The organism is Actinoplanes sp. KI2 (assembly GCF_025630775.1).
In the GTDB taxonomy this organism is placed as follows: Bacteria; Actinomycetota; Actinomycetes; order Mycobacteriales; family Micromonosporaceae; genus Actinoplanes.
Genome location: NZ_JAOSZE010000051.1, coordinates 1 through 57083 on the forward strand (window position 1 = coordinate 1; position 57083 = coordinate 57083).

The following is a 57083-nucleotide window of genomic DNA, read 5'->3' on the forward strand; positions in this document are numbered from 1 at the left end:
GGGCCGGCGGGGGGGGGGGGGGGGTGGGGGGGGGGGGGGGGTGGGCGGTTGGGGGGGTTGGGGGCCGGCGGGCGGGTCTGCGCTGCGGGCCGCCGCCGCCACGACCCGCGCGGCTTTCCTAAACCAGCGCCGGCTCCGGGTGCTCGGCCGCCGCCGTGGCTCGGGCGTCCAGCCGGAAGCTCAGCACCGCCAGCGCCAGGCCCGCGGCCGCCAGCCCCACCCCGATCCAAGCCGACCCCAGATACCCCCACCCCGCCGCGATTGCCGCGCCGCCCAGGGCCGCGCCCACGCTGTTGGCGATGTTGCTGGCCGACTGGTTGACCGCGGCGCCCATCAGTTGGGCGCCGGGCGCCACCGCGATCAGCCGCGCCTGCAGCGCCGGGCCGGTGAACAGGCTGGCCGCGCCGACCAGGAACGCCCCGGCGAACAGGCCGGCGGGGTGCCGGGCGATCAGGCCGAACAGTGCCACCGTGCCGATGATCCCGCCGAGGCCGAGCAGCACGCTGCGCCGGAGGTTGCGGTCCGCGGCGAAACCGCCGACCGCGTTGCCGACGGTCATGCCTACGCCCATCACGGCCAGCACCCACGGGACGGCCGACTCGCTCAGGCCGGCGACGTGCGTGGTGACCGGGGCGATGTAGCTGTTCACCGCGAAGAAGCCGCCGAAGCCGACCGCGGCGACCAGGGCCGCCAGCCAGACCTGGGGGAGCCGGAAGGCGGCCAGCTCGTCCCGCGGTGAGCCGTGCGGCGCGGCCGCCACCTCGGGCACCACCAGCAGCACGGCGAGCAGGGTGAGTGCGAAGACGCCGGCCACCGCGAGGTACGCGGCCCGCCAGCCGGCGGCCTGGCCGAGGCTGGTGATCAGCGGCACGCCGAAGACGTTGGCCGCGGTCAGGCCGCCCAGCACGATCGAGAAGCCGCGCCCGGCGCTGCCCGGGCCGAGCATGGCCGCGGCGAGCAGCCCGGCCGCACCGAAGTACGCGCCGTGGGCCAGTGCGGCGACGAACCGCCCGGCGAGGACCAGCCCGAAGGTTGGTGCGAGGGCGGAGGCGGCGGTGCCGATCACGAACAGCCCGAGCAGTCCGAGCACGAGCCGCCGGCGCGGCATCCGGGCGGTGAGCGCCGCGATCGTGGGCGCGCCGACCACCACGCCGAGCGCGTAGATCGTGATCATCCAGCCGGCCTTGGCGACCGCGTCGGCGCTGGAGTGCGCGTACGCGGCCGGCAGCAGGTCGCGGGCCATGTCGGGCAGCAGGCCCATCGCCACGAACTCGGTCAGACCCAGCCCGAAGCCGCCCAGGGCCAGGGTGAGCAGGGCGGCCCAACGCCGTCCGGCGGTCAGTCTCTCCACGTCAACAACTCTAGAACGTTCTAGGTCACAGCGTCATGGAACGTTCTAGTGATCACAAGTAGACTTCCCGGTCATGCGTGCAGGGGAGCGGCGGCCCACGCTGGCCGACGTGGCCGCCGAGGCGGGCGTGTCGGTCGCCCTGGTGTCGATCGTGATGCGGGACGCGCCGGGAGCGAGCGCGACCACCCGGGAACGCGTCCTGGAGGTGGCGCGCCGGCTCGACTACCAGCCGGACAGCCGGGCCCGGTTGCTGCGCAGCGGGGAGAGCCGGCTGCTCGGCGTGGTCTTCGCCGTTCAGCACCCGTTCCACGACGACATGCTCACCGGCCTGTACGACGCGGCCGACCGGATCGGCTACGAGCTGACGCTGAGCGCGGTGACCCCGCGCCGGGACGAGCGCACCGCGATCGCCGGGCTCCTGCAGGACCGGTGCGCCGGGCTGGTGCTGCTGGGCCCGCAGATCCCGACCGCCGAACTGGCCGCGCTGGCCGTACGGCTGCCGGTGGTGTCGATGATGCGCGGGGTGCGGCACAAGGCCGTCGACGTGGTGCGCACCGACGACCCCCGCGGGCTGCACCTGGCCGTGGACCATCTGGTGGCGCTCGGCCACACCCGGATCGCGCACGTCGACGGCGGTCGGTGGGTGGCGTCGGCCGAGCGCCGGCAGGGCTATCGCGAGGCCATGCGGCGGCACGGGCTCGACGCGTACGCCAAAGTGGTCTCGGGGGGTCCGGGCGAGGAGGACGGCGCCCGGGCGGCTCGGGAACTGCTGGGTGATCCGCCGACCGCGGTGACCGTGTTCAACGACCTGAGTGCCACCGGCCTGCTCGACGGGCTGCGGCGCGGCGGCCTGGACGTGCCCGGGGACGTCAGCGTGGTCGGCTACGACGACAGCAGCTTCAGCCGGCTCGCGCACATCGACCTGACCACGGTCGCCCAGGACATCGACACGATGGCGACGATGGCGGTGTCGCGCGCGGTCGACCGGATAGCGGGCGCGCACATCGTGCATCGGGAGACGGTGATCCCGCCGCGGCTGGTCGTCCGGGGCACCACCGGCCCGCCCGCGGCGGCGATACTCGCTCGATGATCGACTGGCTGACCTCCCCCGCGTTCACCGCCTTCGGCGCGCCGACCACCTGGGCCGAGGTGCTCGGCTTCGCCACCGGCCTGCTGAACGTGGCCCTGCTGATCCGGCAGCACATCCTCAACTGGCCGCTCGGCATCCTCAACGTCCTGCTGCTCATGGTGGTCTTCTGGTCGGCCGGCCTGTACGCCGACGCCGCCCTCCAGATCGTCTACGTCGTCCTCGGCTGCTACGGCTGGTGGGCATGGCTGTACGGCGGCGAGCGGCACAGCCGGCTGGTCGTCCGCTCGACCGCCGCCCGGGAGTGGCTCGCGCTGGGCGTCGCCGGAGTGCTGCTCACCGCGGCACTGTGGCTCTTCCTCGACCGGCTCACCGAGTCGACCGTGCCGTTCTTCGACGCGGTCACCACCGCGCTGTCGCTGCTCGCCACCTACGGCCAGACGCGCAAGCTGGTGGAGAACTGGTGGCTGTGGATCGCCGCCGATCTGATCTACATCCCGCTCTACGGCTACAAGGACCTTTGGCTGACCGCGATCCTGTACGTGGTGTTCCTCGCGCTCTGCATCGCCGGCCTGCGTGCGTGGCGGACCGCCCAGCGACTGGTGGCCGCGGCGTGAGGTACGGGCACGGGCTGATCGTCGGCAAGTTCTACCCACCGCACCTCGGGCACCACGCGCTGATCGAGGCGGCCGAGCGGGCCTGCGAGCGGGTCACCGTGGTCGTCGCGCCGTCCTCGGCCGAGTCGGTGCCGCTCGAGCTGCGCCTCGCCTGGCTGCGCGAGGAGCACGGGCCGCGGGTGCGCTTCGTCGGCGTGCACGACGACCACCCGGTCGATTACGACGACCCGGCCGTGTGGGAACTGCACATGGCCGTCTTTCGCGCGGCCGCGGGTACCGACCGGGTGGATGCGGTCTTCTCTTCCGAGCCGTACGGGGTTGAGCTCGCCGCCCGCTTCCACGCCCGGCCGGTGATCGTCGACCTCGGCCGGGAGAAGGTGCCCGTCTCCGGCACCGCCGTGCGGGCCGACCCGGTCGGGAACTGGGAGATGCTCGGGCCGGGGGTGCGCGGCTGGCTCGCCAAGCGGGTCGTCGTGGTCGGCGCCGAGTCGAGCGGCACCACCACGATGGCCCGCGCGCTGGCTCGGCACTACCGGCTGCGCGGCGGCGTCTGGGCGCAGACCCGATGGGTGCCGGAGTACGGCCGGGAGCTCACCGAGCGCAAGCTGGCCGCGCTCGGGCCCGGCGCCACCGTCTTCGACGTCACCTGGGACCGGGACGATTTCGCGACCGTCGCGGCGACGCAGAACGCGATGGCCGACGCGGCGGCCCGGGCCGGGTCGCCGGTGCTGTTCTGCGACACCGACGCCTTCGCCACGACGATCTGGGAGGAGCGCTACCTGGGCGGCGCCTCGCCGGCGGTGTGGGAGCAGGTGCGCCGGCCCGACCTCTATCTGCTGACCGAGGACGCCGGGGTGCCGTTCGAGGACGACGGGCTGCGCGACGGGGAGCACCTGCGGCGCTGGATGACCGGGCGCTTCCGGGCCGAGTTGGGCGCTCTCGGCGTACGCCACCTGGTGTTGACCGGAAGTTATCGGCAGCGCCTGCGCGCGGCAGTGAGCGCGACCGACGAGCTGCTCGCGCGGGGTTGGGCGTTCGCGCCGCCGCTAAGCGTGGCGGCCCGCAGGCCGATCGGAGGGTAGGAGGGAGGGGTCGGATGCGAGGCCGGGCGTTCGTGCTGGCGCTGGCGGCGCTGCCGTTCGGGCTGACCGCCTGCGGCAGTGGCTCGACAACGACCGCCACCGGCACCGCCACCGTCACGCCGACCCCGACCAACGGGCCGTGGGTGCGGTACCAGTCGGGCAACCCGACAGCGCCGCCGGGCGGCTCCTACTTCACCGGAACGCCGCCGCCGGCGCTGCCCTCGGTGTCGTTCCTGTCGATGGGCTCGGGGTGCGCGGTGGACTGGCCGGACACGGGCCAGGTGTTCATCCCGATGAACATCACCCCGATCACCGGGGGCTTCAAGGTCGAATGGCCGTCCGCGTACGGGTCGTACTACCGGCTCGCGGCGGTGCGGCAGCTGGTGGTCGCGGGGCCGCAGCCGTCGCCGTCATGGCAGACGGTGCCGGCGGGTACGGGTTGCACGACCACGGCCACGATCACCGGGCTGACTTCGGGTGCGCCGTACATCGTCTGGCTGGACGCCCCGGACACGCCGCGCCGGATCGACGGCTCCCGAAGCCTCTACAGCGGCAGATCCGGCGTCCTCATCGTCAAGTAGCCACTGTCAGGAGGCGATGGTGTTGCGGCCGCTGAACTTGGCGGCGTAGAGGCGGTCGTCGGTGGCTCGGAACAGGGCGTCGCCGGTCATGTCGGGGGTCAGGGCGGCCAGGCCGACGCTCACCGTGAGACGGACGCCCGGGATGATGGCGGAGTGGGCCACCGCGGCCCGGATGCGTTCGGCCACCTCGCGGCCCACCCGCAGGTCGCCGCGGAGGAAGACGGTGAACTCGTCGCCGGCGTAGCGGACCGGGACGTCCTCGGTCCGGCAGTGGGCGCGCACGATGCGGGCCACCTCGCGCAGCGCGCGGTCGCCGACCGAGTGGGAGTACGCGTCGTTGACCGCCTTGAAATGGTCGACGTCGACCAGCAGCAGGACCAGCGGCGCGGCCAGCCGGCCCGAGTCGATGCGGTCGAGCAGCAGGTCGAAGCGGCGGCGGTTGCCCAGGCCGGTCAGCGGGTCGCGGAGCACCTCGCGCTCCGCCCGGGCCCGGGCTGCCTCGGCCTCCTCCTGCTGGCGGGCCTGGCGCAGCATCGCCACCCGCTGCAGGCGCACCCGCCACAGCTCGCGGGTCTGGCCGACGACCGCCTCGAACAGGTCGCGGCTGGACTGGCCGTCCTCGATCGCGAGAGCCGTGAGCGCCATCTCGAACCGGATGATCGGCAGCTCGTCGGGCCGGCCGCCGAAGGCGCACAGCTCGCCGGCCGCCACGATCTCTGTGCGGGCCGCCGCGAGGTCGCCGTGGGCGCGCAGGCTGATGCCCAGCGCGAGGTGCGCCATCCGGGCGTACTGAAAGCTCTCGGCCGCACGCAGCGGCATGATCGCCTCGCGGGCGAGTTTCTCCGCCGGGATCACGTCGCCGAGCTTGGCCAGGGCGAGCGCCAGCATCGCCGCGGCGCTCATGTCGTCGGGGCGCTGGTCGGCGTGCCGGCGGGTGATCGCGGCGCTGCGGTGCAGGCGTTCGGCCGCGTCGTCGTGCCGGCCGATGTGGTCGAGGCGCAGACCCCAGTAGAGCAGCGTCATCGCGTGCACCAGGTCGAACGCGCCGGTGGTCTCGCCGAGCTGCTCGTAGGAGGCGGAGGCGTTCTCGTACATCTCGGCGGCGGTGGCCGCCTCGGCGAACGAGCAGAGCGCCGAGGCCCGCCGGCCGCGGTCGGGGTGCGGGGCGTCCATCAGGACGGCGGCGCGGGCCAGGTTGCGCATGGCGTCGACGTAGCGGGACCGGAGGATGTCGAAGTGGGCCAGGTCGCACAGGGTTTTGGCCTCGCCGAGGGCGGAACCGTTCGCGCGGTGCAGGCGCAGCAACTCCTCGGCGAGCTCGGCGCCCTCCGGGTAGCGGCCCATGTGCAGGTTGGCGTACATCTTGCCCTGGATCAGGTAGGGAATGCTCTTGTGCTCGCCGCTCAGTCGGGCCAGCGCCAGGTACGCGTCGGCGGCGGCTATCGCCTCGTGGCCGCGGCCGGTGTTGGCCAGGCGGTGCACGCGCAGGACGAGCAGGTGCAGCGGACCGAACGCGGTGACCGGGACCGGCAGGCCTTCCATCGACCCAGTATCAACAAAACCACTCAGATCAACTACCGGTGACGACCAGGCATTGTCGATGTTGAAGACATCGTCGATCGCTCATTTCGTGACATATTTGTCCAGGCCGTCGACCAGCATGGCGAGGCCGAGCTCGAATCGGGCCTCAGCGCCGCCGCTGGCCATCTCGCGGGCGTACCTGCGGATGTTCGGGTAGAGATCCTCGGGGACCTGCTCGAAGTAGGCGACCAGGTCGTCGCTGAGCTGTGTGGTGAACGCCTCCTCGGTGCCGGCCTCGGTGACCGCGCCGCGCCAGATGGACATCTCGTACGCGTCGGCGGTGATGTAGAGGAAGATCCGGTCCATCGCCCAGGCCGCGATCTGGGGCGGGACGCCGCCGGACACCATCATGCCGATCATGGCGTCCGAGGCGCGCAGCGCGTTCGGCCCGGTGGGGATGGTGGCGAGCGCGGCACGGGCCAGATCATTGTGGTCGAGCAGCACGTTATGGCTGGTCCGGGCTATCTCGAGGACCTGCTCCTTCCACCGCGGGGGATCCAGCGCCGGGATCTCCATCATCCCGCAGACCTCGTCGAACATGAGCTGGAGCAGCTCGTCCTTGTTGGTCACGTGGGCATAGAGGCTGGACGGGCCGGTGTCGAACTCGGCCGCGACGCGCCGCATGCTGACCCCGTCGATGCCCTCCGCCTTCACGATCCGCAGCGCGGCCTGGACGATCTGGTCGCGGCCGAGCGGGTTCTTGGCGGGGCGCTGGGGTTTGATCGCCCGCCGGAGGAACGGCGACTCTTTCATCGTCGGATAACTTACTTGACGCGAACGGCGTTCGCCAGTAGAACAGTGTTCGTAGATTACGAACACCGTTCAGGGGGACTCCCGATGGAAGCCGTACTCGAAAAGACGGCCACCGCACCCGCCGCGTACCGATACCGGTGGGTCGCACTCTTCGTGATCCTGACCGTCGAGGTGATGGACCTGCTCGACGCGCTGGTCACCAACATCGCCGGACCGTCGATCCGCGCCGAGCTGGGCGGGGCGTACAGCCTGATCCAGTGGCTCGGCGCCGCGTACACCCTGGCCATGGCGATCGGCCTGCTCACCGGCGGCCGACTCGGCGACATATACGGCCGCCGCCGGATGTTCCTGATCGGCGCGGCCGGCTTCACGCTCGCCTCGCTCGCCTGCGGTCTCGCCCAGTCACCCGCCCAGCTGATCGTCGGCCGGGCGGTGCAGGGCCTGTTCGGCGCGATCATGCTGCCGCAGGGCCTCGGCATGATCAAGCAGATGTTCAACGACGAGGAGCAGGCCAAGGCGTTCGGCGCGTTCGGACCGGTGATGGGCCTGTCCTCGGTGGGCGGACCGATCCTGGCCGGCTGGCTGGTCGACGCGAACTACTTCGACTCCGGCTGGCGGATGATCTTCTTCATCAACCTGCCGCTCGGCCTGTTCGCGGTGTTCGGCGCGGTGCGGTTCCTGCCCGAGTTCAAGAGTGATCGGGCGCCCCGCCTCGACGTGCTGGGCGTGCTGCTCGCCGCGGTCGGCGCCTTCCTGCTGCTCTACCCGCTGGTGCAGGGCCGCGATCTGGACTGGCCGGTCTGGTGCTTCGTGCTGCTGGCCGCCGGGGTGATCGTGTTCGGCCTGTTCGCGCGCTACGAGACCCGTCGCGAGCGGCGCCGGCTCGACCCGCTGGTGACGCCCAGCCTGTTCCGTAAGCGCGCGTTCTCCGGCGGCCTCGCGGTCGGCCTGGTCTTCTTCGCCGCGCTGATCGGCACCGGCCTGGTCTTCACCTTCTACCTGCAGATCGGGCTGGGCTACTCGCCGCTCAAGGCCGGTCTCACCACGCTGCCGCAGGCGCTCGGCACGGTCGCCGGCTTCATCGCGGCGGGCGCCGGCCTGGCCGAGAAGCTGGGGCGCAAGCTGCTGCTGTTCGGCATGGCGGTGATGATCGTCGGCACCGCGGGCTTCGCGCTGACCGTACGGCTGGTGGGGGCGGACGTCACGCCGTACCACATGATCCCGGCCTTGGTGCTGCTCGGCTGCGGCATGGGTCTGGCGATGGCGCCGTTCTTCAACATCGTGCTGGCCGGCGTCGACCACGAGGAGACCGGCTCGGCCGCCGGGGCGCTGACCTCGGTGCAGCAGCTGGGCGGTGCCTTCGGCATCGCGGTGCTTGGCACGATCTTCTTCGCGATCCTGCCCGGCCAGGTGGTGTCGCACGTGGACAACTCGTCGGCCGAGCTGCGGACGGTGCTCACCACGGCGGGCGTGCCGTCCGACGCGCAGTCCGCGGTCACCACCGGGCTGCGGGACTGCCTACGCGACCGTACCGCCGAGGACGACCCCGACGCGGTGCCGGCCAGCTGCCAGGGTGCCGGCACACCGACCCCCCAGGTGCAGGCGTACGCCGAGGAGCAGGTGCGCGCCGGTTTCCAGGACGCGACGATCTGGACCACCGGCGTCACCCTGATCCTGCTGCTCCTCGCGTTCGGCCTGTCCTTCCTGCTCCCGAAGAAGGCCAGGCCGGACGCGGAGGGCGCTCACTGAGAACGGGTCACCGGCAGGCCGGCGTCTCGCCACGCGGCGAAACCGCCGGCCAGGTCGGTGGCCCGGTGCAGGCCCAGATCCTGCAGCGCGGCCGCGGCCAGGCTGCTGGTGTATCCCTCCTGACAGGTGACGATCACCTCGAGGTCGTACCGGTCGGCGAACGGCAGCCGGGCGTCGCTGCGGGGGTCGAGCCGCCATTCGAGCACGTTGCGTTCGATGATCACGGCGCCCGGGATCTCGCCGAACTCGGCGCGCTGGGCGGCCGGCCGGATGTCGATCAGGATCGCGCCCCGGCCCAGGGCCTCGGCCGTCGCCCGCGGGCCGGCGCGGTGCAGCCGGGCGCGGGCGCCCGCCAGGATCTCGACGATGCCGGCCGAGCCGGGCGGCGGGGCATTCAAGGTGCCGTCCGAGCCGGGCGGCGGGGCATCCAAGGTGCCGTCCGAGCCGGCCGGCCCGGCCTTCGAGGTGCTCGCCGGAGTCACCACTGCACTCCGGCCCGCTCGACGGTGAGCACCTCGAGGCCGCCGGCGCCCAGGCGGTAGCGGGTCATCGTGCTCAGCGCCGGACCGTACACGTGGATGCTCACCGCCGGCCGCGGCGAGCGGTTGGTGATCCGGTGGATGTGCCGGCTGCCGAACCGGCGGCCGGCGCCCTCGCCCAGCTCGCGGGCGGTGACCCGGGCGGCGCCACCGGCCGGGATCGTGACGGTGTCCTCGGTGAGCGTGCCGGCGAAGACGTGGAACGCGCCCGCCGAACCACCGTGGTCGTGCAGGTCGGTGCCCTGGCCGGGCAGCCAGGTGAGCAGCCAGGCCTCGTGGTCGTCGGCCGCGTGCAGGCGGTGGTACCACCGGTTGACCGGGTTGAAGCGTGGCGCCACCGGCCACTGCTCGGGGTCGGCGGCGTAGCGGGCGGCGAGGGCGAGATGGTCGAGGCGAAGGTCGACGGCGGTCACGGGAGCTCCTCGGTTTGCATACATTGCCTATCAGTCCTATAGGTTTATCGCCACAATGCGGCCAAGGCTAGTCCTCGGCACGGCAGGTTGGGCGGAAAGTCAGCCGATCAGTGTCGCGGAGCGCGAAAAACCCTGGTCAGCTGAGACAACGAGCGCTGGCGCAGTGCGCCAGATCGGTCGCCAGGTCGGCGACGAGAGGGATACCCGTCCGCTGCATGACGCTCATCGTGACGCGGTGGGTGATCAGTGGTCAAACCCGTTCCGTGATGTGGGAGGCGGCCCAGCCGTCGGCCGGACTCGGATCCGGCGGGACGCGACCTTGATGGCGAGGGCTCGGATTGATCGGCCCGAGGCACCTCGCGCAATTTCCGAGTCGAATTCGAGATGGCGGAGATGCCCGAACGGCGGCTGATGCGGATAAATCCGGACACATGACGAGCAATTCCGTCGCAAGCAGTCGCGGATCGCCGGAAGGCGCCCCAACACCCCGGTGAACAGCATGATCATCCAGGTCCAGTGGTCGATCCTGAAAGAAGCTCGTGGTACTTTGCCTCTTTCTGATCAAGGCGAAAGTCCGCCCTCCGCAATCGCGCCGACACGCTGTGTCGTCGAAATTGGACTTTGAATCACCGGATCGGTTCGCGGCCTCAGCCGTTAAGGCGGAAAACCCGTCGGCCGGGTCTCCTCGAATCGAGAAAGCTATATCGTGACGGGCGCCGCCGAGAACCGGTGCCGGAGGCTACCTCGCCCACACCTCCGACCCCACGACCAACGAGGACGGACACGTGTTGAAGTCACGCCGCGGCCTGCTGGCCGCCGGCCTTGCGGTCGCCGTGGTCGGCGCCTTGGGCGTCGCCTCGACCCTGAATGCGAGCGCGGATCAGATTGCCGGTAGCGATCCGATTGCGAGCGTCGATCCGACTGCGAGCGTCGATCCGACCGCGAGCACGGATCCGGATTCGAGCGCTCCCGATCAGGCGCTGGCCCCTGCCGCCCCGGCCGACTCCGCCAACGCCGAGGACATCGAGACGCCGCCCCCGCTGCTGCCCTGGGGCGCGCACCCGGAAGAAGTGAGCGTGGGCGCGGACGGCGCGAGCTCCCAGGCGCTGCGGTTGGGCGGTTTCGACGCCGCCGCCAACGACACGAGCGGCGCGACGGAGCCGGTAGGCCGATACGCGCCGAAGGGCCGCTGGGCGAGGGGCAATAGGTACCTGCAGACCGAGACAACCGACATCGTGCCGCCCGCGCCCCCGCCGACGGCGAGCGCCCCGGCGCCCGTGCCCAGCGGCTCGCCCGGCGACCCTACGGTCAACTTCATGTACAACGTCGGATCGCAGGCCGCCGAGTCGGACGGCGTCTACACCAACGTCTATATCGCCAAGCCGAAGCTGGACTCGGCCGACTACCACTCGCTCGGCGAGATGGCGTTGCAGTCGGCCGACACCAAGCAGACCGTCGAGGTCGGCTGGACCGTCGACCGTATCGTCAACGGCGACTCCGACCCGCACCTGTTCGTCTTCCACTGGATCAACAACGAGGCCACCTGCTACAACGGCTGCGGCTTCGTGCAGTACAGCAAGACCATCAAGCCGGGTGACACGCTCGCGCAGGACACCACCAAGAAGTTCGGCATCCAGTACTTCAACGGCGCCTGGTGGATCGCGTTCGACACGGAGTGGGTCGGCTACTTCCCGGAGCAGCTGTGGAACAACGCGGGCACCAAGTTCAACCGATCCGGCATGGTCCAGGTCTACGGTGAGGTGGCTGCCTCGACTCCCACGCCGTGCAAGCGTACCGAGATGGGCAACGGCGTCCCGGCCGAAAAGAAGGACAGCCCGTCGGCGTACATGGCGAGCATCTCGTACCTGAACGGCCCGACCGTGGACATGTACATGCGCACGAGCACCCCGGTCTACCCGCTGTACATCCTGAGTACCCGGTCGTTCCGGTACGGCGGGGACGGCTGTCCCCCGCCGTCGCCCTCACCCAGTCCGTCTTCCTCCTGAGGTTCTCTGTGACGCGATGCCCGGTCCCGGCGAGGGGACCGGGCATCGCCCTGTCTGCGCTCCGAGCGGCTCCGGTCGAACCGGCTTCACCATGACGGTGTACAAGTGGGTGGCAGACGGATGCTGGCGAAGGGCAAGGCGCGGATGAGGCGACGGGTGAGTCCCGACGAGGAGCTGATGACCGCGCTCTACAACGAGCACTATGCGGTCCTGCTCAGCTTCGTCCTGCGCTATGTGCACGACCGGCATCGCGCCGAGGACATGGTGCAGGAGACCCTGCTGCGGGCCTGGAAACACATCGATCACCTCGACACCGACCAGGGGCGCACCCGGTCGTACCTGCTGACCATCGCCCGCAACGTGGTGACCAACGCCTGGCGGGCCGAGCAGCGCCGCCCGCATCTGGTGGCGGACGAGCACGCGGTCGACACCATGCCGGTCGAGGACAACGTCGACCAGCTCGTCGAGGGCTGGCTGGTGTCCGAGGCGCTGGAGCGGCTGTCCGTCGATCACCAGGCCGTGGTCCGGGCCATGTACTACGAGGGGCAGAGCGTGGCGGAGACCGCCCGGCGGTTGTCCGTGCCCGAGGGAACGGTGAAGTCCCGGGCCTACTACGCGGTCCGGGCGTTGCGGACGGCGTTCGAGGAGATGGGGGTGCTGCGGTGAACCCCGATCACGACGACCTGCGCCGCCTGCTCGGCGGCTACCTGCTCGGCGGCCTCGACGACGCGGACACCGATCGGCTCGACGAGCACCTGCGCGACTGCGACGAGTGCCGCGACGAGCTGGAGCGGCTGGCGCCCGTACCGGAGCTGTTGCAACGCCTGCCCGACGCCCAGCGCGCGTTCCCCGGCGGAGCGCTACCACCGATCAGCATGTCCGCCCGGCCGAGCCCGGAGAACGTGGAGGGCCTGCTGCGCCGGATGCGGGTCGAGCGCTCCCGGGAGAACCGGATGGCCCGGGTCCGCTGGCTGGCCGCGGCCGCCGTGGTGGTGGTCGCCGCGGTGATCGGGGTCGGGGTGATCCGCACCAACCGGGAGAGTCAGACCCCGCAGGTGCTGCCCAGCCCGCAGCTGGTGACCGCGCAGTTCGAGCCGGCCGAGGGCAGCGGACTGTCCGGCCAGGCGGTCTTGACCCCGAAGACGTGGGGCGTCTCGGTGGCACTGGACGTGACCAAGCTGCGCGGCGAGGGCCCGTTCCTCTGCCAGGTTCGCAGCATGCGCGGCGAGGTCCAGCAGGCGGCCGCCTGGGGGCCGACCCCGACCGGCAACGCCAAGGTGATCGGGGCCAGCTCGTTCCAGATCAGCGACGTGCAGTCGGTGACCGTGGCCGATCACGATGGTCACCCGCTCGGCACCGCGAACGTGGATTAGCCCAGCTCGGCGAGGTCCTTCTCGGTCAGCTGCAACCGGCCCGCCGCGAGATTCTCCTCGAGGTGCGCCGGCGAGCCGGTGCCCGGGATGATCGCGATGTTCGGCGACCGGGCCAGCAGCCAGGCCAGCGCGACCTGCTGTGCGGTCGTGCCGTGCCGGTCGGCCACCTCGGCGAGCCGCTCGGCCGTCAGCGGCCGGAACCCGCCGCCGACCGGGAAGAACGGGACGTACGCGATCCCGGCTTCGGCGCACGCGTCGATCAGCGGATCGTCGTCGCGGTCGGCGATGTTGTAGAGGTTCTGCACGCAGACGATGTCGGCGAGGCCGCGGGCCCGGTCGAAGTGCGCGCGGCCGACGTTGGAGATGCCGAGATGCCGGATCAGACCCTCGGCGCGCAGCGACATCAGGGTCTCCAGCGCCGTCTCGTACTCGGCGCCGTCGTGTCCCCGATCGTCGATCCGCAGGTTGACCACGTCCAGCCGGTCCACGCCGAGCGACCGGAGGTTCGCCTCGACCCCGCGGCGCAGCCCGTCCGGGGTGAGTCCGCGCCGCTCGGCGGCCGGGAGGTCGATGTCGTCGCCCTCGACGAGCGCACCGACCTTGGTGACAATGACCAGATCCTGCGGGTACGGGTGCAGCGCGGCCCGGATCAACTCGTTGGCCGACACCCCGTCCCGCGCGTAGTAGTACGACGTGTCGAGGTGGTTGACCCCGAGTTCCACGGCCCGCCGCAGGACCGTGAGCGCGGTGTCCCGGCCGGGCCGGTCGCCCCTCGGCCACCCGGTGAGCCGCATGGTCCCGTACCCGATCCGGTTGATCGGCAGATCTCCGCCAAAAGCCCATTGTTCGTTCGTCACGGTCCTAGTTAACCCGGCGAAGCTTGACCAGATACGTCTGGGCGACCACGACCAGGGCAAGGAACGCGCCGCTGATCACCTGCTGCCAGTTGCTGTTGATGTTGCCGACCTGGTTGATCAGGTTCTGGATCACGCCGAGCAGCAGCACGCCCGAGACGGTGCCGGCGATCGTGCCGGCGCCGCCGGTGAGCAGCGTCCCGCCGATCACCACGGCGGCGATCGCGTCCAGCTCCATGCCGGTGCCGAGGACCGTGACGCCGGAGCCGAGCTTGGCCGCGTTGATCGTCCCGGCCAGTCCGGCGAGCAGCCCGGACATCACGTACACCCCGATCCTGATCCGCCGGACCGGCACGCCCATCAGCGCCGCCGCGTCGGCACTGCCACCGACGGCGTAGACCGAGTGGCCGAACCGGGTGCGGGCGAGCAGCACCGTGCCGAGCACCACCAGCACGGCGGCCAGCCAGACCTGGTAGCCGAGGCCGAGGAACGAGCCGTTGCCGAACCGGAGGAAGGCCTCGTTCTTGACCAGGTAGGTGGTGGAGCCCTCGTCGCTGATCGCGCGCATCAACCCGCGAGCGCCGAGCAGCGCCGCGAGGGTGACGATGAAGGGCGCCATTCCCGTGTACGCGATCAGCGCGCCGTTGAGGAGGCCGATCGCCGCGCAGACCAGCAGCGGGACGGCGAACGCCGCGGCGAAGCCGTACTGCGAGGCCCAGGCCGCGAGCACCCCGCCGAGCACGTAGAGCGACCCGACCGAGAGGTCGATCCCGCCGGTGAGGATCACGAAGGTCATGCCGAGCGCGATCAGCATCGGCGGCGCGGCCGCGACCAGGATCGTCGCGGTGTTGTCGAAGCTGCGGAAGTTCGGGAAGGCGAGGAAGGCGATCACCACGACGACGATCAGGACGGCGAGCGCGCCCTGCCGCTGGACGGTGCCGACGATCCGGTCGATGCGCTCGGCCTTGCGAACGTCCTCGACCGCGGCCGCGGGCGTCTCGGGGGCGGCGGCGATTCCCATGGTCACCGGGACTTCCTCTCTCGCGCCACGTAGACGGCGATCAGGATGATGACCGCCTGCGCGATCTCGGTCGTGGACGGTGGCAGGTTGTGTTTGATCATGGTGGCGATCACCAGCTGCATGAGCAGGGCGCCGGCCACCGTGCCGAGAACGCGTACCCGGCCGCCGGTGAGCGGGGTGCCGCCGACCACCACCGCGGTGATCGCGGAGAGTTCGATCAGCAGGCCGACCGCCGAGGCGTCGCTGGACTGGATGCGGGCCACCGACAGCAGGCCGGCGATCGAGGCGAGCACCGAGCAGAGCACGTACACCGTGATCAGCACCCGCTTGACCGGGAGGCCGGCCAGCTCGGTCGCCGGGCGGTTGCCGCCGATCGCGAGCAGCCGGCGGCCGAAGACCGTGCGGCGCACCACGAACGCGACCACGAGCACCAGCGCCGCCGCGATCCAGACCAGGATCGGAATGCCGAACAGGTCGCCCGAGCCGAGCCGAATGAAGTTCGGGTCGTGGATGTCCTTGAGCTGGCCGCCGCTGATCACCACGGCGAGGCCGCGGCCGCCGACGAACAGCGCGAGCGTGGCGACGATCGGCTGCAGGCCGACCTTGGCCACCAGCACGCCGTTGATCAGGCCGACCGCGACACCGGCGAGCAGCGACACGACGATGGCGGCGACCACCCCGTACCCGAGATAGAGCGGGATGAGCGCGGCGGCCAGCGCCATCACCGAGCCCACCGACAGGTCGATGCCCTCGGTGCCGATCACCAGCGCCATGCCGAGCGCGACGATCACGATCGGCGCGACCTGGATCAGCTGGATGCGCAGGTTGCTCCAGGTCAGGAAGTACGGCGTGAAGAAGATGTTGTAGACGACCAGCAGGACGATCGCCAGGTAGACGCCGTACTTCGGCAGCCAGGCCTTGATCTTGCTGAGGTCTTTCCGGTCAAGGGCGACGGCCGCGGCGGTCATTCGGAAACCTCCGGGGGTGCGGCCGCGGCGATCGTGGCCATGAGATCTTCGGTAGTGACGGAAGCGTCGGTGAGCGTGCCGACGACGACCCCGTCGCGCAGCACCACCACCCGGTCGGCGCCCTCGATCAGCTCCTCGGCGTCCGAGGAGACCAGCACGACCCCGAGCCCTTCGGCCGCGAGCTCGTCGATCAGCGACTGGACCTCGGCCTTCGCGCCGACGTCGATGCCCCGGGTGGGCTCGTCCAGCAGCAGCACCTTGGGGCTGGTGGCGAGCAGGCGGGCGAGCAGCACCTTCTGCTGGTTGCCGCCGGACAGGTCGCCGACGAGCTGGTCCGGGCTGGATGCCTTGATCCGCAGGCGGGTCATGTACTTGTCGACGATCGCGTCGATCCGGCTGTCCGAGACCAGGCCGAGGCGGGACATCCGGGGCAGGACGGCGAGGGCGATGTTCTCGCGTACGGAGAGACCCGCCACGATCCCCTCGGCCTTGCGATCCTCCGGTTGCACGGCGATGCCCGCCTTGACCGCTCGCACGGTGCTCGGCTTCCGCAGGGTCACGCCGTCGACCTGCACGTCCCCGCTGTCCAGCGGGTACGCCCCGCCGATCGCCTTGATCGTCTCGCTGCGGCCGGCGCCGAGCAGGCCACCGAGCCCGACCACCTCGCCCGGCCGCACGTCGAAGCTGATGTCGTGCAGCTTCCGGCGGCTGGTCAGCCCCTCCGCGCGCAGGATGGGCGCGGCGCCGGTGTCGGCGGTCTTCGCGGACGAGAACGCCGTCGCGCCGGACCGCCTGATCTCCGACATCTCGCGGCCGAGCATGAGCGCCACGAGACGGATCCGTTCGAGGTCGGCGAGCTTCCCGGTGTGCACCACCCGGCCGTCGCGCAGGATCGTGACGGCGTCGCAGATGCGGTAGAGCTCGTCGAGCCGGTGGCTCACGTAGACGATGCCGATGCCCCGCGTGTGCAGGTCGCGGATGACCCCGAACAGCGTCTCCACCTCGCGCGGCTCCAGCGACGAGGTGGGCTCGTCCATGATCACGACCTTGGCGTCGATCATCACGGCCCGGGCCAGGGCGACCATCTGCTGGGCGCCGAGCGCGAGCGTGCCCAGCGGCAGCCGGACGTCGGCGGTGACGCCGTAGCCGGCCAGGATCTCCCGGGCCTCGCGGTGCATCCGGCCCTCGTCCAGCAGGCCGAACCGGTTGCGCGGCTCCCGGCCGAGGAACAGGTTGTGCGCGACGCTCATCAGCGGGATGAGGTTGACTTCCTGGTAAATCGTGGAGATGCCGGCGTGCTGCGCGGCCATCGGCGTCGCGAACTGCGCCGACTGATCCTGATATCGCAGCTCACCGGAGTCCGGCTGGTAGACGCCGGTCAACACCTTGATCAAGGTCGACTTGCCGGCGCCGTTCTCGCCGACCAGCGCGTGCACCTCGCCCGGCTCCAGCCGGAACGACACCTCGTCGAGCGCCCGTACGCCGGGAAAGGTCTTCGAGACGTCGATGACTTCCAATAGCGCCATGTTCGATTTCCTCGTGGCCTCGTAATGCGCACACAAATGAACATTCGGCGGCGGTGCCGTACGACCTCCGGCACCGCCGCCTTGTGCGGGTGAGTCAGTACGCGCTGCCGAGGTCCGCCTTGGCATTGCTCTCGTCGTACTGCCGGTCCTGGATGATGACGTCCTGACCGACCGGCTCGCCGTTGAAGAAGCTCTGCGCCGTGGCGAAGGAGAGTGGCCCGAAGCGCGGGTTGGACTCGATGACCGCCGAGGCCCAGCCGTCGACAATGGCCTGCACGGCGCCCTTGGTGCCGTCGATCGACACCACCTTGACGTCGCCGCCCTTCTTGCCGGCGCCCTTCAGGGCCGTGATCGCGCCGAGCGCCATCTCGTCGTTCTCGCCGTAGATGCCGTTGATGTCCGGGTTGGACTGGAGCAGCTGCTCGGTGACTTTCTGCCCGTCCTCGCGGGCGAAGTTGCCCGTCTGTTCAAAAACGATCTTGATGTCCGGCGCGACCTTGGCGATCTCGTCCTTGAAGCCGCTGGTCCGGAGCGTGGTCACGTTGTTGCCGGGCGCGCCCAGCAGGATCGCGACCTTGCCCTTGTTGCCCATCGCCTTGGCCATCTCGTCCGCGGCGCGCTTGCCCTGCTGGGCGAAGTCCGACCCGATGAAGGTCAGGTAGTCCTTGCAGGCCGACGCGTTGATCTTGCGGTCGATCGTGACGATCGGGATGTGCTTCGCCGAGGCCTTGGCGAACACCGAGTCCCAGCCGTCCGAGTTGAGCGGCGCGATGATCAGCAGCTGCACGCCCGAGTCGATCATCTGCTCGACGTCGCTGATCTGCTTGTTGAACTGGGAGTTCGCGTTCGAAGTGGTGAGCTGGGTGATGCCGAGCTTGGCCGCCTCGTCCTTGATGGACTGGGTCTCGGCGATCCGGAACGGGTTGGCCTCCTTCTCCGACTGGGAGAAGCCGACCTTGGCCGTCTTGAGATCGATCTTCGTGCCGCCGTACTGGCTGATCGTGCAGGTGGCGGCTCCGGGAGCGGCCGACTGCACCACCTGAGCGGCGCCCGAGGCCGGTGCCGCCGGGGTGTTCGACGAGGTGTCCTCGGACTTGGCGCAGGCACTGAGCATCAGCAGGGCCGCACCGAGGGTAATGGTCGCAGGGCGCACGAGGCCCCGGTATGTGGTCATGAACGAGCTCCTTAGCGGTGATGAGACATCGGGGAGTAACCGCCTGGAAACACATTCACGCACTATCAAACTTTTACTGTCAAGGTCCTCCACCAAAATCAATCAGAAACGCACGTGGAGCAGTGTGACGCAGGGGAATTCGGGCCTCTGCTGCCGTGATTAAACGACAGCTCTCGATGTCCGCGCCATGTCCCAGCGCGCCGACATCGAGGTGTAGATGCGCAACGCCTCGTCCGGGCGCTCGCCGCCGAGCGTCGCCGCGTCCTCGAGCGCGGCCGCCAGCTCGAACCGGCGACCCACCTGCCGGTAGTGCTCGGCGGCCGCCCGGGCCGGCCCCGGATCGCCGCTGCGCAGCGCCTGGCAGCGCAGATGCGCGGCGTGCGCCCGGGCCGGTCGCACCTCGCGGGCGGCCTCGGACGCGCAGATCGCCGCGGCCCGCTCGGCGACGTCCATCCTGGCCAGCCGCCGGGCCAGCCGCATGACGTCCGGCAGCCACTGATGGCGCAACATCATCGGGGCGTACGCGGGCTGCAGCAGCGGCGCCAGCACCTCCAGCGCCTCGGCGTCGCGCCCCAGCTGCTCGGCCGCCAGCGCCCGGGCCACCAGCAGGAAGTCGCAGTTCTCCCGCTCCGCCTCGCTGGCCGGCACCGCGTCGGCCGCGTCCAGGTGCGCGGCGGCCAGGTCGCGCGCGTCCCGGTGCAGCGCGATCAGCGCGCCCACGCCGTGCAGCAGCATGGTCACCGCGCCCGGCTCGCGCATGCCGTGCCGCGTGATGCCGGGGCCGTCCTCGGTCACCGCCGACACTTCGGCCAGCGCCTCGTCCCACCGGCCCAGCCAGTAGTCCTGCACCGCGGTCGTCACCTGCAGGCCGGCCGGCAGCCGGTGCGCGGCCGCGAACTCGGCGGCCCGGCGCAACGTGCTCTGCGCCTCGTCCAGGCGGTCCAGGTTCTGCAGCGAGAACAGGCGGTTGTCCAGCAGGTCGAAGTACGTGCCGGCCAGCTCGGCGCGGCCGGACACCACGTCCAGCGCCTGGTCGACGTGGCGCAGCGCGCGCTCGTGGTCGCGCCGGATCGAGCTGGTCAGCCAGATCGTCTGCAACGCGAACGCCGTCTCGTACGGCTGGCCCGCAGCCACCGCCTCGGCATGCACGTCCCGGGCCCGGCGCTCGGCGCGGTCGAGGTCGTCCAGGTCGCCGCGGCGGAAGTTGGCCAGCAGCACCCGGTGCCGGGTGCGCCAGATCTCCGGCACCCGCGGGTCGTCCACCGCCTCCCGCAGCATCGCGACCGCCTCGGCCTCCTCGCCCTTGCGGTGCCGCATGGTGGCCAGCAGGTGTCGCATCTCGGCGCGGTCGCCCGCGTCGGTGGCGAGGCTCATCGCCTCCTCGGCCTCGGTCATCGGGAACCGCTGCCGGCGGAACTCCAGCCGGACCAGCGCCACCAGCAGGACGCCGCGCTGGGCGGCCGAGGGCAGGTCGGTGCGCAGCGTACGGCGGATCAGGTCGCCGGCGATCTGCGGCGCCCGGCGGACCACCTCGGCGAGGTGCGCGAGCAGCCAGGTCAGCACCCAGGTGTCCACCGCCGGGGTCTCCGCCACCAACTGCTCGGCCACCCGGGTCACCGCGCTGCCGCCGGCCGCCAGCACCTCGGCCGCGTGCCGGTGCAGGCCGGCCCGCAGCGCCGGCGGAACGCTCTCCACCAGCGCCTGCCGAAGGTACGCGTGCCGGAACGCGAGGTCGGTGCCGCTGTCCACCAGCACGCTCGCGGCCAGCGCCTCCTCAAGCGCGCCGACCAGGTCCAGGGCCGAGCGGCCGGTCACCGCCACGACCTCGCTGACCGAGAACTCCGAGCCGAGCAGCGCGGCCAGCCGGAGCACCTCGCGGGTCGGTCCGGAGAGCAGGTCGAGCGTGGCGTGCACGGCGGCCATCAGCGTCCGGGGCGGCTCGACGGTCACCTCCGGGCCGATGTCGGCCCGGCCACCGGCGACCTCGATGACGTCCCGCTGCCGCAGCGCGCCGACCAGCTCGCGGGCGAACAGCGGGTTGCCGCCCGCGCGGGCCACCAGCGCCCGCAGGTTGTCCCCGGGCGGGGCCCCGACCAGCGCCGCGACCAGCCGGTCGAGCTCGGCCTGCCGCAGGGGGCGCAGCCGCAGCACGTCCGGCGGCGCGGCCCGGTCGCCCGGCCGGGACGAGGCGACCAGCAGCAGCGGCAACCGGGCGACCAGGCCGCGCAGCCGCTCCCAGACGCGCAGGGTGACCGAGTCTGCCCACTGCATGTCGTCGACGATGAGGATCAGCGGCGCGGCGGCGCAGGCGGCGCGGACCGCGGCGACGATCTGGTCCTCGGCGATGTCCGGCTCGGCCAGCGGGCCGTGCGGGCGGCGGTACGCGGACTCCAGGCCCAGGGCGCGGGACAGCACCTGCAGCGGCACCCGGGAGCCGAGCTGGTCGGCCGCGCCCCAGGCCACCCGGCAGCCGCAGCGAGCCGCCTCGGCGAACGCGTGGGTGAGCAGCTCGGTCTTGCCGATGCCCGGCTCGCCCTCGATCCAGACCGCGCCGCCGCTGCCCGCCGCGAGCTGCCGCACCAGGCCGCGCAACTGATCCATCTCGGACTCCCGGCCGAACCAGTCGCGGGCGGCCAGGCCGTCGCGCAGGGCCCGGGCGACCGCCGTCGGCACGACCGTGCGAACCGGTTCCGGCTTGTCCGGGGCGCCCTTCTCCGGGGCGCCGGTCAGCACCTGCCGCTGCAGCTCGCGCAGCGCCGGGCCCGGTTCGATGCCGAGCTCGGCGACCAGCGTGCGGCGGGCGGCCCGGAAGACCTCCAGCGCCTCGGCGTGCCGGCCGGCCCGATGCAGGGCCAGCATCAGCAGCTCGTGCAGGGGCTCGTGCAGCGGGTTGTCCTTGACCAGGCCGGTCAGCTCGGCGATCAGGCCGTCGTCGCCGCCCAGGTCGAGCAGGATCCGGGCGCGCTGCTCGGCGGTGGCCAGGCGCAGCTCGGCCAGGCGCTGCCGGTCCAGCTCCAGGAACGGGCCGGCGAGGGCCGCGTACGCGTCGCCACGCCACAGCGCGAGCGCCTCCTCGAGCCGGCGGGCGGCGCCGCGATGATCACCCGCCGCCAGCAGCTCGGCCGCCCGCGCGCGCAGCTGCTGGAACCGCCCGGCGTCCAGGTCGGCGGGCTCGACCCGCAGCAGGTACCCGCCCGAGGCGCTGGTCAGCTGCCCCGGGGAGAGCACCCGGCGCAGCCCCGAGACGTACGTGTAGACGCTGCCGGCCGCGGTCGCCGGCGGCGAGTCGCCCCAGATCGCGGTGATCAGCTCGTCCCGGCCGACCAGCCGGCCGGCGTGCGCGGCGAGCACCGCGAACACCGCTCGCTGACGGGCCGCGCCGAGGTCGAGCTCGCGCTCGCCGACCCAGGCGCGAACCGGCCCGAGCACGCTGGCGCGCAGAGCCTCTGGCACGTGTCCTCCCGGATCGGTGAACCCAACTTCACCGGAGACGGGTCGGGTGTCAATGGATAACACAAACCGCACGGACGGGCAGTTCTCCTCGCCAGCCCTTCCGAGTCGAAACACACCTCTGCTGAACTGGTCTATCGACCTCTGTTCCGGGATGAAGGATCTCTGAAGATTATCTGAAGAACCTTCTCCGACACTTGCTCCACGTCCGCCTTGGGAGGGCGCTGAGGGAGGGGGCAAGCCGTGGAACAGGTCAGGGTCGCATTGCAGGCGATGGATCCGGTCAGCCATGCCGGGTTGGCCGCGTTGCTCCAGTTCCGCGGCGACATCACGGTGCTCCGCCCGCAGCAGCGCGCGGACGCCGAGGTGCTGGTGGCGGCGGCCGAGCGGCTCACCCCGGACGTGGTGGCCGCGCTGCGCCGGGCCGGCGCCGAGACCGGCGCGCCGATCGTGCTGGTCTGCCAGGAGGTCGCCGAGGCCGAGCTGATGACCGCGGTCGAGTGCCGGGTGGTGGCGATCCTGCCGCGCTCCGCGGTGACCACCGAGCGGCTCGCGCACAGCGTGCGTGCGGCCGCGGCCGGCGGCGGGGTCCTTCCCCCCAACCTGGTCGGCGAGCTGCTCAAGCAGGTCGACCGGATGCAGCGGGACGTGCTCGCGCCGAGCGGGCTGAACGCGTCCGGGCTGACCCCGCGGGAGATCGACGTCCTGCGGCTGATGGCCGACGGGTTCGACACCAACGAGATCGCCGGGAAGCTGTGCTACTCGGAGCGGACCGTGAAGAACGTGATCTACGGGGTCACCCACCGGCTCAAGCTGCGGAACCGGTCGCACGCGGTCGCGTACGCCCTGCGAGCAGGGATGATCTAGTAGCGTTCCCGCCATGAAATTGAAGCCGGGCGATCGGGTCGCCGTGGTGTCTCCCTCGTGGGCGGGTCCGGCGGTCTACCCCGCTACCCATGATCTCGCCATGCGCCGGCTTCGCGAGCTGCTCTCGCTGGTGCCGGTGGAGTTTCCGACCACGGCCAAGCAGGGCTCGCCGGAGGAGCGCGCCGCCGACCTGATGGCCGCGTACGCCGACCCGTCGATCCGGGCGGTGTTCGCGACCATCGGCGGCAGCGACCAGATCACCGTGCTGCCGCACCTCGATCCCGCGCCGTTCGTTGCCGACCCCAAGCCGTACTTCGGCTACTCGGACAACACCAACCTGCTGAACTGGCTCTGGCTGCACGGGGTGCCCGGTTACCACGGCGGGTCGACGATGGTGCACCTCGCGCGGGGCGCCGGGGTCGACCCCGAGCACCTCGCCTCGCTGCGGGCGGCGCTGTTCGAGACGGTCGACCTGGAGATCAAGCCGGTCGCGGAGTTCAGCGACGAGGAACTGAGCTGGGCCGATCCGGCATCGCTGACCGGCTCGGCGCCGAGCGTGCCGAGCCCGGGGTTCCACTGGCACCAGGCCGACCGGGTGGTCACCGGGCCGACCTGGGGCGGGAACCTGGAGATCCTGCACTGGAACCTGGCCGCGAACCGGTGGATCAAGCCGAGCGACGCGTACGCCGGCACGATTCTGCTGCTGGAGACCTCGGAGGAGCTGCCGTCGGCCGAGGAGGTGTTCCGGATGCTGCGCAATGCGGGCGAGCGCGGCCTCCTCGAGCAGTTCCCGGCGGTGCTGGTGGCGACGGCCAAGGCCAGCAACATCGGCAACCGGCCGGCCCAGGCCGATCGCGCCCGCTATCGGGACGAGCAGCGGGATGCGGTGCTGCGCGCGTTAGGCGTCTACAACCCGTCGGCGATGGCCGTCTTCGGTGTCGATTTCGGTCACACGACGCCGCAGTGGGTGCTGCCGTACGGCGGCCGGATGACCGTGGACGGCCCCGGGCGGCGAGTTATCGCTCACTACTGAGGGCCCGGGCCTGCACCGGTGGGGAGCAGGGGTCGCAGAAGCTGCGCGGCGGCGTGGGCTTGGTGACCCGGTTCGGGATGAGCAGGAACGCCAGTGCCGAGCCGCCGACCATCAGGGCCACGCAGATCAGCATCGCGTTGCGGTAGACCGCGTGCAGCTGGCCGGCCACGGTGAGGCTGCCGCTGCCCAGCCCGGCCGCCAGCGGCAGGATCGCGACCGAGAGCAGGCTCGCGGCCCGGGCCACGGCGTTGTTCACGCCCGAGGCGATGCCGGCGTGCGCGTCGTCGAGCGAGCCGAGCGCGGTCGCGGTCAGCGGCGCCACCAGTGTGGACAGGCCCAGGCCCAGGACGATCACCGAGGGCAGCACGTCGGTGAGGTACGACGCGCCCGGCCCGATCATCGACATCAGCAGCACGGCGAGCGCGCAGATCAGCGGCCCGACGGTCATCGGGATCCGCGGGCCGATGCGCTGGCCGAGCGCGCCCGAGCGGGCCGACAGCAGCAGCATCAGCCCGGTCGCCGGGAGCATCGCGGTGCCCGCCGCCAGCGGGCTGAACCCGGCCACCACCTGCAGGTTGATGACGAACAGGAAGAAGATGCCGCCGTTGGCCGCGTAGACCAGGAAGGTGACCAGGTTGGCGCCGGTGAACGCCCGGTGGTGGAAGATCTCCAGCGGCACCAACGGCTGCGGCGAGCGTCGTTCGGCCAGCACGAACGCCACCAGTCCGGCCACGCCGACGGCCAGCGAGATCCACACCACCGGGTCGCCCGGACCGCGCATCGGCCACGCGGTGAAGCCGTAGGTCAGGCCGCCCAGCCCGATCGCGCCGGTCACGGTGCCCGCGACGTCGAAGCGCCGGGCCGCGGCCGGGTCGCGGGACTCCGGCACGTGCCGGGCGGCCACCCCGAGCACCAGCGCGGCGACCGGCACGTTGATCAGGAAGACGAGCCGCCAGCTGCCGGCCTCGACCAGCCAGCCGCCGAGGAACGGGCCGAACGCGCCGCCGATGCCGCCCAGGCCGGACCAGGCGCCGATCGCGCGGGCCCGGTCGCCCGGCTCGAAGGAGGCCTCCAGGATGGCCAGCGCGCCGGGGGTGAGCAGCGCGCCGCCGATGCCCTGCAGCACCCGGGCGCCGATCAGCAGCTCGATGGTGGGTGCGAGGCCGCACAGCAGCGAGGCGAGCGCGAACCAGGCGATGCCGATCATGAAGATCCGCTTGCGGCCGTACCGGTCGCCGAGCGAGCCGCCGAGCAGGATCAGCGCGGCCAGGCTCAGCGCGTACCCGTTGACCGTCCACTGCAGGCCGGCCGCGTCGGCGTGCAGGTCCCGGCCGATCGACGGGAGCGCGATGTTGACCACGGTGGCGTCGATGAACGCCAGGCTCGAGCCGAGGACGGTGGCCAGCAGGACCCAGCGACCCCGCGCCGAGTGATAGCGGAGCAGCGTGTCATCGACGGCCATGAGCCGACCCTACGCCGGGGGATCGCGCACGTACGCGCACCGGAGTCGTGGTGTGCACGTACGCGCGCAGCGGCTATTATGAGCACGTACGTGCGCAGGAGCGAGGATGTGCACGTACGTACACGCAGGGAGGGGTGTATGCGCCTGAGCAACGCCGAGGACCTCGGTCGCTATCTGCGCGACCGGCGCCGGGCGGTCGGCCTCAGCCAGGGCGACCTGGCCGCCCGGGCGACGGTGAGCCGACGCTGGCTGTCCGACCTCGAGCAGGGCAAGCCCACCGTCGAGGTCGGGCTGGTCTTCCGGGTGATCGCCGCTCTCGGGCTGTACCTGGACTGCCGCCCCGAGCCCGCGCCCGAGTTCGACCTCGACCGCTACCTCGACTCGCTCGGCGGTGAGCCGTGAGCCGCGCGCTGACCGTGCTGCTCGGCGGCCGGGCGGTCGGGGTCCTGTCGCAGGGCGAGGGCGGCGCGCTGTCGTTCGCCTACGACGACGCCTATCGCGAGTCGCCGGACGCGCTGCCGATCTCGCTGTCGCTGCCGCTCAGCGCCGGCAGCCACGACCCTCGGACGGTCCGCGCCTTCTGTCAGGGCCTCCTGCCGGACAACGAGGGGGTGCTCGAGCGCTGGGGCCGGGACTTCCAGGTCTCGCCCGGGAATCCGTTCGCGCTGCTCGCCCACGTCGGTGAGGACTGCGCGGGCGCGGTCCAGTTCGTCCGATCCGACCGGGTGGAGGCCATCCTCGCCCGGACCGGCGCGGTGGCGTTGCTGACCGAGGAGCGGATCGCCGAGCGGCTCCGGACGCTGCGACGCGATCCGTCGGCCTGGCATCTGGCCGGTACCGGTCAGTTCAGCCTGGCCGGGGCGCAGGCCAAGACCGCGCTCCACCACGACGGTGCGACCGGCGCGTGGGGCGACCCGTCGGGGGCGGTGCCGACCACCCACATCCTCAAGCCGGCCATTGCCGGGTTCGATGACCACGACCTCAATGAGCACCTCTGTCTGCGGGCGGCGCGGATCGCCGGGCTGCGGGCGGCGATCTCGCGGGTGACGTCGTTCGGCGCGGAGCGGGCGATCGTGGTCGAGCGGTACGACCGCTATCCCCTCGGCGACGGGCAGGTGGGGCGGATCCACCAGGAGGACATGTGCCAGGCGCTCGGGCTGCCGCCCACCGGCAAATATCAGAGCGACGGCGGGCCCTCGCCCGAGCAGATCGTCGCGCTGGTCCGCCGCGCGGTCGGGGTGCCGGTGGCCACGGTGGAGGTCGATCGGTTCGTCGACGCGCTCGCGCTGAACTGGCTCATCGCGGGCACCGACGCGCACGCCAAGAACTACTCGATCCTGCTGGTCCGGGGGCAGACCCGGCTGGCGCCGCTCTATGACGTGGCGAGCAGCCTGCCGTACGACGACATGTATCTGCCCCGGCTGCGGCTGGCCATGAAGGTCGCGTCCGAGTACCGGGTGGAGGCGATCACCGGGCGGCACTGGCGGGCCTTCGCCACGCAGAACGGCCTCGACCCGGATCGGACGGTCCAGCGGATCGACGAGCTGGCCTCGCGGCTACCGGCGGCGTTTCGCGAGGCGGCAAGCGCGGACGCCGTCGTGGCGCTGGGGTCCACGGTGCCGACGCGGCTGGCGACGGCGGTCGAGGAGCACGTCGGCGTGTGCCGGCGGCGATTGGCGGACGGATGATCCGGCCGGCGCGGGACGAGGACGCCGCGAGCCTGGTGGCGATCGAGGAGGCGGCCGGGCGGATCTTCGCCGACGTCGGCATGGACTTCGTGGCGCAGGACGATCCGGGGACCGTCGAGGAGCTTCTGCCGTACGTGCGGGACGGCCGGGCCTGGGTGGTCGACGGGCCGGACGGTGCGCCGGTGGCGTATCTGATCGCCGAGTGGGTGGACGGGAACGTGCATGTGGAGCAGGTCTCGGTGGTTCCGGAGTACGGGCGGCGGGGCCTCGGCTCCGCGTTGATCGAACACGTCGCGGGGTGGGCCCGCGAGCGGGGCGCGCCGGCGTTGACGCTCACGACGTACGCGGAAGTCGCTTGGAACGCCCCCTACTACGAGCGCCTCGGCTTCCGGCGGCTCGCCGACGACGAGCTCACGCCGGGGCTGCGGCGGATCCGGGCGGCCGAGGCGGAACATGGACTCGATCGATGGCCGCGGCTCGGCATGCGCCGCGAGCTACCGGCCTAATGTGTGATGCATGCGTGCTGCCGTCTTCGAAGAGCCCGGGCCCGCCGCCGTCCTGCAGATCGTCGAGCGGGAGATCCCGCCCGCCGGCGACGGTGAGGTTCGCGTCCGGATCGTCCTGTCCGCCGTCAACCCGACCGACACCGGGACCCGCGCGGGTCGCGGCGTGCCCGACGGGGTGGCCCCGCCCCGGGTGCCCAACCAGGACGGCGCCGGCGTGGTCGACGCGGTCGGCGAGGGCGTCACCGGCCTCGAGCCGGGCGATCGGGTCTGGGTGTGGGACGCCGGCTACGGCCGGGTGAACGGCACCGCCCAGGAGTATGTGGTGCTGCCACGCCGCCAGGTGGTGCGGATGAACGACGACGTCCCGTTCGAGGTCGGCGCCGCGCTCGGCATCCCGGCGCTCACCGCGCACCGCTGCCTCACCCTGGCCAGCGACGGCCCGGCTCGGCTGGAGCCGGGCGCGCTGGAGGGCCGCACGGTGCTGGTCGCCGGCGGCGCGGGCGCGGTCGGCAATGCCGCGATCCAGCTGGCCAAGTGGGCCGGCGCGACCGTGCTGACCACGGTGAGCTCGAAGGAGAAGGCCGGCCTGGCCGCCGCGGCCGGCGCCGACGCGGTGATCAACTACCGCGAGGAGGACCTGGCCGCGCGGGTCAAGGAGATCGCTCCCGGCGGCGCACACATCGTGGTCGAGGTGAACACCGAGAACCTGCGCGCCGACCTGAGCGCGGTCGCCCCCGGCGGCAACATCGGGATCTACGTGGGCGGCGAGGTGACGATCCCGAGCTTCAAGGCGATGCTCAAGAACGTCAGCCTCGACTTCGTGCTGACCTACACGACCTCGACCGAGGAGAAGGACAACGCGGTCGCGGCCGTGGCCGAGGCGGTCAACGCCGGCGCCTTCCGGGTGGGGGAGGAGGCCGGGCTGCCGATCCTGCGCTACCCGTTCGAGCGGATCGCCGACGCGCACGAGGCGGTCGAGCAGCACGCGGTCGGCAAGGTGGTCATCGCGGTAACGCAGCCCTGAGCGGTCACGCAGCCCTGAGCGGTCACGCAGCCCTGAGCGGTCACGCAGCGTTGAACGGTCACACCGCCTTGAGCAACGCCTCCGCGACGCGTTCCACGCCGCGCCCGTCGACGGCCGCCCACGCCCGGGCGGCCAGCCCGGTGCGGAGCGACGCATCGGTGAGCAGCGTCCGGAGGGTGGTCACCGCGTCGTCGCCGAGGTGACCCAGCTGCCCGAGGCCGGCCGCGTAGCCGCGCGCGATCGTCCGGTCGTACCCGATGATCTGGTTGTCCACCACCCAGACCAGGGCGGCCGGCAGCCCGAGGCAGAGCAGCTCCCAGGTGGAGGTGCCGCTGGCGCTGACCGCGAGGTCGGCGCCGGCGAGCAGCCCGGGGAGGTCGTCGGTGGGCGGGATGATCTCGAAGCGCTGGCCCGGTCCGGCCGGGATCGCGCTCAGCTCGGCGTGCAGCTCCGCGTTCGCCGCGATGATCGTCGCGTCGAAACCCACGCCGGTCCGGGCGAGCAGCGCGGCCACCTGCGGCGCCGCGCGGTAGGCGTCGGTTCCGCCGAAAAAGGCCACCACCTTGGGCGTACGCCCGCAGTGGTGCGCCGGCGGTGTCGCCGGTCGCAGCGACCGCACCGACGAGCGCAGCAGCGCGTACTCCAGGCCGGCCAGCCCGATCGCGTCCTCGACGTCGATCCGCGCGTCCAGGTTCTGGTCGACGTAGATGTCCGCGCTCTGCCCGCGGAAGTCGCCGTCGACGATGGCCAGCACCGGCCGCCCGGTCTTGCGCACCGCCGCGCTGTGCGGCGCGGGCAGCGTGTACGAGTCGACGACCAGCGCGTCGATCTCCAACCGCTCGACGGCGGCGACCAGCCCGACCGGGTCGAACGGCGGCGGGTGCCAGGGCAGCCCGCGCCGGTCGAGCTGGGCCTCGGCCCAGGCGACGCCGCCCAGGTCGCTGAGGAACCGGACCCCGGCGCCCCGGGCGACCAGCTCCTCGGCGAGCGCCACGCAGCGGACCAGATGCCCGACGCCGGTGCGGGCACCGGCGTCGCAGCGAATGCCGACGATCGTCACACCGAGCCGCCCTCGGGTCCCGCGCCCACCCGGGTGCCGTCGCTCATGCCTGTACGAGCGCCTTCTGCAGCACATGGGCGTTCAGTTCGAGCAGGTCCGGCCGGTCGGCCAGCCAGGCGGCCAGCGTCTTGAGCTCGACCGGCTCGTCGCCGAAGTGCTCGACGACCGCCGAGATCAGCTTCCAGTCGTCCTCGGTGTCCAGCGTGAGCCGCAGGTGGGACAGGTCGGGCTGCAGGGTCAGCCCGATCACGTCGAAGTCGTCCGGGTGCGTGTAGATGTACGACGTCACGTGCACCCGGTGGTACTCGGTGGCGAGCGCGTCGATCTGCCGCAGCACCGGCGTGCGCACCATCTCGACGTCCAGCCCGCGCGGCAGCGTGTGGGCGAGCGAGGTGCTCAGGTAGTCGGCGCCGGAGGCCACGAAGACCCGGTGTGCCCGGTTGATGATCGCCGGGTCGATCAGCGGGTTGTCCGCGGTGAACCGCAGCACGATGTCGCTCTCGTGCTGGTCGAGCACCCCGAGGAAGCGGGCGAGCACGTCGTCGACCGGCCCACGGTGGCAGGCCACGCCGATCGCGGCACACTCGGCGACGATCGCGTCGTCGGCCGCCTCGGTCGTGGTGGCCACGACCAGCTCGTCGAGCACCCCGCTGGCCTGGGCGCTGCGGACGACCCGCTCGAGGACGGACCGGCCGCCCAGCTTGAGCAGCACCTTGCGGGGGAGGCGGGACGAGTCCATCCGCGCCTGGATGATGCCGAGGGATGTCATTATGTATCCTTTTCGGAGGCTATGCCTTTTTCCGGACCCGCTGACGTGCCTTCCGTGCTACGCCATACCCAAGCTTCGCCATGCGGTAGCCGAAGCTACCGCTGAAGGTGGCAATTTGGGCACGCGCCTTGGTCAATTCCGCGTCTCGTTTCGCGATCTCGCGTTCGTACTCCTCGGCGCGGGCGGCGGCGTCGGCGAGCCGGCGCCGCAGGGAACGCAGCTGCTCCAGTTGTTCGCGGCGGGAGTCCGGTACCGGCGGGTTCTCGCCGGGCGGTATCGCCGGGACGTCGCCGGGCAGGCCGGCGGCGCCGTGCAGGATCGCGGTCAGCGTCCGTAGGTCGGTGGCGGCGGGCCACGGGTGGGCGTACCCGCCGGTGAGCAACATCGTGGCGAAGCCGCGCAAGGCGTCGTCCCGGGCCGGAACGCCGGGATCGAGCCGGGCGTACGTGTCGCCGTCGACCACCACGTTGTCGGCGGTGGCGCCGGGCAGCGCCGCCATCCAGCCGGTGAGCAACCGCCGGACGGTCGGCAGGTCGTGCCGCAGGCAGGCGGAGAGCAGCAGCTCCTCCAGCAGCCGGCCGGCCGGCCAGGGTCCGTCGAGTGCCGAGGTGTCACGGCCGGGGACCTCGCGAAGCACATGCCGCGTCCACCCGCCGTCGGGGCCGGGCGTCACCTCGAGCACCGGGCCGTCGCCGAGCAGCACCGCGGGCGGCCGCAGTGCCGGAGCCGGGCCGGGCGTGCGGTGGGTGATCACCAGCCACGCGGTCGCGAGCTCCGGTCCGAGACCGCTGCGCACGGCCGCGGCGGCGAGCCGCCGCGGATCGGAAAGGACACCGCGGTTCGCGTACGCCGTGCCGACCGCGCTCGCGACCGCGGCCGCCAAGGCGCCGGCCGGGCCGTCCCGCAGCGCGTCCGGGGTAGCGATCATCGTCGGCGAGCCGGGCTCCGGCCACGCCGCGCCCAGCCAGTCGACGGCCAGCCCTTCGGCGTCGAGCCCGGCGATCAGCCGGCCCGGGGTGCCCGGCTTGCTGTCGTCGAACTCGCCGAGCGGCCGCCACGCGTCGTCGGCCCGGGTCGCCGTCGCCGCCACCGGGTCGACCAGCCGGTGCACGCCCAGCTCGTTCTCGACCGCGAGCAGCAGGGCGCCGCCGGGGCGCAGCGCCCGCTTGAGCACCTGCAGGCACTCGGCCCAGCCGTACTGCGGGCCCTCGACCGAGCAGAGCCGGCCGAGACCGTCGAGCGCGACCACCGCGTCCCAGCGGTCGGTGTCGGTGAGCTTGGTCAGGGTCCCGCAGAGCACGTCGAGGCCGCGCGCGGCGAGCCGCTCGGCCTCGGGCTGCGAGCGGACGAGGCAGGTCACCGTGGCGCGGGCGGCGAGCGCATCGATCAGCGCGTCCTCGTGCGGGCCGGCGACCAGCACGCTCGACCCGGCGGGGAGCTGCTCGGCCAGGTAGCCGTACAGGGCGCCACCGGCCGGCGGGTGGTCCTCGGACCAGCCGGGCATCTCGCCGCCGATCAGCCGGATCACGCCGGCACCGCCACGCGGTCCGGGGCCCAGCCCAGCATCGTGCGCAGCTCGGCCGGGGAGGCCAGGTAGTCGTCGCCCAGCTCGGCCAGCGCCGACCGGCGGGCCTCGGCCGGGTCGGGGTGCTTGCCGTGCAGCTCGGGCCACTGCCGGCGGATGCGCTCGGCGGTGGACCGGTCCTCTCGCTCCAGATGCATCGGGTCACCGTAGACGGCCGGCTCGCAGCCCGCCGCCGCGCCGTACATGACGGCACTGCTCAGCCGGTTGGACGCGACACGTTGGTGTGCTCGAAGCTCATCGAGCTGGTTGTGCAGGAACCGGGTGTCGGTGTCCTGCCACATGAAGCCGCGGTAGCCGTGGCAGACGACCCGGCCGGCCTTCTCGTACTCGGCGCGGACCCGGTCGTTGCGGTACTCGTTCCAGTACAGGCAGAACGTCAGCGGGCCGGTCTCGGTCGCCCTGATCTCGTCGATCAGGCGCGCGTGACTGCCCTTGACCTGCTGGCTCTCCCAGCCGTGAAACGGGTACCAGATGGTGCCCGCGCGGGTCGCCGGCTCCGGCGGGGGCGGCGCGAACCGCAGCAGGTAGAGGAACGGGGCGCCGATCACCGTGGCCTGGCGGCGCCCCATCGACCAGGCGCGCCGCCGGGTCTGCTCGGACCACACGAAGATCGGCTTTCCCGGCAGGTAGGGCGTGCCGATGCCGAGCCCGTCGAGCACGTTCCAGCCGTGCTGCACGTACCCTTCGATCCGGGGCGGGTGCTCCGGATCGAGGCCGCAGTATTCCGCCAGCACGTGCGCGTGGCCGTAGAAGTGGTTGGCGTGGTGCACCCGGTCAGCTCCCGAGGATGGTGCGCAGCTCCTCCACGACGCGATCCTGATCGTCGTCGGTGAGGTCGACGAAGAGCGGCAGGGACAGCTCCTCAGCGTAGAAACGCTCGGCCACCGGGCATTGACCGCGCCGGTAACCCATGTCCTCGAAGACCGGGTGCCAGTAGACGGGGATGTAGTTGACCTGCACCAGGATCCCGGCGGCGCGGAGCCGGTCGTACACCTCGCGGCGCCGGCCGTCGAGGACGCGCACCGGGTAGAGGTGGCGCATCGGGTCGACGCCCTCGCGCTGGACCGGCAGGCGCAGGCCGGGCACGTCGGCGAGCAGCTCGTCGTAGCGGGCGGTCAGGTACTGCCGTTTCGCCTTGAACTGGGCGAGCCGGCTCAGCTGCGAACTGCCCAGTGCGCACAGCACGTCGGGCAGCCGGTAGTTCTCCCCGAACGACTGCACCTCGTAGTACCAGCCGCCCTCGTCCGTCCGGCGCAGCCTGTCCTGGTCGCGCACCATCCCGATGTTCTTGAAGGTGCGCGCCCGGTCGAGCAGGTCGGGCCGGGTCGAGGCGACCGCGCCGCCCTCGGCGGTGGTCAGGTTCTTCGTCGGGAAGAACGAGAAGGTGGTGAGGTCGGCGAGCGTGCCGACCGGCCGGCCGTGGTACGTCGAGCCGATCGCGTGCGCGGCGTCGCCGATCAGCACCGCGTCCAACGGCTCGGCGATCTTGCGAAGAGCGTCGTACTCGGCCGGGTGGCCGGCGTAGTCGACCGCGGCGATGGCCCGGGTGCGGTCGGTGACCGCGGCCTCGACGGCGGCCGGGTCGAGGTTGGCCGTCTCGTCCTCGACATCGGCGAAGACCACGGTGGCGCCGCGCATCGCCGCCGCGGAGGCGGTGGCGACGAACGTCATCGGGGTGACCACGACCTCGTCGCCGGGGCCGACGCCGGCCGCCGCGTACGCGGTGTGCAGCGCGGTCGTGCCGTTGGTCACCGTGACCGCGGGCGCGCCGGCCACGGCCTCGATGTCCTTCTCGAACTGCGCGACCCGCGGGCCGGTGGTCAGCCAGTCGCTGCCGAGGGCTTCGACCACCGCCTCGACGTCGGACCGGTCGATCGACTGCCGCCCGTACGGCAGCATCACTTCTCCTCGCCGATGAGCTTGCGCATGTCCTCGATGCTCAGCCACAGGTCGTTGTTGTCCGAGCGGTAGTTGAAGCCGTCGGCGACCTCCTCGCCGCCCGCCGGCTCCTGGTAGCCCCAGCTCGCGACGACCGGCTGCACCACGTAGCGGTCCGGGAAGCGCAGGGTGCGGCGGCTGTCGTCGGACGCGATCATTTCCTCGTGCAGCTTCTCACCGGGGCGGATGCCGGTCTCGTGGGTCGCCGAGCCGGGCGCGACGGCCTCGACCAGGTCCATGATCCGCATGCTCGGGATGCGCGGGACGAAGAGCTCGCCGCCCTCCATCTTGTCGAACGAGTCGACCACGAACTTCACGGCCTGGGGGAGCGTGATCCAGAAGCGGGTCATCCGCTTGTCGGTGATCGGCAGGCTCTTGCCCTCGGCGGCCAGCTTGCGGAACAGCGGCACGACCGAGCCGCGGCTGCCCATCACGTTGCCGTAGCGGACCACGGAGAACCGGGTCGGGTGGGTGGCGGCGTAGTGGTTGCCGGCGATGAACGACTTGTCGGCGACGAGCTTGGTCGCGCCGTACAGGTTGATCGGGCTGGAGGCCTTGTCGGTGGAGAGCGCGACGACCTTCTTGACCCCGGCGTCGATCGCGGTGTCGATCACGTTCTGTGAGCCGTTGATGTTCGTCGCCACGAACTCGGACGGGTTGTACTCCGCGGTGTCGACCTGCTTGAGGGCGGCCGCGTGGATCAGGTAGTCGACGCCGTGCATCGCGCGCGCGAGCCGGTTGCGGTCGCGGATGTCGCCGAGGAAGAAGCGCAGGCGCTTGTCGTCGCCGAACAGCTGGCGGACCTCGTACTGCTTCAGCTCGTCCCGAGAGAAGATGACGATCCGCTGCGGGTCCAGGTGCGTGAGGGCGTACTTGAGGAACGCCTTCCCGAACGAGCCGGTGGCACCGGTGACGAGGATCGAGGATCCGCTGATTTCAGACACGATTGAGCTCCGAGGGGTCGGCAGGCAGTACGAGCCGGAAGCATAACCACTCTCCGTGGCATTTCCAGGCGAAGTGAAAAAGGATAACTCGCGTTCACCTTATGTTCACCCAAAGTTTGTCGTGACGTCCAGCAGCCTGTAAGAAGGTAGAAGGCCTCTGTCCACCTCAGCGGCACCGTGGGCCGGTCCGTTTGGCTACATTCTTGGCGTGACGGATGGCTGACGCTGAGTAACCGCCTTGGCGCGGTCGGTGCCGGCCCGGTCTTGCGTAGCATCGAACTCCTGCTGCCGCTGTCCAACGGCTGGGTCTGTCGCCGCGCCTGGGAGTCGTCGTTGTGAGTGTCTTCACCCTTCGGTCGGTGGTCGCACCGTGTTCCTCGGTGGTCGCACCGTGACCGAGGCCGTGCTCGACACCCCCGCCGAGGTGACGCCGACGCCTGCCGCACGGCCCAGTCGGCTGCTGTCCGCCGCGCCCTGGCTGATCGCGGTCGTGACCACGGTCGCCGTGCTGGTCGCGACCGGCACCCCGCCCGTCGACATCCTCCGGTACGCGGCCTACTTCGCCGTCGCCGTGCTGCTGCCCGGCACGCTCGTGCACCGGGCGCTGCGCGGCAGCCGGGGCAACCTCCCGGAGGATCTGGGCCTCGGTGGCGCCACCGGCCTGGTGCTGCTGCTCGCCGGCTGGGCGCTCGCCGCCGCGACCGGCCTGCAGGTCCTGCTCCCGGGCTGGCCGCTGCTGATCATCGCGCTCTTCCTCGCCGTGCCGCGGCTGCGCCGGCACTGGCGGATCGCCGACCCGCAACCGCTGCCGGCGACCTGGTCGTGGGCGGTCGCGGTGGCGATCGCGCTGGCCGTGCTCTCGCTCGCCCCGACCTGGCGCAGCACGCCGTTGCCGCCGGCCGACGCGTCCTGGTACCAGGACCTGGGGTACCACCTCGCGCTGGTCCGCGAGATGATGCGGTCGATGCCGTTCCAGGTGCCGGAACTGGCCGGCGACACCCTGCACTACCACTTCCTCTCCGACGCCGACATGGCGACCGCCGCGATGATCACCAAGATCGACCCGGCGACCGTTCTGCTCCGGCTCTGGCTGCCGCCGATCATCGCGCTGACCGCGCTGGTCGCCGCCGCCCTCGCCCGGCAGCTGGCCGGCAAGTGGCGGGCCGGTGCGCTCGCCGGCCTGCTCGCGGTGGCCGGGCTCCCGCTCGTGCTCGGCTCGCCGATCGTCGCGCTCGGCGGCACCTCGATCACCTACTTCAGCCCGTCGGAGTGCTACCAGTTGCCGCTGGTCGGGCTGCTGCTGGCGATCGCCGCGGACGTACTGCGCGGGCGGCCGCTCGGCTGGGCCTGGGCGCTCGTCTTCCCCCTCGGGGTGGCCATCACCGGCGCCAAGTCGAGCGGTCTGCCGCCGGTCGTGGCCGGGCTCGCCGCGGCCGGAATCGCGATCGTCCTCTGGCACCGCGAGCGGCTGCGCGCCACCCTCGCGCTGTTCGGGCTCCTCCTGGTGGCGATGCTGGTCGGATACCAGGCCTTCGCGGGCGGGGGCGCGGGCACGCTCACCGTGCAACCGCTGTCGATCGTCTACAGCTTGCTGCCGTACCGGGAGACCTTGGGCGCGAACGACCTGAACGACGGCAGGATGCCGCTCGGCATCGCCAACGCCTCGGCGTCCGGGCTGGTCTTCGTCGCCGCGCTGATCGGCTGGTGGCTGCTCGTGCAGATCGGCCGGCTGGCCGGCCTCGCGCTGCTCGTGGTCGGCCGGGCCCGGCGCGACCCGGCCGCCTGGCTGCTCGCCGGTGTGACCGTGGCCGGCCTCGGCGGGATGTGGCTGTTCTGGCACCCCTCGGGCAGCCAGTCCTACTTCTGGATCGGCGTGCTCCCGTTCGCCACGATCCTCAGCATCTGGCTGCTCGCCGACCGGGCCCCCGGCCCGCGCGCCGTGATCGGCGGGCTGGCCGCCGGCGCGGTCTGGGCGGTCGCCGCGCCCAAGTTCGCCGCACCGGCCGCGCACAGCACGGCCCGCGCTTGGTCCCGGGTGCTGCTCGAGCCGGTGCTTCTCACCGCCGGGGTGGCGGTCGTGGTGGTGGCGGTGGCGCTGGTGGTGCGGCGCGGTCCGGGCGCCCGGCGAGCGCTGCCGGCGGCGCTGCTCGCGGCCGTGCTCGGCGCCGGCTTCGGCGGCTTCGTCGCCCGGATGGCCCCCCACCTGCCGCACGCCCTGGACGGCGCCAAGAGCCGGGCGAACCCGTCGGTCACCCGGGACGAGATGGCCGCCGCGCAGTGGCTCGACAAGCACGCCGGCGCCGACGACGTCCTCGCCACCAACGTGCACTGCCAGCGGTCCAGCCCGAAGGGGACGTGCGACGCCCGGGCGTTCTGGGTGTCCGCGCTCACCGGCCGCCGCGCGCTCGTGGAGAGCTGGGCCTACACCGACCAGGCGGTGGCCGCCAACGGGGTGAACGGCCTGCGGTACTACAACCAGCCGGCGCCCTACCCCGAGCGGTACGCCCTGAACGAGCGGGTCTTCGCCGAGGGCGACCCGGCCGACGTGGCCGCCCTGCGCACCCGGTACCACGTGCGCTGGCTCTTCGCGGACAGCCGGGTCGGGCCGATCTCGCCCAGGCTGGCGCAGTCTGCCGTGCTGCGGCACGCCGACGGCCCGGTCAGCATCTACGAGCTGGTCGACACGCCCCAGTAGGGTTAGCCCTACCGCCGATTCGGCGGTCAGCGGGATCGGAGGGGGGCCCGTCGATGCCTAGCGTCAATGACATGACGACGACCCCGACCTCCGCCCCGCCCCGCCGGATCCTCCGGCAGATCGGCCTCGACACGCAGTACGTCCTGATCGGGTTCCCGATCGGGATCATCGCGGTCTCGCTCTGCATGACCGTCTTCTGGCTGGGCGTCGGGCTGAGCGTCGTCTGGATCGGGCTGCCGATCCTGCTCGGCGCCATGTACCTGGCCCGCGGCCTGGCCGTGCTGGAACGGGCCCGGATCGGCCCGATCCTCAACCGGCGACTGGAGCACCCGTACTACAAGAAGCCCACCGGCGACGGCTTCCTCCGCCGGTTGCTCGCCCCGCTGAGCGACGGGCAGAGCTGGCTCGACCTGCTGCACGGCATGTTCCGCTTCATCCCCAGCACCATCTCGTTCTGCTTCGTGCTGACCTGGTGGGCCGGCGTGCTCAACGGGTTCACCTGGGGCCTGTGGGGCTGGGCGCTGCCGAACGGGCCGAACGACCAGGACCTGCCCGACCTGCTCGGCTTCGACGGCAGCTACGGCACCAAGGTCGCGTTCTACCTGGCCACCGGGGTCTTCTTCGCGGGCACGCTGTACTGGGTCGTGCGGGGTTCGGCGCTGCTCGAGGCGTACTTCGCCCGCGGCCTGCTCTGCGGCATGAACGAGCTGCGCGAGCAGGTCGCCCAGGCCGAGGCCGCCCGCGAGGTCGCCCAGCAGCAGAAGGCCGCCGCCGTCTCGGCCGAGGCCACCGCGCTGCGCAAGCTCGAGCGGGACATCCACGACGGGCCGCAGCAGCGCCTGGTCCGGCTCGCGATGGATCTCGGCCGCGCCGAGCAGCAGTTCGCCACCGACCCCGACGCGGCCCGGGCGACCGTCGCCGAGGCGCTCACCCAGACCCGGGAGACGCTCGACGAGCTGCGCGCGCTGTCCCGCGGGATCGCCCCGCCGATCCTGGTCGACCGCGGCCTGCAGGCGGCGCTCACCGCGCTGGCCGGCCGCTGCACGGTGCCGGTCGACCTGGACGCGCCGCCGATCGAACGGCTCGACCCGGCCGTCGAGTCCACTGCGTACTTCGTGGTCGCCGAGGCGCTGACCAACGTCGCGAAACACAGCCAGGCCAGCGAGGTGCAGGTCAGCGTCGAGCGGATTGCCACCGGCCTGATGGTCAGCGTGGCCGACGACGGGATCGGCGGCGCCAGCCTCGCCAAGGGACACGGGCTGGCCGGGCTGGACGACCGGGTGCGCGCGGCCGGCGGGGTGCTGGCGGTGGACAGCCCGGCGGGCGGCGGGACGCGGCTCACGGCGGCCCTGCCCCTATAGCCGCACGCCGTCTGACAGCATTGGCGGCATGCGGGTCGTAATCGCTGATGACGCGGTGCTGCTGCGTGAGGGTTTGATCAGGCTCGTCGAGGAGAACGGCCACACCGTGGTGGCGGCCGTCGGCGACGGGCCTGCCCTCGTCGCCGCCATCGTCGAGCACAAGCCGGACGTGTCCATCGTGGATGTCCGGATGCCGCCGACGCACACCGACGAGGGGCTGCGCGCGGCGGTCGAGGCCCGCGGCCTGGTCCCGGGCACGCCGATCCTGGTGCTCTCCCAGTACGTCGAGGTCTCGTACGCCGACGACCTGCTCGCCGACCGGCTGGGCGCGGTCGGTTACCTGTTGAAGGACCGGGTCTCCCAGGTCGGCGAGTTCCTCGAGGGCTTGCGCCGGGTGGCCGGCGGCGGCACCGTGCTCGACCCCGAGGTGGTCAGCCAGCTGCTGGTGCGCCGCCGCCGGGACGACCCGCTGCGCAACCTCACCCCGCGCGAGCGCGAGGTGCTCGAGCTGATGGCCGAAGGCCTGTCGAACACGGCGATCGCCCGCAAGATGGTGGTCACGGACGGCGCGGTGGAGAAGCACGTCCGCAACATCTTCACCAAGCTCGACCTGCACCAGGACGAGGAGCAGCACCGCCGCGTCCTGGCGGTGCTGGCCTACCTCCAGGGCCTCCCGGGCTGAGGCGCGCGGTCGGGGTCAGCCGCGGAGCTTGCGGGTCAGCCGCTTCGCTCCCCGCAGGCGTCCCTTGACAGCCCGGCCGAGCCGCAGCGCGCTGGGCGGGGCGGCCTCCTTCAGCCGGGTCGTCAGCTGGCCTCGGGCAATCTGCCGGTATGCCCCGCGGGCCTTGGCGACCTCGCTCCACGCCGTCGCCAGCTGCGTCTCCGCCGCCTTGAGCCGGGTCTCGAACCAGCGCGCCCGGGCGGCGTTGGACTCCTCGAACCGCTCGGCGGCCGCCGTGACCGCGACCGGCACGCCGGACCGCGGCGCGAGCGGCTGGTCCAGCCCCGCGTCGGCGACGACCCGCCGTACCGCGTCGTCGGGCACGGGCGTGCCCCGCATCGCGGCGACCCAGGCGACCGCCTCGGCCGGCGTCAGGTGCGAGGGCCAGGTGCGGCGGTAACCGTGCTGCTCGACCCGGCGCACCAGCTCGGCCACCGCGATCAGCAGCTGCTCGTCCGCGGTCTTGGCCACCGGCGTCGGGCCGGGGTCACCGAGGGCCAGCGGCCGGTGTTCGCCGCCGGCGCCGACGACGACCCGGCAGGCCGGGGCCGAGGCCACGTCGCTCAGCGTCGCGAGCCACTCGGCGTACCCGCGGACTGCCGACCGCAGGGCGGCCTGATCCGGGGCGACCACCGCCTGCGCCAGCACGTCCGAGAGCAACGGGCCGGCGGGCACCGCCGAACCGTCCGGCAGCACCGGGCGGCCACCGGCCAGCCGGACCGCGACCGGCGCGCTCCGGTCGGCGGCCAGCCACGCCACCACGTCGTCCGCGGTCGGGTCGGCGGTCGGTGCGCTGACGACCAGCCAGCCGGCGGCGAACTCGGGCAGCCGCCCGGACCGCCAGACCCGCCGCATCAGCGAGGGGACATCGGCCGGCGGCCGGGTGCGTTCGAGCACCCGCACGGCCGGTTCCGACAACGCCGCGAGCAAGCCGGCGTGCTCGGTCCGGTCCACCGACCCCGCGGCCGGACCCCAGGCGAGCACCGGCGCCGACGGCAGCGGGTAGACCGGCCAGATCGCGGCGCCGGGCCCGAACTGCTCGGCCAGATCGGCGAGTCCCCGCGGGCGGGTGTCGTCCGCGTCCGCTGGGCGGCTCCAGGCGGGCTCGGACTGGTCGGCCTCGGGCTGGACCTCCGCGGTCAGCCGGTGCACGCCCAGCTCGTTGTGCACCATCACGACCAGGACGCCGTCGGGCGTCAGCAGCCGGCGCAGATCCGCCAGGGCGGTCCCGAAGGCCGGCTCCGGGCCCTCGGTCGAGTACAGCCGGACGACGTCGTCGAGCGCGACCACCGCGTCGTACCCGGTGTCGTCGAACCGCTCGAGGCTGCCGCAGACGACCCGGACCCGGCTGCCGTCCGCCTCGGCGTCGAGGGCCTCGCTGACCAGCCGTGCGTCCGGGATCGAGCGCACCAGGCAGGTCAGCTCGCCGTCGATCGCGCCGGCCACGGCCGCGAGCAGGTCGGGTTCGTGCGGCCCGGCCACCAGCACCCGGGACCGGCCGGCCAGGGCGGCGAGCAGGATCGGGAGGTGGGCCCCGCTGCGGGCCGGCTCCCAGGCCGACGTGTGGTCGGACCAGGCGGGCATCTCGCCGCCGAGCAGCCGTACTCGGCCGGGCAGGTCGTGATCGCTCATGCCATGCTCCATCCGAGCTCGTAGCTCAGTTCCTGCGGGCTCAGCAACTCGTCGAGTCCGAGCTCCGATCGGGTCACCTCGGCGAGAAGTTTCGGGTCGATGGACTCGCCATGCAGTTCCGGGTGCAGCCGCTGGACGTAATGCTTGCCGTCGAATCCGCCGCGGTCCTCGACGAAGTCCATCTGCGGGCCGTACACGCCGGCCTCGCAACCCACCGACGCGCCGTAGAAGATCGCCGTGGTGAGCCGGTTCGACGCCACCCGCTTGTGCCGGCGCAACTCGGCGAGCTGCTTGTAGAGGAATCGGGCATCGGTGCCCTTCCAGGCCGTACCGCGCTGACCGTGACAGATCACCCGGAAGCCGGCCCGCTCGTAGGCGCGCCGCACCTCGGGCATGTCGTACTCGATCCAGTACAGGCAGACCGTGACCGGGCCGGGCTCGACTTCCTTGATCCGGGCGATCAACTCGCCGTGGTCGCCCTCGATGCTGCCCTGTTCCCAGGTGTGGAACGGGTAGAAGATCGTGCCGGATCGCTCGGCCGGCTGCTCCGGCTGCTGCGCCACCAGGTACGCCCAGGGCGAACCGATCACCGCGTAGTCCCGCCAGCCGATCAGATGGCCGCGGCGGCGCGAGACGTCGGACCAGACGTACTTGAGGAACCCGTCGGGCGGCTCGTGGCCCGGGCCGAACCCGTGCAGGATGTTCCAGCCGTGCTGCACCACCCCGTTGATCCGGGGTGGCTTGACCGGGTCCTTGCCGCAGTAGGCGGCAAGGATGTGGGCATGCCCGTACCAGTGGTTGCTGGAGTCCATGAGCTCGCATTCAGCGTCGGCGCGCGATGTCGCCCCGGGATTCTACTTCGACGCCGGGTCCCGGCCGATTCGGCTCCCGGCGGCCCGGCGAGGTGACGGGCCGCACTCCTCGCCGGGGACCCGTCACTAGCAACATCATTTGCCGTTGATAACGTCTCGGCCAAAAGAGTCCCTCGTCGAAACTGGTATCGTGCCGACATCCCACCCGGCTTCCCGCCGCGTAGCCATGTCCGCCGTCCGGGTCCGCCCGTGCGAACCGCCCACTCGCATCCGTGAGGAGGCAGCATGAAACCCCGGCTCAGTGTGGTCGTGCCGTTCTACAACGTCGAGGCGTACATCGGAGACTGCCTCGACTCGCTGGTCCGCCAGACGTTCGACGACTTCGAGGTGATCCTCGTCGACGACGGGTCGCGCGACGGCAGTTCCGTGGTGGCGAAGTCCTTCTGTGACCGCGACCACCGGTTTCGCCTGGTGACGCAGGAAAACCAGGGGCTGGGCCCGGCCCGTAACACCGGCACCCGGCACGCCGAGGGCGAGTACCTGACCTTCGTCGACAGCGACGACCTGGTCGCCCGCCACGCGTACGAGATCATGGTGCGGTCGCTGGACGGCACGGGCTCGTCGTTCGTGGCCGGCAACGCCCGGCGCTTCAACAACACGCGCGGCGTTCGCCCGTCCTGGGTGCACCAGGTCCCGTTCCTGAAGGACCGGCCGGCCACCCACATCTTCGAGTTCCAGGCCCTCGCGCGAGACCGCATGGTGTGGAACAAGGTCTATCGGCGGTCGTTCTGGGACCGTTTCGGCTACGAGTTCCCGGCCATTCGGTACGAGGACTACCCCGTCACGTTGAAGGCCCACATCGACGCGGTCACCGTCGACGTCCTCGCCACGCCCGTCTACTACTGGCGGGAGCGCGAGTCGGGCGAGTCGATCACCCAGCTCAAGTACGAGTACTCGAACCTGTACGACCGGGTGGTCTCGGCCGAGATCGTGCTCGACATGATCGACGAGCGGGCACCGGAGTTGCGGGGCGAGGTGCAGGGCCTGCTCGCGGAGATCGACCTCACGGCGCTGATCCTGGCGTTCAGCTCGGTACCCGAGGACGAGCGGGACAAATTGGTACAACTCGGCCAGCGGCTGGCGCAGCGGCTGGACCGGCAGCTGCGGCGGGAGGGCTCCCCGTACGAGATGCTGCAGTACCACGCCCTGCAGACCGGCGACGTCGATCTGCTGTGCCGCCTGGCGCAGTTCCGGCTCGACGGGGGTCTGCGCGGCGGCGCCCTCGCCCGGCGGAACCCGGTGCTGCCGTGGCGCTTCGAAAACCAGTACCCGGGCCTGGAGGACCACCCCCGGCGGGGGCCGCGCAAGCTCTACCAGCTGCCGCACCACCAGATCGACCTGGCCAACTCGGTGACCTGGGTCGGCTGGGACGACGACGATCTGATCGTCCGCGGCACGGCGGAGATCCGCCACCTGGCGCACGACCCGAAGTCCACCCTGCGGATGTGGCTGGTCCGCGACCACCAGCGGACCCGGGTGGCGGTCAGCCGGTTCGAGACCCTCGACGAGCACGGCAAGCCGGCCGAGGTCGGCTTCGAGGCGCGCGTGCCCCGTGCGGTGCTCGCCGGCTTCGCGCCCGACGAGGCGCTGTTCCACCTCCAACTCGAGATCCGCCGGGGCCTGCTGCGCCGCCGGTCGATGCTGCGCAACCTGCGTCCGGGCAACCCGTACTACGCACCGGGCGCCTGGGTCGCCGACGACGTCTGGATCCAGCCGACCCGCGCCGGCAACGGGCAGCTGGTCCTGATGCAGCTGATCCGGCCGTACGAGCTGACCTCGGCCCGGGTGGAGGACGGCGCGTTCGTCCTGTCCGGCCGGCTGCCCGGGGCGGACGCCGAGACCCCGTTCCGGCTGAGCCGGTCGTCGGGCGATGCCGTCGTGCCGATGGAGATCCACGACGGCGACGACGGCACGACCTTCACGGTCCGCCTGCCCTTCGAGGCGATCATCGACACCGCGAACCCCGACGACCCGTTCACCCAGCGCACGATCCGGGTGCCCCGGGTGGGTGACGGCGACCAGAACTGGCTGCTGGCCAGTGGCCTCACCCGATCCGTGTGGGGCGTGCACGAGGACCGCCTGCTCATGCTGACCCGCTCGCCGGCCAACTACGTCAACCTGACCGAGGGACCGCTCCGCCCCGTCGCCGAGGCGCTCGAGGTGCCGTCCGGCGACGACGCCCCCCGGCTGACCGTGAGCGGGCCATGGCTGGAGACCGGCGGCACCCGGTTCGTCTGGCGCCGCTTCTTCGACGACTCCAACGACTACATCGACGCCGAGTGCGAGGTGGCCGACGTGGACGGCCACTGGTCGGCCGGCATCGCCGTCGCCGACCTGCTGCCGCCGCCCGACATGGTGCGCTCGTCGCTCGACCCGCTGGCCGGCCTCGTCGACTGGACCCTGTTCGCGGAGTCCGTCCGCGGCGAATCGGCGCACGCGGTCCAGGCCGACGTCTTCCTGCTCGACCACCTGCCGATCGAGTTCCCGGCCGGCGATCGGCGGATCACGATTCAGCCGCGGGCGGACACGGTGCACCTAGAGGTGTACTGAGCGGCTCGAGCCGCTCGAGCGGCACGCAGGCCACCGACACGGTGAGGTCGTCGATGGTCAGGGTCCGCCAGACCGCCGGCCGGTCGTGCGGGACGTCCAGCCCGTACCGCCGGAGCCAGCGCAAGATCGGCATGTCGTACGCCTTGCACAGGCTTTCCGCGCGGGTCCACCGCGCCCAGAAGTCCACCGTTCCGTAACGGCTGCCCAGCGTGGGCGGCACGGCGGCGTCCCGCCGCTCGGCGTCGATGGCGAGGCGATAGCCGGCCGGCGGCGGGCCGTACCAGCCGACGGTGCGGAAATCGGCGGTGTGCGAGCGGCTCAGCGCGTCGCCACCGCCGTTCACCCGCAGATGGTCCTCGGCCCGGTCCAGGTAGTCGCGGACGTCGGCGCGGTCAGATCGAGGCACCGCCGTCGACCTCGAGCACCTGGCCGTTGATGTTCGTGTTCTCGCACAGCAGCATGCGGATCACCGGTACGACGTCGTCCGGGTCGGTCAGGTGGCCGGTCGGCGTCCGCCGGGTGATCTGGTCGAGCTGGGTCTGGCCGAGCACGGCCGACATCTCGGAGGCGAAGAACCCCGGCGCCACCGCGTTGGCCAGGATCCGGCCGTTGAGCTCCCGGGCGATCGTCCGGGTGGCGGAGTCCATGCCGCCCTTGGTGGCGGAGTAGGCGACCAGGCCGGAGTACCCGCGCTGGGCGCAGATCGAGGTGACGTTGACCAGCCGGCCCCGCAGGCCCTTGGCGAGCATCCGCCGCAGGAAGAGGCGGGTCAGCACGAGCGGCGCGGTCAGGTTGGTGTGCACGATCTTCTCGATCTGGTCGACCGAGGTGTGCACGTGCAGCGAGTCCTGGCCGATGGCCGCGTTGTTGACCAGGCCGTCGATCGGACCGAGGCGGTCCTCGGCCTCCCGGATGAACGCGGTGCAGGCCGCGATGTCGGTGATGTCGACCGAGCCGATGTGCAGCTTGCCCTCGTACTTGTCGGCCAGGTCATGCAGCTCGGGCGTCACCGTGCGCGCGAAGGCGGCGACCTTCAGGCCCTCCGCCAGGAGGCCCGAGACGATGGCGAGCCCCAGTCCGCGCGAGCCGCCGGAAACGAGTACGACGGATGAGGGCGGGATCACAGCGTCAGACATCGCTCTTCAGGGTCTCCTTGACCGGGATTTCTTCCAGAAAACGAATGCGGCGCGGCACGCCGTAGTCGGGCAACCGGTCACCACACCACTTTACGAGGGCGGTCTCGTCGACCTCCGCGCGGTCGGCCGCCGGCGCGAGAACCACCTCGGCCGCGACCATCCGGCCCACGATCGGCGCCTTGCGCGAGGTCACGCGGGCCCAGGCCACCTGCGGATGGGAGGTGAGCACGTGCCGGACGAGCCCGGCCGAGATCTTCGACCCGCCCACGTTGATCTCGTCGCTGTTGAGCCGGCCGACGATGTGCACCCGGCCATCGATGATCTCGACGCGGTCGCCGGTGCGCACCGCGCCGGTCAGGCCGACACCGTGGTACGGCGAGCGGATCACCAGCTCGTCGCCGTCGACGGAGATCGACGGACGGTCGGGCGCCGACCGGTCGAGCCACTCCTGCGGGAAGCCGGCCCGGCCGTCGTGCACCACGATCGACGCGCCGAGCTCGGAGGACGCGTAGATCCACGAGATCCGCGCGGCGGGGAAGATCTGTCGCAGCTGGTCGAGGATCGCCTGGTCGACCGGCTCGCCGCCGAGCGTGATCTGGCGCAGCGGGACCCGGGCGAGGGCCTCGCCGTCGCGGTGGATCGCCTGCCGCCAGAACGTCGGCGTGCCGGACGCGGCCGTGACCCCGTGCTCGCTCGCGATCTGCGCCCAGATGTCGAGCTCGCTCGGCTCGATCACGACGAGGTCCTGTCCGGGCTGGGTGAGCGAGAGCGTCACCACCTGCCACCAGGCGTACGTGCCCGGCGAGTACGGGCACAGCCACGTCCGCGGTTCCTGGGTGCCACGCACCGTGGTCAGCGAGTCGAGGGTGTGGCCGACCCGCTTGGGCCGGCCGGTCGAGCCCGAGGTGAGCAGCCACAGCCGCTCCGGATCGGCGGCGCGCTGCCGCCCCTTCTCGACCACCGTGACGTCGCCGTCGTCGAGCCGGACGACGGTGAAGCCGGCGTCGGCGAGTTCGTCGCGCAACTCGGAGTCGACCCGGGACGGGGTGCTGAGCACGAGCTCCGTCCCCTGCACGGCGTGCTGCCGAGCGGCGGCCAGCGCATCGAGGCCGGTGGCCGCGAGCACGGCGACGGGCGACGGCAGGTCAGCGGTGCGAAGCTCGCGCCAGGTCAGCTGTCGCCCGCTCGCGACGATGCGGTTGCCATCGCCGGCGAGGCCGGCCACCCGGGCAGGCCTCTCGGGAACGCCGGGCACGCTCACTCCGACTGCAACTGCACGAGGAAGTCGAGGACGTCACCGACAGTGGCGATCTGCCGCAGGCCGGGCGCGTCGAAGTTCAGCTCTTCGCCGGTCTCGTCCTCGACCCGCAGGGCCAGCTCGGAGAAGTCGAGGGACCGGAAACCGATCGTACGGAGATCTGCGCTGTCGTCGTCCGGAAGCTCTTTGCCCTGGTTTTTCATGACCTGCGCCATGAGGTCGCGGACCTGGGACCGACTCAGCGAGTTCATGGTGCCGAAGCATACCTGGTCGGGAACGGCGTACCCGGGCGCCTTGTAGCGTTCAGATGAAACAGCGATGGAAGGGTGAGCGATTACATGCTGCGACCGGCGACCGACGATGATCTCGACGCGATGCGGATGTGGCGCAACCAGCCGCCCAACCGTGAGGTCAGTATCAACAGCCACGAGATCGGTGCCGAGGAGCACGCGGCCTGGTGGTCGAAGGTGCGCACCGACCCGTCGCGGCAGGTCCTGATCTATGAGCGCGACGGCGTCCCGGCCGGCGTGGTCAACTTCTTCGACCTGTCCCCGGCCGGGCCGGGCCGGACCGGCTCGTGGGGGTTCTTCCTCGACGCCGACGGCCTCGGGGAGCGCGGCGAGACGCTGCCGGCCTGGCTCGAGGTGATGCGGGAGGCCGGCGACCACGCGTTCGACGCGCTCGGCCTCGACGAGCTCACCGGCGAGGTGCTGGCCGACAACGTCGTCGTCCGGCAGATGAACCGGCGGTTCCGGTTCGTCGAGGGAGAGCCCGAGGTACGCGAGGCGGACGGGCGGACCATCACGGTGATCCCGATCTCGCTGAAGCGGGAGAACCGCCGGCGCCGCTGAGCGCGTATGTCCCGGGGTAGGGCTAGCCCTACCCCGAAGACGGGAGTCAGCCGCATCGATCGGGATCGGCGTTCTTCATAGCGTCGATCCATGCGAAACGCGGAGAACGTCAAGGGGATCGCGGCACGGGCCGCGATGTGGAGCGCCCGCCATCGGACGCTCGCGATTCTGGGGTGGATCGCCTTCGTGGTGGGCGTGACGGTGCTCAGCGGACAGATCGGCACGCGGGACGCGGTTGACTCCGACTACGGGCACGGCGACTCGGGGCGGGCCGACCACATCGTCCAGCAGGCCGGGTTCCCGGTGGAGCCGGCCGGCGAGATGGTGATCGTGCAGAACCGGGCGGGCACCGACCGGTCCGCGGCGATCGCGGACCTCACCCGGCAGCTCCACACCACGCCGAACGTGACCGACGTGCAACCGCCGATCGAGTCGGCGGACAAGCGCTCGTCGCTGATCACCTTCGGCATCGCCGGCGACCCGGAGACGGCCAAGGAACGGGTCGGGCCGGCGCTCGACACGGTGGCCCGGGTGCAGGCGTCCCACCGGGACCTCTACATCGCCGAGGGCGGCGACGCGAGCGGCGACAAACTGATCGGTGACGACCTCGACAAGGGCCTGAACCGGCTCGGCATGCTCTCCATCCCGGTCACCCTGGGCATCCTGCTGGTCGCCTTCGGCGCGGTGGTGTCGGCGCTGCTGCCCGTCGCGCTGGCGGTCACCGCGGTGGTGGGTGCGATCGGGCTGCTCGCGGCGGCCAGCCGGCTGGCGCCGGCCGACGAGACGACGATGCACGTGATGCTGCTGGTCGGCCTGGCGGTGGGGGTCGACTACTGCCTGTTCTACATCAAGCGGGAACGGGACGAGCGGCGCGCCGGGGCCGACGCGCACCGCGCCCTGGTGATCGCGGCGCAGACCTCGGGCCGATCGATCTGGGTCTCCGGCCTCACCGTCATCGTGGCCATGGCCGGCATGTTCTTCACCTTCGACACCACCTTCGTGAGCTTCGCGGTCGGCACGATCCTGGTCGTCGCGACGGCGATCCTCGGTTCGCTGACCGTGCTGCCGGCCATGCTGTCGGCGCTCGGCGACCGGGTCGACGCCGTCAAGATCCCCGGGCTGTACCGGCGGCGCAGCGACGGCCGGCTCTGGAACGGCTTCCTGCGGCTGGTCCTGGCCAAGCCGCTGATCTCGGCGATGGTGGCGGTCGGTGCGCTCGCGGTGATCGCGGCGCCGGTGCTGGACCTGCGGACCAAGGGGCAGGGCATCGAGGACTTGACGCCGAACGCGCCGATCGTGCAGGCGTACAAGGCGGTCGACGCGGCGTTCCCGAGCAAGACGTCGCCGGCCGAGGTCGTGGTCGAGGCGTCCTCGGTCAAGGGCGTCCAGTTCGACCGGCAACTGGCCGGCTTCAAGCGGGCGGTGGCCGCCAGCGGCGGGAAGCTCACCGGCCCGGTCGAGGTGCGGATCAACCCGGCCGGCACGGTGGCGGTCGTCTCGGTCGGCCTGGTCGGCGAGGAGGCGCTCGACACCCTGCGCCAGAACGTCGTGCCGGCCACCTTCGGCCGGATCGGGGGCGCGACCGCCCTGGTCACCGGGGAGAAGGCCGGGAACGCCGACTTCAACGCGCGGCTGGACGCGAGCCTGCCGTGGGTGTTCGGGTTCGTGCTCGGGCTGGCCTTCCTGCTGCTGCTGGTGTCGTTCCGGTCGGTCGTGGTGGCGTTCACCGGGGTGGTGCTGAATCTGCTGTCGGTCGCCGCCGCGTACGGAATGCTGGTCTGGGTCTTCCAGTACGGCCACTTCGAGAAGCAGTTGCAGTTCCAGGCGGCGAGCGGCCTGACGAACTGGATGCCGCTGTTCCTGTTCATCATCCTGTTCGGCCTCTCGATGGACTACCACGTCTTCGTGCTCAGCCGGATCCGGGAGGGCTACGACCGCGGCCTGTCCACCCGGCAGGCGGTGCGCGAGGGCATCGGTCGCACGGCCGGCGTGATCACCAGCGCCGCGGTCGTCATGGTGGCGGTGTTCGCGCTGTTCGCGACGCTGCCGCTGGCCTCGACCAAGCAGCTGGGCGTGGGTCTGGCCGCCGCGGTCCTGCTGGACGCGACGATCATCCGGGCGGTGCTGCTGCCGGCGGTGATGGCGCTGCTCGGCGAGAAGAACTGGTATCTGCCGCGCTGGCTGGGCTGGCTGCCGCAGATCGCCCACGAGCCGGCGCCGCAGGCGTTGGCGGACGGCCCGGCCCGCGGCGAGCGGGAGCTGACCCCGGTGGCCTGACCGGCGGGAGTGCGAGCCGACCCGGCGCAGCGATGGGGGCAGATCGCGCGCCGGGTCGACCCCGAGCAGCCGGGAGAGACTTGGCGGCGTCCGCCCCCGGCCGGGCCTTGAAAAAAATTCGCATTGCGCGTGTCCACTGTAGGCGCACCGCCGAGCGGTGCGTCGCCCCGGGTCCGGACAAACGCGTGCGCAGGGTCCGGAGTACGGTGAGGCCACTCACTCGCGCGACTAGTGGGGCAAATCCGGCAATCGAGCGATGTCACTGCGCGGTGTCGTACTTCACCTGCGTTTACAGTTGGGTGATAAGGTCCGCGCCGACCTGAGGGGGCATCACTCGGCTCCGGCCCGGCAGAACGTCGACGAGCCTTGCCTGTACGTCAACGAGAGGTAGAAGTATGTCCGACGCCGCTGCCCTGATCCCCGCGCAGGGTACGGACTATACGGCCGCCCTCAACGTGCCGCCGGTTGGCAATCTGCGACGTATCGGCGGCGAGATGTTCTCCTGGACCGACCGTGACCCGCGCCGCGGCCCCGAGGTGCCGCGCGGGGCGGTGCTGCACCACCTGATCGGGCAGTTCGCCGCGGCCGAGCGCGCCGCCCTGGTCGCCGGCCCGATCGCCGACGAGCTGGTCACCGCCCTGGTCGACGCGGGCGTCGCGGTCACCTGGCTGCTGCGCTCGCTCGCCGACGCGGACGAGGCCGCCCGCGCACACCCCAACGTCACCGTGCTCGCCGGCGCCGCGGTCAAGCTCGACCCGGCCGACCGGTACGACCTGGTGGTCGCGCTCGACGGCGTCGGTCGGCTCAACTCGGCCGAGGGCGAGCAGCTCACCGCGGCCGAGCTCCTCGACCGCCTGGCCGAAGCGGTCCGCCCCGGCGGCGTACTCCTGCTCATGCACGACAACCACCTCGGCCTGCACCACACGGTGCGCCTGGCGCCCGGCGGGCACCTGACGAACGACTCGGCGTGGTACCCGCTGGACGACCACGACGCGCACTACCCGGCCTCGTGCGAGCAGCTGGTCGGTCGGCTCACCGGCTCGGACCTGGTGATTGACGTCGCCTACGCCGCGTTCCCCGAGCCCGCCACGCCGACCGTGCTGATCGGCCCGGGCGTGCTCGGCAACGTCGCCTCCCCGCTGCGTCCCCGCCTCGGCACCGCGCTGTCGAGCGCGTTCGCCGCCGGGTTCCGCGGCCGCCCGGTGCTCAGCGACCCGCGCGTGCTGGCCAACCGGGCGGTGCGGGCCGGGGCCGAGGGCACGGTGGCGCCGGGCTGGCTGGTGGTGGCGCGGGCGCCCGGTGCGGTCCCCGGCTCCGACGTCCAGCGACACGACCTGCTGGTGGGCGATTCGCGGGGCACCTTCGCGTACGAGGTGAGCGCCTCCGACGGCGGCCCGGTCCGCACCACCGTGCTGGGGCGGCTGGAGGACCCGATCGAGCGGGCCGGCCTGCGCCGGATCGCCGAGCCGTCCGCGCCCGGCGCCCAGACCGGGTACGTGCTCGAGGAGCGGCTGCTCCACCTGTGCGCCACCGCCGACCTGCGCGACCTGCGCGTCGAGCTGACCCAGTACGAGTCGTGGCTGCGCGGTCAGGCCGTGGACGGCAAGCTCACCGGCCCGGTGGCGCTGGCCGGCCTCGCCGACGTCTTCGTCACCCCGGACGGCTCGGCCCTGCTGCCGACCCGCTGGGAGCCGATCGAGCCGGTCGACTACGAGACCGCCCTGGTCCGCGCCCTCTGGGAGTTCGCCGTCCAGCTGATCACCTCGGCCCGGCCGCACCCGTGGCCGGTCACCTCGAGCGCCGTCGACCTGACCGCCACCCTGCTCGGCATGGCGGGCCGCGGCATGACCGACGAGTCGGTCCGCGCCGCGGTCGACCTGCGGATCCGGCTCGAGACCGCCGACTTCGAGCTGACCCTCGACGAGCAGCGGGAGCGCCGGCTTCAGCTGCTCGCGGTCACCCCGGGCACGGCCGGCGTCGACATCCCCGCCTTCCGGGAGTTGACCGAGGCGTTGTGGCGGCAGCGGTACGAGGCCAGCCACCTGCTGGCCATGATGGAGTGGACCGAGCAGATCATCGAGTCCCGGGACAGCGCGCTCAGCAAGCTCGACCGGGAGATCCAGTTCCACCGGTCGGGCTGGGCGGGCCGGATGCTGCTGGTCGCCCGGGAGACATACCGGTTCGCGAAGAAGGCCGTCCGCCGCCGGCGGTGACGCTCACGGCAAAGGCCGGCGCTGACGACAGACGAAAGCCCTCCGCTGCCGGCGTGACGCCGGCGGCGGAGGGCCCGTCCGGTCAGCTCAGATGAGGTCCCAGGTCAGCGGGGTGCCCTTGGCCGCGTCGGCGGTGAAGGTGCGGCCCAGCACCTGCCCGATCGCCTCGGGATCGAGGCCGCCGGTGGGGCGGATCGAGCGGACGTTCTCGGGCGTGACCCGGTCGCCGGCCCGCACGTCGGTCACCACGTAGAGGGAGCGGCGGAACCGCAGCCCCTCCTTCTCGTGCTCGGTCGGGCCGATGTGCGTGGTGCCCAGCGCCTGCCAGGCCCGCTCCGACTCCTCGCGCAGCAGCTTGAGCTCGGCGGGGTTGAGCGAGAACGCCGAGTCCACGCCGCCGTCGGCCCGGTCGAGCGTCACGTGTTTCTCGATCAGGCAGGCGCCGAAGGCCACCGCCGCGACCGGCACGCCGATGCCCAGCGTGTGGTCGGACAGGCCGATCGGCAGCTCGAGCATCTGGGCCAGCACCGGGATGCGGCGCAGGTTGGTCTCCTCGGGCGGGGCGGGGTAGGACGCCGTGCAGGCCAGCACGGTGACCTCGCTCGCGCCGGCGCCCTGGGCGGCCTCGACGGCGGCCGCGATCTCCTTGACCGAGGCCATGCCGGTCGAGATGATCACCGGCTTGCCGGTGCCCGCGGCCAGCCGGATCAGCGGCAGGTCGGTGATCTCCGAGGACGCGATCTTGTAAAACGGCGCGTCGAGCTTCTCGAGCAGGTCGACCGCGGTGGGGTCGAACGGGCTGGAGAACGGGGTGATGCCCCGCTCGCGGGCCCGGTCGAAGATCGGCTGGTGCCAGTCCCACGGCGTGTGGGCCCGCTCGTAGAGCTGGTAGAGGTACTCGCCGCCCCAGAGATCGTGGCCCTTGGAGAGCTGGAACCGCGGGTGCTTCACGTCCACGGTCAGGGTGTCCGCGGTGTACGTCTGGATCTTGATCGCGTCGGCGCCGGCGTCTGCCGCCGCGTCGACCAGCGCGAGCGCCCGGTCGAGGGAGCCGTTGTGGTTCCCGGACATCTCCGCGACGATGTACGGCCGCTTGTCGGGTCCGAACTGTGCCATTACTTCCCTCTCTCGATCCAGACGACCGTTTCATCTCGCCGTCGACGGACCGCTCGTAGCGGGCCGCGCGGCAACGGTACGCGGCAGGTCGACGCACAAGCTCAAATTATGGACTTCGACCGAGTCGTTCGTGGCCCGGCGGTGACCTCCGCGGAAGCCGAAGCTGTCTGTCCGGGTTTGCGGCGCCTCAGCCCGGCGACCCGGTAACCGGCCCTGAGCAGCGCGTACACCGGGTAGGCGCCGATCGCCACCAACCGATGCTTGAGACCGCCCAGCCCGCTCGGCGGGCGGTAGCCGGCCGGTCGGTGCCGGCGGTACAGCTCGGTCGTCTGCCGGAAGAACCGCCGCCGATCGCCCGGGTGCATTCGGCCTTCGTTGCCGGCCACCACCAGCAGGTGGCTGATCATCAGGGTGAACAGCTGGGCCCGCGCCTCCGGGGCGACGTCGTGCGCGGCCACCCACTGCAGGACGCGGTCGTACTGCTCGAAGGCCTCGAAGTGCCGGTCGCTGCGGGTCGCGGTGATCGCGCCGGGCCGGCCGATCCGATACAGGTAGCAGACCCGGTCGAGCGCGGCTATCCGGTCGGCGGCCAGCAGCACCGGGTGGCTGAACGAGACGTCCTCGTACCATCCCGGGCCGAAAAGCAGGCCGTGGTGCAGCAGGAACTCGCGCCGGACGATGCGGTTCCAGGCGGTGTGCTGCACGGCGAGCATCCGCTCCAGCGTCGGCTCGCCGGCCAGCAGCGGCGAGCTGGCGTCGGGCTTGCTCCGGCCATCCTCGTGGACGCGCAGATGGTCGATGAGCAGCACGTCCGGCTCGTCGGCCGCGAGCGCGTCGAGCACCGCGGCCACCGAGCCGGGCGGCACCCAGTCGTCGCTGTCCACGAACCAGACGTAGTCGCCGGTCGCCTCGGCCAGCCCGGCGTTGCGGGCCAGGCCCAGTCCCACGTTCTGCGGCAGGTGCACCACGCGCAGGCCGGGGTGCGTCTCGGCGTACGCGTCGAGCATCTCGCCGCACCGATCGGGGGAAGCGTCGTCCACCGCGATGACCTCGACCCGGTCGTCGCCGGTCACCACCGAGTCGAGGCATTGCTCCAGGTATGCCTCGACGCGATACACCGGCACCACGACGCTCAGGCGGGCGCGCATCGGCGGAACGTTCTTCACGTTCATGAAATCTAGGCGAACCGGCGTTGCCCGGGAACGGCTTGGTCGGGCGAATTCCTCACATCCGCCGGGCACCGGCCGATCCCAAGGCCCGCAGAAGCTGGTCGAGGGAGGATGACGGATGGGCGCGCGCTGGTCCCGGCTGTTCGCTTCCAGCCGCCTGCTGCGCGCGTCCGCTCTGCTCGCTGTGCTCGCCATGATCGGCTTTGCGATCAACGCGGTGCACCCGGTGCTGCCCTGGTGGATCCTGTGGTTGCCGAGCGTCGCCGGCTCCTGCCTCATGGTGGTGCATTGGCGGCGCGCGGCGCGGGCCGACCACCTTCCCGCACCCACCCGGCTCTTCTGGCGACGCCTGTTCCCGGTGTCGGTCCTGGTCTGCCTCGGCAGCGTCGCCCAGGCGTACGACATGATCACCGTGGCCGACCCGTCCGGCGAACACATCAGCCCCGGTCAGATGCTCTGCGACGGCCTTGCCATCGGTCTGATCATCTACGCCCTGCTGCGGCTGCCGTTCGGCCGGCAGAGCGGCAGCGAGCTGTTCCGCATCGTTCTGGACGCCGGCACCGTGATGCTGGCCTGCGCCATCTTCGCCTGGCACTTCTCCACCCGGCACGCGTTGCACGGCGGCGACCAGGGCATGATCTACGTCTCGCTGGCGCTCACCACGCTGGCCCTGCTGGCCGTGTTCGCGGTGGCCAAGGTGATGCTGACCAGGCCGGCCGGGTTCATCGACCGCACCGCGCTCCGGATGATCGGCGTCGGCGTGCTGGTCGGCGCGCTCAGCTCCACCCTGCGCCCGCTGGTCGAGCCGATGAACGCGCACCTGTTCCCGGGCATCGTCGGCATGCCGCTGATCTTCTTCCTCGCCGGCTGGGCCGCCGAGCGACAGCGGGCCGCCGACTACACGCCGCGCCGCGGGGTTCGTGAGCGCCCCCGCCGGTCGTTCAGCTTCCTGCCGTACGTGGCCATCGCCGCCGTCGACGCCCTGTTGCTCAGCGTGGCGCTGCCGGAGTCCGCCCCGGACCGCCGGGTCGTCGTGATCAGCGCCGTGGCGCTGACCGCCCTGGTCGTGGTCCGCCAGGTCACCGCGTTCGTGGACAACGGCCGGCTGCTGAGCCGGCTCGACCACGGCGCCACCCACGACGCGCTGACCCAACTGCCCAACCGGAGGCTCTTCCACGAGCGGCTGACCAAGGCCCTCACCGCGCCCGGCGAGCGGTCGGTCGCGGTCGCGCTGATCGACCTCGACGACTTCAAGGAGGTCAACGACACCCTCGGCCACGAGGTCGGCGACCTGCTGCTGATCGCCGTCGCCGAGCGGCTGAACGGGTGCATCCGCGCCGAGGACACGGTGGCCCGGCTCGGCGGCGACGAGTTCGTGGTGGTGCTCGACGGCGCCGACCCGGCCGCGGCCGACCTGGCCGCCCAGCGCATGATGGCGGCGCTCCGCGCGCCGGTCCTCGCCGACGGGCACGAGCTGCCGATCCGGGCCAGCATCGGGATCGCCGACGGCCGCGCGGGTGACGAGGCCGGCCGCCTGCTCCGGCACGCGGACATCGCCATGTACGCCGCCAAGGCCATCGCCGGGACGGCGTCGCTGCACTTCACCCCGGACATGGCCCAGGCCGGCGCGGACAACGCGCACCTCGGCGCCGAGCTGCGCGACGCCATCGACGGCGACCAGCTCTACCTGCTCTACCAGCCGATCGTGGCGCTCTCCGACCGGCGGGTGATCGGGGCCGAGGCGCTGGTCCGCTGGCGGCATCCCACGCACGGCACGATGCCGCCGCAGAGCTTCCTGCCGCTGGCCGAGAGCACCGGACTGATCGTGCCGCTGAGCAGGTGGGTGCTGCGGGCGGCATTCCGGCAGCTCTCGGCGTGGACGGCGGCGCACGGCGAGGACGCCCCGGCCGTACTCAATGTGAATGTCTCGCCGCGGGATCTGCGCGAGCCCGGATTCGCCGCGTTGGTGGCCGCCCTGCTCGACGAGTACGGCGTGCCACCGCACCGGATCACCCTCGAGGTCACCGAGTCGATGCCGGTCGATCCGCACGAATCGTCGACCACGCTCACCGCGCTGCGGTCGCTGGGCGTCCGGGTGGCCCTCGACGACTTCGGCACCGGGCACTCGACGCTGACCATGCTGCACGACTGGCCGATCGACCAGCTGAAGCTGGACATCACGTTCACCCAGGCCGAGGTGAACCGGGTGCCGGTCGCCGCCACGGTCCTTC

Annotated in this window: 48 protein-coding genes (1 of these 48 running past the window's edge); 22 read left to right on the forward strand and 26 right to left on the reverse strand. The window is 71.9% G+C overall.

Annotated features, from left to right (window positions below; genetic code table 11):
- Positions 1-118: 118 nt before the first annotated feature.
- Positions 119-1351, reverse strand: coding sequence for an MFS transporter (locus ODJ79_RS38830; RefSeq protein WP_263028696.1), 1233 nt, complete (start codon positions 1349-1351; stop codon positions 119-121).
- Between the two features lie 73 nt (positions 1352-1424).
- Here ODJ79_RS38830 and ODJ79_RS38835 point away from each other — a divergent pair, with 73 nt between their 5' ends.
- Genes ODJ79_RS38835 through ODJ79_RS38850 form a run of 4 tightly spaced genes read left to right on the forward strand, consistent with a single transcriptional unit; the run spans position 1425 to position 4718 of the window.
- Entirely contained in the window at positions 1425-2441 is a 1017-nt protein-coding gene (locus ODJ79_RS38835) for a LacI family DNA-binding transcriptional regulator (protein ID WP_263028697.1), read from the forward strand.
- On the forward strand, positions 2438-3055 hold the full coding sequence (gene pnuC / locus ODJ79_RS38840) for a nicotinamide riboside transporter PnuC (protein ID WP_263028698.1): 618 nt from the start codon (positions 2438-2440) through the stop codon (positions 3053-3055). The genes ODJ79_RS38835 and pnuC overlap by 4 nt, the downstream gene beginning before the upstream one ends.
- On the forward strand, positions 3052-4137 hold the full coding sequence (locus tag ODJ79_RS38845; RefSeq protein WP_263028699.1) for an AAA family ATPase: 1086 nt from the start codon (positions 3052-3054) through the stop codon (positions 4135-4137). Before pnuC ends, ODJ79_RS38845 begins: the two co-directional genes overlap by 4 nt.
- Positions 4138-4151: 14 nt before the next feature.
- Positions 4152-4718 (forward strand): hypothetical protein, encoded by a 567-nt coding sequence (locus tag ODJ79_RS38850; protein ID WP_263028700.1) that lies wholly within the window; start codon positions 4152-4154, stop codon positions 4716-4718.
- 6 nt (positions 4719-4724) lie between these two features.
- Here ODJ79_RS38850 and ODJ79_RS38855 read toward each other — a convergent pair whose 3' ends face one another.
- Together ODJ79_RS38855 and ODJ79_RS38860 are read right to left on the reverse strand one after the other, a co-directional pair.
- On the reverse strand, positions 4725-6260 hold the full coding sequence (locus ODJ79_RS38855) for a sensor domain-containing diguanylate cyclase (protein WP_263028701.1): 1536 nt from the start codon (positions 6258-6260) through the stop codon (positions 4725-4727).
- 81 nt (positions 6261-6341) lie between these two features.
- A complete protein-coding gene (locus tag ODJ79_RS38860) occupies positions 6342-7052 on the reverse strand; it encodes a TetR/AcrR family transcriptional regulator (RefSeq protein WP_263028702.1) in 711 nt (236 codons plus the stop codon).
- Between the two features lie 84 nt (positions 7053-7136).
- Between ODJ79_RS38860 and ODJ79_RS38865 the strand changes: the two genes are divergently transcribed.
- Positions 7137-8801 (forward strand): MFS transporter, encoded by a 1665-nt coding sequence (locus ODJ79_RS38865; RefSeq protein ID WP_263028703.1) that lies wholly within the window; start codon positions 7137-7139, stop codon positions 8799-8801.
- Here the strand turns inward: ODJ79_RS38865 and ODJ79_RS38870 are convergent.
- On the reverse strand, positions 8795-9199 hold the full coding sequence (locus ODJ79_RS38870; RefSeq protein ID WP_263028752.1) for a rhodanese-like domain-containing protein: 405 nt from the start codon (positions 9197-9199) through the stop codon (positions 8795-8797). The two genes, ODJ79_RS38865 and ODJ79_RS38870, sit on opposite strands and share 7 nt — an antisense overlap.
- 80 nt (positions 9200-9279) lie before the next feature.
- Positions 9280-9753, reverse strand: a complete 474-nt coding sequence (locus ODJ79_RS38875; RefSeq protein ID WP_263028704.1) for a cysteine dioxygenase — start codon at positions 9751-9753, stop codon at positions 9280-9282.
- Between the two features lie 785 nt (positions 9754-10538).
- Here ODJ79_RS38875 and ODJ79_RS38880 point away from each other — a divergent pair.
- The 3 genes from ODJ79_RS38880 (at position 10539) to ODJ79_RS38890 (ending at position 13132) form a co-directional block, all read left to right on the forward strand.
- Positions 10539-11759 carry a neprosin family prolyl endopeptidase gene (locus tag ODJ79_RS38880; protein ID WP_263028705.1) on the forward strand — a complete coding sequence of 407 codons (1221 nt, stop codon included), beginning with the start codon at positions 10539-10541 and terminating at the stop codon, positions 11757-11759.
- 105 nt (positions 11760-11864) lie between these two features.
- The gene (locus tag ODJ79_RS38885) at positions 11865-12425 is read left to right on the forward strand and encodes a sigma-70 family RNA polymerase sigma factor (protein WP_263028706.1); all 561 of its coding nucleotides are present in this window, start codon (positions 11865-11867) and stop codon (positions 12423-12425) included.
- The gene (locus tag ODJ79_RS38890; protein ID WP_263028707.1) at positions 12422-13132 is read left to right on the forward strand and encodes a zf-HC2 domain-containing protein; all 711 of its coding nucleotides are present in this window, start codon (positions 12422-12424) and stop codon (positions 13130-13132) included. The genes ODJ79_RS38885 and ODJ79_RS38890 overlap by 4 nt, the downstream gene beginning before the upstream one ends.
- Here the strand turns inward: ODJ79_RS38890 and ODJ79_RS38895 are convergent.
- From ODJ79_RS38895 to ODJ79_RS38920, 6 genes are all read right to left on the reverse strand, one after another.
- On the reverse strand, positions 13129-13989 hold the full coding sequence (locus ODJ79_RS38895) for an oxidoreductase (protein WP_263028708.1): 861 nt from the start codon (positions 13987-13989) through the stop codon (positions 13129-13131). The genes ODJ79_RS38890 and ODJ79_RS38895 overlap by 4 nt on opposite strands.
- Before the next feature lie 4 nt (positions 13990-13993).
- Positions 13994-15007, reverse strand: coding sequence for an ABC transporter permease (locus ODJ79_RS38900; protein WP_263028753.1), 1014 nt, complete (start codon positions 15005-15007; stop codon positions 13994-13996).
- 2 nt (positions 15008-15009) lie between these two features.
- On the reverse strand, positions 15010-15975 hold the full coding sequence (locus ODJ79_RS38905; protein WP_263028709.1) for an ABC transporter permease: 966 nt from the start codon (positions 15973-15975) through the stop codon (positions 15010-15012).
- On the reverse strand, positions 15972-17501 hold the full coding sequence (locus ODJ79_RS38910) for a sugar ABC transporter ATP-binding protein (protein WP_263028710.1): 1530 nt from the start codon (positions 17499-17501) through the stop codon (positions 15972-15974). The genes ODJ79_RS38905 and ODJ79_RS38910 overlap by 4 nt, the downstream gene beginning before the upstream one ends.
- A gap of 94 nt (positions 17502-17595) precedes the next feature.
- Positions 17596-18675 (reverse strand): ABC transporter substrate-binding protein, encoded by a 1080-nt coding sequence (locus tag ODJ79_RS38915; RefSeq protein WP_263028711.1) that lies wholly within the window; start codon positions 18673-18675, stop codon positions 17596-17598.
- A gap of 159 nt (positions 18676-18834) precedes the next feature.
- A complete protein-coding gene (locus ODJ79_RS38920; RefSeq protein ID WP_263028712.1) occupies positions 18835-22128 on the reverse strand; it encodes a BTAD domain-containing putative transcriptional regulator in 3294 nt (1097 codons plus the stop codon).
- A gap of 240 nt (positions 22129-22368) precedes the next feature.
- Between ODJ79_RS38920 and ODJ79_RS38925 the strand changes: the two genes are divergently transcribed.
- Complete coding sequence (locus ODJ79_RS38925; protein WP_263028713.1) at positions 22369-22992, forward strand: response regulator transcription factor; 624 nt, start codon at positions 22369-22371, stop codon at positions 22990-22992.
- A gap of 13 nt (positions 22993-23005) precedes the next feature.
- Complete coding sequence (locus ODJ79_RS38930) at positions 23006-24025, forward strand: S66 peptidase family protein (RefSeq protein WP_263028714.1); 1020 nt, start codon at positions 23006-23008, stop codon at positions 24023-24025.
- Here the strand turns inward: ODJ79_RS38930 and ODJ79_RS38935 are convergent.
- Entirely contained in the window at positions 24009-25487 is a 1479-nt protein-coding gene (locus ODJ79_RS38935) for an MFS transporter (protein ID WP_263028715.1), read from the reverse strand. The genes ODJ79_RS38930 and ODJ79_RS38935 overlap by 17 nt on opposite strands.
- 138 nt (positions 25488-25625) lie before the next feature.
- On the opposite strand from ODJ79_RS38935, the gene ODJ79_RS38940 reads away from it, so the two are divergent.
- From ODJ79_RS38940 to ODJ79_RS38955, 4 genes are read left to right on the forward strand one after another with little or no spacing between them, the layout of a single operon-like run.
- Positions 25626-25889 carry a helix-turn-helix transcriptional regulator gene (locus tag ODJ79_RS38940; RefSeq protein ID WP_263028716.1) on the forward strand — a complete coding sequence of 88 codons (264 nt, stop codon included), beginning with the start codon at positions 25626-25628 and terminating at the stop codon, positions 25887-25889.
- Positions 25886-27175, forward strand: coding sequence for a type II toxin-antitoxin system HipA family toxin (locus ODJ79_RS38945; RefSeq protein WP_263028717.1), 1290 nt, complete (start codon positions 25886-25888; stop codon positions 27173-27175). Before ODJ79_RS38940 ends, ODJ79_RS38945 begins: the two co-directional genes overlap by 4 nt.
- Entirely contained in the window at positions 27172-27681 is a 510-nt protein-coding gene (locus ODJ79_RS38950) for a GNAT family N-acetyltransferase (RefSeq protein ID WP_263028718.1), read from the forward strand. Before ODJ79_RS38945 ends, ODJ79_RS38950 begins: the two co-directional genes overlap by 4 nt.
- A 10-nt stretch (positions 27682-27691) precedes the next feature.
- Positions 27692-28705, forward strand: coding sequence for an NADPH:quinone reductase (locus ODJ79_RS38955; protein ID WP_263028719.1), 1014 nt, complete (start codon positions 27692-27694; stop codon positions 28703-28705).
- A 58-nt stretch (positions 28706-28763) separates the two neighbouring features.
- Here the strand turns inward: ODJ79_RS38955 and ODJ79_RS38960 are convergent, their stop codons facing one another.
- The 6 genes from ODJ79_RS38960 to pseB are packed head-to-tail and all read right to left on the reverse strand — an operon-like array spanning position 28764 to position 35001.
- Complete coding sequence (locus ODJ79_RS38960) at positions 28764-29765, reverse strand: PseG/SpsG family protein (RefSeq protein WP_263028720.1); 1002 nt, start codon at positions 29763-29765, stop codon at positions 28764-28766.
- A gap of 43 nt (positions 29766-29808) precedes the next feature.
- The gene (locus ODJ79_RS38965) at positions 29809-30534 is read right to left on the reverse strand and encodes a glycosyltransferase family protein (RefSeq protein ID WP_263028721.1); all 726 of its coding nucleotides are present in this window, start codon (positions 30532-30534) and stop codon (positions 29809-29811) included.
- A gap of 19 nt (positions 30535-30553) precedes the next feature.
- Positions 30554-32062: a hypothetical protein gene (locus ODJ79_RS38970; RefSeq protein WP_263028722.1), complete on the reverse strand. Its 1509-nt coding sequence runs from the start codon at positions 32060-32062 to the stop codon at positions 30554-30556.
- The gene (locus ODJ79_RS38975) at positions 32059-32889 is read right to left on the reverse strand and encodes a hypothetical protein (protein WP_263028723.1); all 831 of its coding nucleotides are present in this window, start codon (positions 32887-32889) and stop codon (positions 32059-32061) included. Before ODJ79_RS38975 ends, ODJ79_RS38970 begins: the two co-directional genes overlap by 4 nt.
- Positions 32890-32893: 4 nt before the next feature.
- On the reverse strand, positions 32894-34018 hold the full coding sequence (locus tag ODJ79_RS38980; protein WP_263028724.1) for a DegT/DnrJ/EryC1/StrS family aminotransferase: 1125 nt from the start codon (positions 34016-34018) through the stop codon (positions 32894-32896).
- Positions 34018-35001, reverse strand: a complete 984-nt coding sequence (gene pseB, locus ODJ79_RS38985) for a UDP-N-acetylglucosamine 4,6-dehydratase (inverting) (RefSeq protein ID WP_263028725.1) — start codon at positions 34999-35001, stop codon at positions 34018-34020. The genes ODJ79_RS38980 and pseB overlap by 1 nt, the downstream gene beginning before the upstream one ends.
- Positions 35002-35392: 391 nt before the next feature.
- On the opposite strand from pseB, the gene ODJ79_RS38990 reads away from it, so the two are divergent.
- From ODJ79_RS38990 to ODJ79_RS39000, 3 genes are all read left to right on the forward strand, one after another.
- Positions 35393-37696 (forward strand): hypothetical protein, encoded by a 2304-nt coding sequence (locus ODJ79_RS38990; RefSeq protein ID WP_263028726.1) that lies wholly within the window; start codon positions 35393-35395, stop codon positions 37694-37696.
- 71 nt (positions 37697-37767) lie between these two features.
- The gene (locus ODJ79_RS38995) at positions 37768-39057 is read left to right on the forward strand and encodes a sensor histidine kinase (RefSeq protein WP_263028727.1); all 1290 of its coding nucleotides are present in this window, start codon (positions 37768-37770) and stop codon (positions 39055-39057) included.
- A gap of 28 nt (positions 39058-39085) precedes the next feature.
- The gene (locus ODJ79_RS39000) at positions 39086-39739 is read left to right on the forward strand and encodes a response regulator (protein WP_263028728.1); all 654 of its coding nucleotides are present in this window, start codon (positions 39086-39088) and stop codon (positions 39737-39739) included.
- Positions 39740-39754: 15 nt separating this feature from the next.
- Here the strand turns inward: ODJ79_RS39000 and ODJ79_RS39005 are convergent, their stop codons facing one another.
- The gene (locus tag ODJ79_RS39005; RefSeq protein WP_263028729.1) at positions 39755-41410 is read right to left on the reverse strand and encodes a class I SAM-dependent methyltransferase; all 1656 of its coding nucleotides are present in this window, start codon (positions 41408-41410) and stop codon (positions 39755-39757) included.
- Positions 41407-42222 (reverse strand): hypothetical protein, encoded by an 816-nt coding sequence (locus ODJ79_RS39010; protein ID WP_263028730.1) that lies wholly within the window; start codon positions 42220-42222, stop codon positions 41407-41409. Before ODJ79_RS39010 ends, ODJ79_RS39005 begins: the two co-directional genes overlap by 4 nt.
- 285 nt (positions 42223-42507) lie before the next feature.
- Between ODJ79_RS39010 and ODJ79_RS39015 the strand changes: the two genes are divergently transcribed.
- Entirely contained in the window at positions 42508-44832 is a 2325-nt protein-coding gene (locus ODJ79_RS39015) for a glycosyltransferase family 2 protein (RefSeq protein WP_263028731.1), read from the forward strand.
- On the opposite strand, the gene ODJ79_RS39020 is transcribed toward ODJ79_RS39015, so the two are convergent.
- From ODJ79_RS39020 to ODJ79_RS39035, 4 genes are read right to left on the reverse strand one after another with little or no spacing between them, the layout of a single operon-like run.
- The gene (locus ODJ79_RS39020) at positions 44786-45238 is read right to left on the reverse strand and encodes a hypothetical protein (RefSeq protein WP_263028732.1); all 453 of its coding nucleotides are present in this window, start codon (positions 45236-45238) and stop codon (positions 44786-44788) included. The two genes, ODJ79_RS39015 and ODJ79_RS39020, sit on opposite strands and share 47 nt — an antisense overlap.
- Entirely contained in the window at positions 45225-45968 is a 744-nt protein-coding gene (locus ODJ79_RS39025; RefSeq protein ID WP_263028733.1) for an SDR family NAD(P)-dependent oxidoreductase, read from the reverse strand. Before ODJ79_RS39025 ends, ODJ79_RS39020 begins: the two co-directional genes overlap by 14 nt.
- Positions 45961-47223, reverse strand: a complete 1263-nt coding sequence (locus ODJ79_RS39030) for an AMP-binding protein (protein WP_263028734.1) — start codon at positions 47221-47223, stop codon at positions 45961-45963. The genes ODJ79_RS39025 and ODJ79_RS39030 overlap by 8 nt, the downstream gene beginning before the upstream one ends.
- Positions 47224-47225: 2 nt before the next feature.
- Complete coding sequence (locus tag ODJ79_RS39035; RefSeq protein ID WP_263028735.1) at positions 47226-47477, reverse strand: acyl carrier protein; 252 nt, start codon at positions 47475-47477, stop codon at positions 47226-47228.
- Between the two features lie 75 nt (positions 47478-47552).
- Between ODJ79_RS39035 and ODJ79_RS39040 the strand changes: the two genes are divergently transcribed.
- The 3 genes from ODJ79_RS39040 (at position 47553) to ODJ79_RS39050 (ending at position 52567) form a co-directional block, all read left to right on the forward strand.
- Entirely contained in the window at positions 47553-48077 is a 525-nt protein-coding gene (locus ODJ79_RS39040; RefSeq protein WP_263028736.1) for a GNAT family N-acetyltransferase, read from the forward strand.
- Positions 48078-48167: 90 nt separating this feature from the next.
- A complete protein-coding gene (locus ODJ79_RS39045) occupies positions 48168-50354 on the forward strand; it encodes an MMPL family transporter (RefSeq protein ID WP_263028737.1) in 2187 nt (728 codons plus the stop codon).
- 395 nt (positions 50355-50749) lie between these two features.
- The gene (locus ODJ79_RS39050) at positions 50750-52567 is read left to right on the forward strand and encodes a hypothetical protein (RefSeq protein WP_263028738.1); all 1818 of its coding nucleotides are present in this window, start codon (positions 50750-50752) and stop codon (positions 52565-52567) included.
- A gap of 87 nt (positions 52568-52654) precedes the next feature.
- Here ODJ79_RS39050 and pseI read toward each other — a convergent pair whose 3' ends face one another.
- Both pseI and ODJ79_RS39060 read right to left on the reverse strand, forming a co-directional pair.
- Positions 52655-53683, reverse strand: a complete 1029-nt coding sequence (pseI, locus tag ODJ79_RS39055; RefSeq protein WP_263028739.1) for a pseudaminic acid synthase — start codon at positions 53681-53683, stop codon at positions 52655-52657.
- Between the two features lie 101 nt (positions 53684-53784).
- A complete protein-coding gene (locus tag ODJ79_RS39060) occupies positions 53785-54855 on the reverse strand; it encodes a glycosyltransferase family 2 protein (RefSeq protein ID WP_263028740.1) in 1071 nt (356 codons plus the stop codon).
- 115 nt (positions 54856-54970) lie between these two features.
- Between ODJ79_RS39060 and ODJ79_RS39065 the strand changes: the two genes are divergently transcribed.
- Positions 54971-57083 carry the 5' portion of a putative bifunctional diguanylate cyclase/phosphodiesterase gene (locus tag ODJ79_RS39065; RefSeq protein WP_263028741.1) on the forward strand. 170 nt of this gene lie beyond the right edge of the window, so 2113 of the gene's 2283 nt are visible here — the first part of the coding sequence; its start codon is at positions 54971-54973; its stop codon lies beyond the right edge, outside the window.

Coding starts and splice junctions, on each gene's coding strand:
- ODJ79_RS38940 (WP_263028716.1), top strand. CDS start 25,626: ATGCGCCTGAGCAACGCCGAGGACCTCGGTCGCTATCTGCGCGACCGG.
- ODJ79_RS39010 (WP_263028730.1), bottom strand. CDS start 42,222: ATGGACTCCAGCAACCACTGGTACGGGCATGCCCACATCCTTGCCGCC.
- ODJ79_RS38905 (WP_263028709.1), bottom strand. CDS start 15,975: ATGACCGCCGCGGCCGTCGCCCTTGACCGGAAAGACCTCAGCAAGATC.
- ODJ79_RS38850 (WP_263028700.1), top strand. CDS start 4,152: ATGCGAGGCCGGGCGTTCGTGCTGGCGCTGGCGGCGCTGCCGTTCGGG.
- ODJ79_RS38915 (WP_263028711.1), bottom strand. CDS start 18,675: ATGACCACATACCGGGGCCTCGTGCGCCCTGCGACCATTACCCTCGGT.
- ODJ79_RS39060 (WP_263028740.1), bottom strand. CDS start 54,855: ATGAACGTGAAGAACGTTCCGCCGATGCGCGCCCGCCTGAGCGTCGTG.
- ODJ79_RS38950 (WP_263028718.1), top strand. CDS start 27,172: ATGATCCGGCCGGCGCGGGACGAGGACGCCGCGAGCCTGGTGGCGATC.
- ODJ79_RS38930 (WP_263028714.1), top strand. CDS start 23,006: ATGAAATTGAAGCCGGGCGATCGGGTCGCCGTGGTGTCTCCCTCGTGG.
- ODJ79_RS38995 (WP_263028727.1), top strand. CDS start 37,768: ATGACGACGACCCCGACCTCCGCCCCGCCCCGCCGGATCCTCCGGCAG.
- ODJ79_RS38910 (WP_263028710.1), bottom strand. CDS start 17,501: ATGGCGCTATTGGAAGTCATCGACGTCTCGAAGACCTTTCCCGGCGTA.
- ODJ79_RS38955 (WP_263028719.1), top strand. CDS start 27,692: ATGCGTGCTGCCGTCTTCGAAGAGCCCGGGCCCGCCGCCGTCCTGCAG.
- ODJ79_RS38835 (WP_263028697.1), top strand. CDS start 1,425: ATGCGTGCAGGGGAGCGGCGGCCCACGCTGGCCGACGTGGCCGCCGAG.
- ODJ79_RS39025 (WP_263028733.1), bottom strand. CDS start 45,968: ATGTCTGACGCTGTGATCCCGCCCTCATCCGTCGTACTCGTTTCCGGC.
- ODJ79_RS39015 (WP_263028731.1), top strand. CDS start 42,508: ATGAAACCCCGGCTCAGTGTGGTCGTGCCGTTCTACAACGTCGAGGCG.
- ODJ79_RS39045 (WP_263028737.1), top strand. CDS start 48,168: ATGCGAAACGCGGAGAACGTCAAGGGGATCGCGGCACGGGCCGCGATG.
- ODJ79_RS38935 (WP_263028715.1), bottom strand. CDS start 25,487: ATGGCCGTCGATGACACGCTGCTCCGCTATCACTCGGCGCGGGGTCGC.
- pseI (WP_263028739.1), bottom strand. CDS start 53,683: ATGGCACAGTTCGGACCCGACAAGCGGCCGTACATCGTCGCGGAGATG.
- ODJ79_RS38980 (WP_263028724.1), bottom strand. CDS start 34,018: ATGCTGCCGTACGGGCGGCAGTCGATCGACCGGTCCGACGTCGAGGCG.
- pnuC (WP_263028698.1), top strand. CDS start 2,438: ATGATCGACTGGCTGACCTCCCCCGCGTTCACCGCCTTCGGCGCGCCG.
- ODJ79_RS39000 (WP_263028728.1), top strand. CDS start 39,086: ATGCGGGTCGTAATCGCTGATGACGCGGTGCTGCTGCGTGAGGGTTTG.
- ODJ79_RS38900 (WP_263028753.1), bottom strand. CDS start 15,007: ATGGGAATCGCCGCCGCCCCCGAGACGCCCGCGGCCGCGGTCGAGGAC.
- ODJ79_RS38855 (WP_263028701.1), bottom strand. CDS start 6,260: ATGGAAGGCCTGCCGGTCCCGGTCACCGCGTTCGGTCCGCTGCACCTG.
- ODJ79_RS38865 (WP_263028703.1), top strand. CDS start 7,137: ATGGAAGCCGTACTCGAAAAGACGGCCACCGCACCCGCCGCGTACCGA.
- ODJ79_RS39005 (WP_263028729.1), bottom strand. CDS start 41,410: ATGAGCGATCACGACCTGCCCGGCCGAGTACGGCTGCTCGGCGGCGAG.
- ODJ79_RS39050 (WP_263028738.1), top strand. CDS start 50,750: ATGTCCGACGCCGCTGCCCTGATCCCCGCGCAGGGTACGGACTATACG.
- ODJ79_RS38965 (WP_263028721.1), bottom strand. CDS start 30,534: ATGACATCCCTCGGCATCATCCAGGCGCGGATGGACTCGTCCCGCCTC.
- ODJ79_RS38860 (WP_263028702.1), bottom strand. CDS start 7,052: ATGAAAGAGTCGCCGTTCCTCCGGCGGGCGATCAAACCCCAGCGCCCC.
- ODJ79_RS39035 (WP_263028735.1), bottom strand. CDS start 47,477: ATGAACTCGCTGAGTCGGTCCCAGGTCCGCGACCTCATGGCGCAGGTC.